Origin of the sequence: Streptomyces sp. NRRL F-525 (assembly GCF_000716605.1) — a bacterium.
Taxonomy (GTDB): domain Bacteria; phylum Actinomycetota; class Actinomycetes; order Streptomycetales; family Streptomycetaceae; genus Streptomyces.
The window spans coordinates 112,376-170,046 of sequence record NZ_JNXE01000012.1; the positions used below are offsets into that span (position 1 = coordinate 112,376).

The following is a 57,671-nucleotide window of genomic DNA, read 5'->3' on the forward strand; positions in this document are numbered from 1 at the left end:
GAAGTTCAGCTCCTGCTCGTCGACTCCGGGGACGTGGGGCGTCAGCACCCGCAGGACGTCCCGGCGGCTCTGGACGAACTTGGCGGTCAGCCGCTCCCATCCCTGGGGCGGTTCGATGCCGACCCGTGCCACGGTCCGCATCATGGCCAGGTCCTGGCCGCCGGCCGCGAGCGCCCGGATCATCGGCCCGGCGAAGGCCGCCGCGACCTCGTGGAGTGTCGCGGTGGGGCTGAGGGAGTCGATGGCCTTCATCTGCGCGTCCAGATACCGTTCCAGCGCGTGCTCGATCGCGGCGTCGCACAGTGCCTTCAGCGACCCGAAGTGGTAGCTCACCGCGGCCACGTTGGCTCCGGCGCGCTCTGTGATCTCGCGGAGCGTCAGACCGTCCTGGCCGCGTTGCGCGAGCAGCTCCAGGGCGGCCGCCTGCAGTCCGTCCCGCGTGCGCTGACCGGCTTCTCGGCGCAGGTCCGTCTTCTCTACCCTGGTCATACCCTGTACTCAATCAGTTGTTTGACTTGATTGTCAACGGTTGCGCCGTGGGGCGAGGGGACCTCGCGGCCGGGTGGCTACACAATTCAAACAGTGGCTTGACAGGTTGCGGTGCCGTTCATAAAGTCAAGCCAGCGTTTGATTTACTAAGAGCGCGAGAGAGGCCGCCGCCGCGGCTCCCGAATCCTGAGAACGAACGTGAAGGAATACGTCATGAAGCTGATCAGCCGGAAGTCGATCACCGTCGCGGCCGCTGTGGCTGTCGTGGGTGGTCTCTCCATCGCCGCCGTGCCGTCGCAGGCGGCGAGCTCCCCCCATGCCAAGGCGCCCGCCCAGAGCGGTACGGCGGCTCCGACCCTGACCGCCCGTCAGCTGGCGAAGCTGCCGCTCACCGACCGCCACCTGACCAAGCACGAGAAGGCCAACCTCGCGATCGTCCTGCGCGACTACTACGTGGCGGAGGGCAGCCACATCGACGTGCCGACCTTCGTCAACAGCTTCACCAAGGACGGCGTCTTCAACGACATGGTCGCCGGCCAGGCCTACCGGGGTAAGGCCCTCGGCACCGTGCTGCCCTACATGAAGGGCCTCTTCTCCAACGTCCACCGCGACCTCAAGCGCATCACCGTGAACGGCGACACCATCAGCATCGAGCTGTCGATCGACGGCACGTTCGACGGGCAGCTCCAGACGCCGGCGGGCGTCCTCAAGGGGAACGGCAACAAGGTCGCCGCGCCTACCGCCGACTTCTGGTACCTGAAGAACGGCAAGGTCACGACGTTCAACTGCTTCGTCGGCTACTCGAAGATGTACTCCGACATGGGCGTGAACTTCGACTGGGCCTCGGCGGTCAACAAGCACTGAGTGGTTCCCCGGCGGGTGACGCGCGGGCACCGCCGCCCGCGCGTCACCCGCGTGGCCGCCGACACCGGCGCGACCCGGCCGCCGTCCACTCCTTCACCGAGAGCCTCCGCGTCCAACTGGCGGACACCGGCGTCGAGGTCCTCGAACTGATACCCCCGGCGGTACGCACCGCCTTGATGGGCCAGGAGGACTCGGAGACCGCCATGCCCCTCGACGCCTTCCTCGACGAGGTCATGAGCATCCTGGGCGCGGGCGACCAGCCGGACGAGATCCTCGTCAAGGCGGTCGAGCCGGTGCGATTCGCCGAGGCCCGTGGTGAGTACGGCGCCATGCTGCGCATGCTGTCCGGTCGCTGACGGACCGTCAATCAGCCTGTCTGTAAGCCGAGTTCGACCACTCGGACAACGCCGACCTGAGCGCACGACCAACCGCAGAGGAGCACACCGGCATGACCACCCGGCTCGGAATGGGTCTCCCGCAGAACCGGCAGTACGACCTCGGCAAGGACGTGCCCGACGTGGCGCGCGCCGCCGAGGGCATCGGATACGACAGCGTCTGGGTGTACGAACGCGCCCTGTTCCCGGAACCCCAGACCCAGCCGCTCTACGGCGTCCCGGGCCTGCCCTGGCCCGAGGCCTACCGGGGCGTGGCCGAGCCGCTGGTCACCCTCACCCTCGCGGCGGCGGCCACCGAGCGGGTCGAACTGGGCACCGCCGTGCTCGTCGCCCCGCTGCACATCCCTTTCCAACTCGCAAAGTCCCTGGGCACGTTGGACGCGGCGAGCGGCGGCCGGGTGGTCGCGGGCCTGGGCAGCGGCTGGTCCCTCGACGAGTGCGCGGCGGCCGGGGTGCGCCCGTTCGAGGAGCGCGGCAAGGTCATGGACGAGGTGTTCGCGGTGTGCCGGGCGGTGTGGGGCCCTGACCCGGTGGTCTACGAGGACGGCCGGGTCACGAGGATCGCCTCGGCCGCGGTCGGGCCGAAGCCGGTCCGGCCGATCCCGATCCTGGTGCCGGCCAACTCCCCTCGGGCGATGCGCCGGCTCGTCGACCACGCCGACGGCTGGCTGCCCTACGCCGACGGGCCCGCCCAAGTGGCCGCGAGCTGGCGGCAGTTGCAGGACCTCGCCGCCGAGCGGGGCCGCACCCGGCCGCTGCGGACGGTCGTACGCGTGAACCCGGACTACACCGCCAAGCGGCACGAGGGTCCGGACCGGCAGCCCTTCCAGGGCGATGTCGAACAGATCGTCACCGATCTGATGGCGTACGCCGGGATCGGCCTCGACGAGTTCCTGGTCGACCTCTCGTGGGCCGCGCGGGACGCGCAGGAACTGATGGACCTGGCCGCCGAGGTGTACGAGGCGGCCCGTACGGCCGGCTTCTGACCGGCGGGCTCCGTCCCCCGGACCGGCGGTTTCCCGGCCCGGGGGACGTTGCTGTGCCTCGCTCGCTCAGGGTCGGTCGGCGGGGCCGCCGAGGTCCGCCTCCTCGGGCAGGATCTCCATGTCTATGTCCTCGCGTCCGAGGAGCGGGCCCAGGGCCAGGCCGCGCTCCGGCGGCCAGAACTCGGGCCTCTTGCCGGGGACGGGGTCGTCCCCGCCGTCCAGCCACAGTCCCTCGCCGCCGCCGGGGGTGAAGAAGGCCACCATGTGCGCCTGTTCGCCGGTGCGGTTGCGGAACCGGTGCCGGGTGCCCCTCGGCACGAAGACGAAGTCACCGGTGTTCGCCACGAAGGTCTGGTCGCCGTTCAGGAATTCCAGCTCGCCCGAGATGACGTAGAAGGATTCGTCGGCGCTCTTGTGCACGTGCGCCACCGGTCCGCCGCCCGGGGGCACCCAGCAGACGGTGAAGCCCACGGCTCCGTCGGTGTCGCCCGCCGTGGCCAGGGTCTCGTAGACGTCGCCGGACATCCACTTGACCACGCCCTTCTCGGTGGGGACGTGCAGGACGCGGGGGGTGTAATAACTCATGTCGTTTCCTAGGGAGTTGGAGGTCGGGAGTCAGTGGGCGCCGAACCGCCGGGCCTGGTGGGTGGCGGTGCGGACGTCTCCGGCGAAGGGCTCGCCGTGGCCGGGCAGCAGCAGGTGGACCGTCGGTTCCGCCGCCGGTCCCGCCGCCAGTTCGTCGAGGCGGTCGAGGGCGGCGAGCGCGGCTCCGCTGTCGTGGGTGAAGCAGCGGCTGACGATCGTGGGTCCGGTCCGGTCGGTGAAGCCGTCGGCGGTGACCAGGGCGTCGCCGGTGAAGAGGAGCCCGCGGTCGGTGAAGAGGTACGCGGCGCTGCCGGGCGTATGGCCGGGGAGGGCGATGGCCTGGGGCGCGCCGGGTACGTCCTTCAGCACCTGGTCGGCGTCGAAGGTGCGCGCGCCCGGCACCCCGGGAGCGGTGAAGGCTCCGTCGCGGGCCAGTCGTAGCGGAACGGCGAGAGCGGACGGCCGGCGCAGCAGGTAGGGAACCATCGAACGCTCGGGTTTGGCGTGGCGGGTCGAGCTCCGTGGGCCGTCGCGCAGGATGGCTTCGTCCCGGTCGTGGATCCAGAGTTCGGCGCCGGCTTCCCGGAGGGCGTGGGCCAGTCCGGTGTGGTCGGCGTGGCCGTGGGTCAGGAGCACGGCGCGGACGTCGCCGAGGGAGCGGTCGAGGTCGGCCAGCAGTGCGCGGAGTTGCGCCAGATGCGCGGGCGTTCCCGCGTCGACCAGGACGAGACCGTCCGGGTCCTCGATCAGGTAGAAGTTGACGACGTGGTCGCCGAGGCGGTGGACGCCGGGCGCGACCTGCGTGGATGCGGGACGGGACATGAGAGCCTCCGGCAGCCGGGCAGTATTCGATACAATGGACTGCATCCGATGCAGTCGACTGTAACAGAATGGGAGAGTGCGCCGATGCCGGACGGGACGCCACGTCGGTCCTACAACTCCGAGGGCCGCCGCGAGGCCGCGCGCCGCAACCGGGCCGCGGTACTGGACGCCTGCCGGGAGCTGCTCTTCCAGGACGGCTACCACGCCACGACGATCAAGGCGGTGGCCGAACGCGCGGGCGTCTCCCCGGAGACGGTCTACAAGTCCTTCGGCGGCAAACCGGGCCTGGTCAAGGCCCTGTGGGACATCACCCTGGCCGGCGACGACGACCCCGTCCCCATGGGAGACCGCCCTCAGATCCAACAGATCCTGGCGACAAGGGAGTTGAGCACCAAGCTCCGGCTCTACGGCGCGTACGTACGCGGCATCCATGAGCGGATCACCCCGCTGTTCGCCCTGCTGACCCAGGCGGGCCCGGACGTCGGGGAGGTCCTGGACCTCGGCGAGCGGGAGCGGCTGACCGGCGTCACCGCGTTCGTCACCCACCTGGACGAGAGCGGCGCGCTGGGCCCGGACACCGATCCGGTCCGCCTGGCGGACGCGGTCTGGGCGCTGGCAGGACCGCAGCTGTACACCCAGCTCACGGCGGGCCGGGGCTGGTCCGCCGACACCTACGAGGAATGGCTGGCGGACACCCTCACCGCCACGCTCACATCCCGTCCGCGCTGACACGGACGCGGCCGCCGCACACCCCTCAGGGCGTACGGCGGCCGGCGGTCTCGGCTTGGGGTCAGCAGGTCGGGACGTCCAGCCAGGCCGCGCCCTTGATGTAGATGTTCGTCATCCAGGAACCGTCCGTCAGCTTGGACCAGGCGTCGTTCGTGTAGCCCTCGGCCGTGACCTCCTGGGCGTGGGCCTGGCAGACCACGTTGACCGTGGTGGGCTGGGCGAAGTAGTCGACCACGCCGGCGTTGACGTTCGGCTGGCTGTGGGTGCGGACGCCGGTGCCCCAGGTCTGGAACGGCTTGCTGCCCCCTGACGGCGGCGGGGTGCTGCTGCCGCCGCAGTCCGGGATGCCGGGCAGCGAGGCCGGGCCCTTGATGTAGATGTTGGTCATCCACGAACCGTCGGCCAGCTTGGACCAGATGTCGTTGGTGTAGCCCTCGGCGGTGACGCTCTCGGCGTGCTCCTGGCACTGGACCGACACCTGGGTCGGACCGGCGAAGGTGTCCACCACGGCACCGCGCACGCTCGGCGTGGAGCGGGTGCGCACCCCCGTGCCCCAGGTCTCGAAGACCGTACCGCCGTTCGCGGGCGGGGGAGTCGGCGTGCCCGAGCCGTTGATCCGGATCGCGCCCGCGTAGTCGCCGCCGGTGCGGACGGGGGCGACCCGGATGTGGGTGCCCGACTCGTACGCCTCGACCATCTGCCCGTTGCCCAGGTACATGGCGACGTGGTGGATGTGCCCGCTGCCCCAGAACATCAGGTCGCCCGGCAGCAGCGGGGCACTGCCCTGCGAAGCGGAGAAGCGGGCCGAGGCCTGCGAGCTGTGGAACTGGTCGTCCGCCGTGCCGTTGAGCAGGTCCCTGCCGGTGGCCTGGTAGTAGGCGTAGCGCGTCAGGCCGGAGCAGTCGAAGCCCTTGCGCTCGTTGTCGTGGAGGCTGTCGGGGTCCGAGCCGTCGTAGTAGCCGTAACTGGCGCCCGGGGTGGCCGCGTGGCCGCCGCCCCAGCTGTACCAGACGCCGATCTGCGAACAGGCGGCGTTCACCGCGGCCTGCGCGACGGCCGAGGCGCCCGGTGCCAGGACACCGCAGGTGGCGTCCTGCGCGGCGGCGTGGGCCGGGGCGGAGACGAACGCGGACAGGGCGAGGACCGAGGCCCCGAGGAGCGCGCCGCTGGTCCGGCGGCGCGTGCTGCTGGTGTTCAAGGAAGTCTTCCTTCGTGTGTTCGTGTGGGTGGCGTCGTGGGCGGGGCGTGCGTGCCGCTCCCCACCCCCGTGGGGGAGCGGCACGGGCTCAGTGGCCGAGCGCGTCGCGCATCTTGGCCAGACCGCGCATCCGGTTGCGCTGGACCGTGCCGCGGTGGGCGCCGAGGCGTTCGCCCGCGGTGTCGTGGCTGAGGCCCTCCAGGTCCACGAGGATCACCGCCGCGGCCTCCTTCTCGGAGAGCACGCCCAGCAGCGCCAGCGTGGTCTGGGACGCCTCGTAGGAGGCCAGTCCGCCGTCCCAGCCCGATTCGGGCAGCCGGTCGGTGGACTGCTCGCGCCGGGAGGGGTGCTGCCACGCGTCGCGCAGCAGGTTCAGGGCGACGGTGCAGGTGTAGGCGTACGGGTGCTGCTGCCGCGTCAGGTTCTGGGCGCGGGCGCGCCGGGAGAGCCGTAGGTAGGTCTCCTGGAGCAGGTCGTCGGCGTCGTGCGGGTTGCCGGCCAGGGCCAGCAGGCGGCGGCGCAGGCGTGGCATGTCGGCGGCGAAGGACGCGTCGAAGTCCTTCGGGCTCATCCGGTCGCCGTCCTCGCGCTGCGGTGGCGGGACGGCGCAGGTTCTGGTCTCCATGCTGTTTCCCCCTCGGTCGTGAACCTCGGTCGTGAACTCGGCCGTACGGTGCGGTCGTTGTGCGTTCCGGTCGGTGGCTGGTCAGGCCGTCGGGCCGGGGGCGCGGTGGCCCGGGGTGCTGGAGGCTGGGGTCTTTTCTAACCACTCAAAGCCAGCTCCGGTGGTTAGATTTGCCCCCGGCTTCCAGCACCCTGGGCCGCCGGGTCGGGTGGGGCGGCGGGGCCGTAGCGCGCGGCCGGTGCCCGGCGCAGCAGCGCCCAGTACCGGTCGCCGTACGACCAGTGCCACCATTCGGTCGGGTAGTTGACGAAGCCGGTCGCGCCGAGGGCCCAGCTCATGAGGGCCCGGTTGGCGCGCGCCTCGGCGCTGATGCCGGGCGCTCCGGTGCGGCAGGCGCCGTCGCTCTCCTCGGGGGTCGCGTTCACCTCCGTGCCCAGCGGCAGCTCCCGGCCGTCCCGGTCGCACAGCGTCAGGTCTACGGCCCCGCCGCTGACGTGCGGCGCGACCTCCGGCGGTGAGATGTACGCGCTCGCCAGTTCGCGGATCCGTTCCGGCGACGCGTCCGGGTGGGCCTGGCGCATGGTCCGCGCGTACTGCTCGAAGTACCGGCGCTGCAGAGCGGGCGGCCGGTACCCCTCCACCACCAGGAACCGGATCCCGGCCGGCAGCAGCCGCTGGGCCCGCACCAGCCGTCGTAGCGCACCGGCCCTGAGGTGGGCGTAATGGCCGTCGTCGTCGGCCTGACGGTGGTCGATCCGCAGGTCGTCCGTGCCGCGCAGATCGACCAGCGGTTCGCCGCAGTCGTCCTCCGCGACGGCGGCGACCCGGGGGTCCGAGAGCGTGATGATCTCTGTCACGTGCATCAGCTTCGCGGACCCCGCTGCAACCGCTCTGCAAGTTGCCTGTAGGCGGCCCACCAGCACTTCTACAGGCGCGCGGACGGCTCCTGTGCCTCGCGGGAGCCCAACTCCCGGAAGACGCCGAGTGCTTCGGCCCTGGCCGACCGCGCCGCCGACGCGTCGCCGTCCGCCTCCCGTACGTCGGCCAGGTCCCGGAGGGTGCGGGCCCGCCACAGGGGCAGCCGCAGGGTCTCCCATGTCGACAGGGCGCGCTCCAGCGGCTCCCGCGCGCCGTCCGGATCGTCGGCGGCCAGGTGCCACTCGCCCAGCGTGCGCAGGACGAGCGCCTCGCCGAAGCGGTCCTGGCGCTCGCGGGCCACGGTCAGGCAGCGGCCGAGCCGCGACCGTGCCTCGTCGAGGCGGCCGAGCCTCAACTCCGTCTTGGCCAGCGACTGTTCGGTGTACATCACCCCGAAGGTGTCCCGCAGCGCCGAGAAGATCCGCAGCGCCTCGTGCAGCAGCCGCTCGGCGTTCGCGAGCGCGCCCTCGGCCCGGTCGCACAGGGCCAGCGACCGCAGGGTCAGCGCCTCGCCGTGCCGGTCGCCCTCCGCGCGGTACAGGTCCAGGGCCCGCGCGAGAGCCTCCCGGGCCCGCTCGCCGCGCCCCTGTTCCCGGTGCACGTATCCGATGCCGTACAGCACCCGGGCCCGGGCGCCCCGCCCGGCGGACTCCCCGTACCGCTCCAGCGCCGCGTCCAGCAGCTCCGACGCCTCGCCGTACCCGGCCTGTTCGCGACGGGCCGTCCCCATCCCGGCGAGGGCGAGCGCCACGCCCTCGGGCACGTCACCGCGCGCCTCGAACAGCCGCAGCGCCTTGCCGAAGTAGCTGTACGAGTCCTCGAACTCGTCCTGTTCATAGCGCAGTTGGCCAAGCCCCGCGAGCAGCCAGGCCTCTCCCACGTCGTCCCCGCCGCGGTGCACGGCGGCCATGGCGGCGGCGTGCGAGCGGGACCAGGCGTCGAACTGGTTGTACAGCGCGGCCGAACTCGCGATCAGCGCCCCGGCCAGATCGCGGGCGGCGCGGACCATGCCGTGGTCGGCGCAGTACTCGACCGCCGCCAGGAGACAGGCCTGTTCGGCGGCGAACCAGGACGTGGGCCGCTCCAGCAGCTCCTCCTCGGTCTCCGCGTCGAGGGGCCGTACGGCGGCCGGTTCGGGGAAGCGCCGGGCCGCTCCGCCCGGGCCGAGGGCGGCGGCCTTCTCGGCGAGACCCAGCCAGGAGGCCACCAACCGCAGTACGGCCGCCGTACGTTCCTCGGGGCTCTCCTCGGACAGACAGCGCTCGCGGGCGTGTTCGCGGGCCAGGTCATGGATGCGGTACCGGCTGCGGCCCGTGCCGTCGACGCCGATCACGTCGATGAAGTGGCAGTCCACCAGCCGTTCCACCGCCTCCTCGGCCTCCTCCGTGCCGATGTCCAGCAGCGGGGCGGCGATCCAGGCCGCGAAGTCCGGCAGGTCGAGCAGGGCCAGCCGGCGCAGCGCCCGGCGCTCGGGCAACTCCAGGTCGGCGTAGCCGAGTTCGAGGCTGGTGCGCAACTCCAGGTCCCCGGCGCGCAGTTCGCTCAGCCGGCGGCGTTCGTCGCGCAGCCGGTCGGCGAGCCGGCCGGGCGCCCAGTGCGGGCGGGCCGCCAGCCGGGCGCCCGCGATCCGCACGGCCAGCGGCAGCCGCCCGCACAGCGAGACGATCTCCGCGGCCCGCTCCGGCTCGGTGCTCGTACGGTCCGGCCCGGCGACGCGGCGCAGCAGTTCGAGCGCCTCCGCCTGGCCGGGCACGGCCAGGTCCAGGTGGGCGGAGCCCTCCAGCGCGACCAGCCGGCGCCGGCTCGTGACGAGGACGGCGCAGCCCGGGCCGGGCGGCAGCAGGGGCCGTACATGCGCCTCGCCCGCCGCGTTGTCCAGGATCAGCAGGACGCGCCGGTGCCCGATGTGGGTGCGGTACAGCCCCGTCAGCTCCTCGACCGAGGTCGGCAGGGTCTCGGGGTCGGTGCCCATGGCGCGCAGCAGCCGGGCGAGCGCGTCGGCGGGCTGCAGTGGCGCGGTGTCGGCCGCCCGCAGGTCCACGAACAGGCGCCCGTCCGGGAAGAGTTCGGCCGTACGGTGGCCGACGTGCACGGCGAGCGCGGTCTTGCCCGTGCCGGACCGGCCGGAGATCACCCCGATCGGCGGCGCGGTACGGCCCGCCTCGTCGACCCCGCCCACCAGCGAGGCGGCCCAGGCGATCTGCTCGGCGCGGCCCACGAAGTCGGCGATGTCCGGCGGGAGATGGGACGGCGCGGGGGTGGGAGCGCGGCGGCTCTCGGCCGGCGGCCCCGCGGGTGCCCGGCCGGTACTGCGCGGGAGTGCGGTGCCGGGCGGGAGTGCGGTGCCCGCCACCTGCGCGTCGTTGGTCAGTACGGCCTGGTGCAGTGCCTGCAGTTCCGGGCCGGGGTCGATGCCCAGCTCCTCGCGCAGGACCGCGCGGCCCTCGCGGTACGTGCGCAGGGCGTCGGAGACGCGGCCGGTGCGGACGAGCGCGGTCATCAGCTGGCCGCGCGGCCGTTCCCGCAGCGGGTGGGCGGCGACGTGCGCGAGCAGCGGGGCGATCGTCCGGTCCGCGCGGCCCAGATCGAGATGCAGTCCGAAGGACTCCTCCTGCGCGACGATCCGCAGTTCGCCCAGCCGGGCCGCCTCGATCCGGGCGAACGACTGCCCCAGTCCCTCCAGCGCGTCCTGGCCGCGCCACAGCGCCAGTGCCTCGCCCAGCAGGTCGGCGGCCTCCTCGCGGTGGCCCGCGGCGGCGGAGGCCCGGCCCGAGGCGAGCAGGTCCTCGAAGCGGCGGGCGTCGATCTGGGACGGGTCGAGGTCGGCGACGTAGCCCGGCGGCCGCGTCCGGACCACGGCGTCCTGCGTGACCCGGGCCAGGGCCCGGCGTACGGCGGAGACATGGGTGGCCACCAGGGCGCCCGCGGTGGCCGGCGCCCGCTCGTCCCAGACGCAGTCCACGAGGCGGTCGGTGGAGAGCACCTCGCCGAGGTGGACGACCAGCGCCGACAGGACCGCGAGGGGTCTGACACCGCCGAGCGGGGCCCGCCGGTCGCCGGCCCACACCTCCACCGGACCGAGCAGCCGCACTTCGAACATCGTTCCCCGATCGCCGCACCACCCGCCCGATGGAGCACGGCAAAGATAACGGCGAACATGCCCACGACATAGCGAAGGCACAGCAACGGCCGGACCGCCGTGACCGGATTCGATCGATTCGGCGGACCGGTGTCCCTCACCTGCGACGTCGGGGCAGGTGACGTCTGTCGTGCGCGCCTCCGCTCAGGGGGTGGCGCTCCTCCTTCTTCATGCCGGTTGGCTGGTTCTCGACGGTCGGTGAGGCCTGTCGCGTGCAGGGAAGACGGTTCGCCGACCGCCGTCGTATGAGCGCCGGAGAAAGAAAAAAACCTTGTGATCCAGGGGCATACGGACGGGACCCGTGGGGCGTCAACGGCTCGAAAGCACCACGTCCGTTCGACGAGATCCCCGGGAGGCGCCCCATGCACCGCTGGACCTTGGCCCTGCTGACCGCCGGTCTGCTGGCGACGACGGCCACCGGATGCGCGGGCACCACGACCACCCCCGGGGCGTCCGCGAGCAGCACGCCCCGCGCCGCGGGCAGCCCGGCGGAGACGCTGCGGCTCGCGGAGCAGCTCCTCATCAAGACGTGCATGGAGAAGGAGGGACACAAGTACTGGATCGAGCCGCCCGGCCCCGAGGACGTCTCGACCCGGTTCCCCTACGTCGTGGACGACCCGGCCTGGGCCAGAGCCCACGGCTACGGCACCGATCTGCGGCGCGAGCGCGAGGGCCAGGTCCGGAGCGACCCCAACCAGCGGTACTTCCACTCCGTGCCGGCCGAGGCCAGGGCCGTCCTGGTCAGCGACCTCAACGGGGCGCGGCCGCAAGGACTTTCGGCCCGCCTCCCGAACGGCATACGGGTCACCCACAGCGACCAGGGCTGCCAGGCCGCCGCCGAACGGCAGTTGTACGGCGACCTCCAGGCCTGGTTCCGGGCCACCCGGGTCAGCGACAGTCTGGTCGGCATGCGCGTCGGCCTCGTGACGGACGACAAGCGCTACAAGGCGGCCGTCAAGGTGTGGGCACGCTGCATGCGCGAGCGGACGTACACCTACTCGGACCCCGCCCGGGCCCGCGCCGCGGCCACCCTGCCGGAGGCGCCGTGGCCGCACGACAAGGAGATACGGCTGGCCTCGGCCGAAGCGGCCTGTGCCGTCTCCAGCGGCCTGTCGTCCGTGGCCGATTCCCTGGACTCCGAGTACCGGGCCCGGCTCCAGCGCGGCCACCCCCGGGAGACGGCCGACCTCGCGCGCCTCAAGCGCGAGGCCCTGCCCCGCGCCCGCGCGATCGTCGCGCACGGCGACTGAGCGCGGCCCGCCTCCCTGCTCACACAGACCACCACGGCCGTCGAGCCGTGGGCGCATCACCCCACCTCGGGCCCATCACCCGACCGTGGGCGCATCACCCCACCACAACGAAACGAGGGAAACCATGTCCGTCAAGCGCATCCTCACCGTCGCGGCCTCGGCCGCCGCCGTCGCCGCGCTCTTCTCCCCGGTCTCCAGCGCCAGCGCGCTGGACGCGGGCACCCAGAAGACCGCGGCCGCGCAACTCTCCGGGGACGGCTACCTCCACGTCTACACCCAGCCCTACGGCGGCGGCCGCGAGTGCAAGTGGTCCGGCAACTCCGACAACTGGGGCAGCTGCCGCAACCTGACCTCCGACATCTGGAACAACGGCTACGCGGGCGGCCTGGACGCCGTGGACCTGTACACCGCCCCCAACGCCGGCGGCGCGCACGCCTGCATCAGCCAGGGCGACAGCTGGCCCGACACCACGACCGGCGAATACCGCTTCACCTACGGCGCGGGCCTGTCGCAGTTCGGCAAGAGCGTCAACAACAACATCTCCTCGCACCGCTGGGTGGACTACTGCAGCCAGGGCTGATCCGGGGTCCGGAGCGCCCCCCGCGCGCCCCGGACCGTGGACCCCCCGTCCCCCGTCGTCGTTCAGCTCCTGAATGCCCCGTGGAACACGGGGGAATGGGCGCCGGATGTGCTGCGGTCGAGTGCCCCCGGCATATCGACCGCAGCACGCGCCTCGGGTTCGTCCGAAGGCATGATCAGTGCGCCCGTTCCCCCATAGGACGCGCCCCCGTGCCCGTAGGCTCCGGCACAGACAGCTTCCCCGGTCATCGGGCCGGTCCGGAGGGGTCGGGTGTTGCCAGCGGGTATTTGGCAACACCGTTCGGGCGGTGTGTCGTTGGGGGGATGGTCATCGAGTACGACGGGTTCGGCGCCGAGTTACGCAGGCGCCGCATCGCGGCAGGCATGTCGCTGAGCGAGCTGGCCGGCAAGGTCTACTGCAGCCGCAGCTTCCTGAGCCGCGTGGAGAACGGACGCCGCAGGGCGTCCCTGGAGTTGGCCCAGCTGTGCGACGAGGTGCTGGGCGCGAAGGGCGCGCTGGTCGGACTGGCGCCGCTGCCCGGGTCGGACGCCGTACCGAAGGCGGTCCGGGAGAAGGCGTCCGGGGCGGTCAAGTCGCCGGAGAGGGACGGGCGTTCGGCCGTCGCGCCGGACCGCGCCGAGTTCCGCCGGCTGCTGCGGCGCGGTGACCTCAGCCATACCGCGGGCGGGATGCGCGAGGCCGAACGGTACTACACCGCCGCCTACCACAGCGCCGAGGGCGACCCGCGCGCGCAGGCCGAGGCCGTGATCAGGATGGCGCGCCGCTGGTCCGACCCCGGCCAGGTCGACCGCGAACTGCTCCAGTCGATCCGGGGCTGCCTGACCGCGCTGGACGGCGACCGGAGCTCCGAGGCGGCGGGACTGCGGCTGCGGCTCGAAGCCCACCTCGCGAAGAAGATGGCCCTCGCCGTCAGCCAGGACACCGCGGCGGGACTGGCGGGACCCGCCGAGGGAGCGCGGCTCGCCGAGGAGACACTGCGCCGATTACCCGACGACGGCGACGACGAGGTGCGCTGCGAAGTCCTCACCGAGTGCCGCTGGGCACGCTACGACTTCATGCCGGCCCCCGAGTCACTGACCCTCTCGGAGCGGTTGCGTGAAGCCGCGGCCCGGCAGGACTCGCCCTACTTCCGCGGCGAGGCCCTCATGGCCGTCGCCATCGACCAGCTCCGCAACGGCAGGATCTTCAGCGCCCTCGCCACCGCGAACCAGTACCGCAAGCACGCCGCCGAGACCCAGAGCGCCCTCGCCCTGTGGCAGCGGCACACCCTCGACGCCCTCCTCGACCTGTGGCACGGCCGGTTCGACGCCGCCGCCGAGTGGATCTTCGTGGAGTCGCTGAAGTTCATCGAACTGCTCCGCGCCGACTACGCCGTCCCCGCGGACAACCTCACCCAGACCCGCCTCGGCCAGGCCTACTGGCTGCTGAGACAGCAGGGCAGACTCGCCGAACTCTTCACCTCCGACCTGGCAGGCGACGTCGAGCGCCACGCCTACTTCCCGGTCTGGCGGGCCGGTCTCGCCCTCGCCCTGTGCGAGACGGGGCAGCACGCCGAGGGCGCGGACCTGTTCCTCGGCTGCGTCGCCGACGTCGACCGCTTCCCGCCGTCGGGCTGGGCCGTCCCCGCGCTCGTGCTGCTCGCGGAGGTCTGCGCGGCGCTGGACCTGGAGGGCGGATTCGAGGCCGAGTTGGCGCCGGTACTGCCCACACTCCGCGCGCGCCTGGCCCCGCACGACGGCCAGCAACTCGCCCTGGGCGGCTGGCCCACGGTCCTCGTCGGCCCGACCGCCCGCGCCTGCGGCGTCCTCGCCCTCGCCGCGAACGAACCGGGCACCGCCCTCGAACACTTCCGCCAGGCCGCCGTCCCGGCCCGCTCCTCCCAGCCCGAACTCGCCCGCCTCCGCCTGGCCCAGGCCCGCGCGGTACGGCGGGTGGGGGGTCCGGGGAGCGAACCGAACGCGGTGCGGTTGCTGCGGGAGGCGGCTCGGGGGGCGGAGACGTATGGGATGACGTGGCTGGGGGCGCAGTGTGAGGGGTTGTTGGGGCGGGGGTGAGTGATGGGCGTTTCGTACGGTGCTCGCACCTGTGGTGTCGCACGGGCGGTGGGTCCTTCCCACTGATGTCCGCCTGATGTCCCCGATTTGGCCGACTTCCGCCGGAGTGTCAGAGGCGATCCGTACCCTCGGCGACATGGAGGGGAACGAGTCGTACGAAGAGGATCCCGGGGCGGAGGCTTGGCGGCGGTTGAGCGCGTACGCCTACCTCAGCGCCCCGGAGCGCCTGGAACACCTCGCGGTGATGCGGGTGTTCTGCGGCACGCTGCTCGCGGATCTGGCCGTACCCGATGTGCTCGCGAAGCTGCGGCAGTTGGGCGGGCCAGGAGCGGCGCTGGACGCGGAGACGCTCACCGCCCGGCTCGAACAACTCGTACGGTGGGGCAACCTGCTGCGCAGCACCCACGCGGTGCGGGCGACGACCATCGCCGAATACCAGCGCTCCCGGTCGCGCTACCAGCTGTCCAAGCTCGGCGAGCGCGTCCAGCGGGACGCGGACGAGGTGCTGTCCGGCGCGGACGCCGCCCGCGAGGTGAGCAGCGAACTGCTCGCGCTCGTCGACCGCGGCTTGAGTGAGATCGCAGCGCTCGTCGCGGCACCGGGTGGCGCGAACCCGCAGCAGGCCCTGGAGCGGATCAGTACGCTCTTTGTGCAGTTCGCCGAATTCGCAGAGTCGGTACGGGACTTCTACGCCTACCTGGGCCAGGTCCTGGCGCGCTACGACCTCGACGGATCCGAGTACCAGGGATTCAAGGAGCTGCTGCTCGACTACGTGGAGGCCATCACCGAGGACGTCTCCTTCCGGGCCCCGCGCATCGCCGCACACCTGGACGCCGTCTGGCCGCATCTGCCCGTGCTGCTCGCCCGTATCGACGCGCACACGGCAGGGATCGGAGCGCTCGCCGACGCGTTGCCCGAGACACGAGTGCAGCGCAGCCGGGGCCGGGACCTCGTCGATTGGGAGGGGCTGCGCGACTGGTTCGCCGACACCGGCGGGCATGGACACGGCAGCCAGGTGGACCAGCTCCGGGATGCCACGTTGCGCGCCCTGCAGTCCCTGCTCGCGAACGCCAAGCGGATGCTGCGCTCGGCCTCGGGCGAGATGTCCCGCCGCAAGGATCTGCTGCGGCTGGCGGCCTGGTTCGACACCGCGGAGCCTGAGGAGGCCCACGACATAGCGGTCGCCGCCTTCGGGCTCTACGGGGCGCGGCACCTGGGAGTCGCACCGGACCCGGACCGGCCCGTTCCCGCGTATGTGAGTTGGTGGACCGGACCCGTCGTGGACGTACCCGTGGCCCTGCGCGAGCGCGGCAGCAGAGCGCCGCGCGGACGTTCCGCGGCGGCCGAGGACCATGCCGAGCAGAAGCACCGCCTCATGGAGCAGGCGCGGGAGGAGACCGAGGCCCGGCGGGCGGCCGCCGACGAACTCCGCAGCGCGTCCGGCAGGTTCGACCAGGTGAGGCTCGGCGCGGCGGCCATGCGGCTGCTCCTGGAGTTGCTCACCTCGGCGCTGGGCAACGCCCAACTACACATGGACACTGGGGACTTCCTGCTTGAGGGGGCGCAGGCCGCCGACGCGGATCTCGGCATCCGGTTGACTGCATGGCGCACTCCCGGCCGGCACACGCTCCTGCGTTCCGTGGACGGCGACCTGACGGCGGACGACCTCACGCTGGCCGTCGAGAGGGCATCGACCCCTGCCGTCGGGGGCGCGTCGGTCCTGGCCGTCGGGAATGCCCCGGCCCCCGACACCGAGGAGGCGAGCGCCTGATGCCCCTGCCTTCCGCTCACGACGTCGCGCTCGCCGCCGAGCGCCGCACCGCCGCGCGGCTGCTCCTGGCACACCCCTTGGTCACCAGCGCCGGACCGCACAGCGACACCTTCCCGCTCGTCCGCCGCCACGCCGACTGGCTCGCCCAGCGTTTCCAGCAGGTGTTCGGCTACCGGCTGCTGGTGGAGGCGACGTACGCCCGGCTGTTCAAGTCGGGCCTCGGACCGAGCTCGGGGCACCGCCTGGAGCGACCGTCGACCGGGACGCCGTTCACTCCACGGACGTACGCCTACCTGGCCCTCGCTCTGTCTGTCCTCGTCACCGCGCCGGAACAGATCCTGCTCTCGCAGCTCGTCGCCGACCTGAGGGCCGCGGCCGTCGACGCCGGGATGGAGATCACCGACACCGGGCGGCAGGCCGAGCGGCGGACACTCGCCGCCGCGCTGCGCCGACTTGTCGACTGGGGCGTCCTCAGCGAGACCGAGGGTCATGTGTCGGCGGTCGCCGAGGACCGGGCCGGCGAGGCACTGCTGACCGTGGACCGCGAAATCGCACGGGCCGTTGTCGCCGGTCCGCTCGCCCAGAGCCGCGACGGCACGGACCTCGTACGCCGGGCCGCCGATCCAGGTTTCGGTGGACCGCGTACCTATGTCCGCAGGCGTCTCGTCGAGACTCCGGTCGTACACCTCGACGACCTCACCGACGCCGAGCGCGAATGGCTGCGGACACGACAGCGGCGCGAGGCCCAGGCGTTCTCCGAACTGCTCGGTCTGGAGGCCGAGATCCGCGCCGAGGGAGTAGCCCTCGTCGACCCGGACGCCGAACTCACCGATCTGCACCTGCCGGGCACCGGCACGGTCGCCCAGGCCGCGCTGCTGCTCGTGGAGCGGCTCGTCGACCGGCTGCGCCCGCAGGAGCCGGGGCATCCCGCGATCGGGGGCCGCCTGGTCATCGGCGTACCGGTACCGGAGGGCCTGCTGCCCGAACTGCTCGATGAACTGGTGGACGAGTACGGCAGACGCAGCAACTGGCAGCGCGGCCACGTGGAGGACCGGGACGGATTCCTCGCCGCCGTACTGGACCTCCTCGTCCGGATGCGTCTGATGGCGCCTGAGGGCCCCGTGCGCGCGGACGGCCACGGGCTGCCCGAGGGATACGAGGAGACAGCGGCCGACGGCCGTTCCGTCACGGATGTCTCGGGCGCCCGCGGTCGGCGCCGGGCGGCGGGCTGGGTGCTCCTCGCGGCGGCGGCCCGGTACGCGACGACGGTCGCGGTCACACCCCGTGCCACCGAACTGCCCTCGCTGCCCGCAGAGTTGTCGCGGTCCACCGCGGGCGCCGTCATGGAGGAACCACCCCGATGACTCCCACCGAGACCTCCCTCCACCGATACCGCCTGCGCCGCGCCGGTATCCGCAACGTCTGGCAGTACGACGAGCAGGAGTTCGCGTTCGGCGACGGCCGTCTCCTGCTGCGCGGCAAGAACGGTGCGGGCAAGTCGAAGGCGCTGGAGATGCTGCTGCCGTATCTGCTCGACGGCGACGCCCGCGCGCTGGACGCCACGGGCACGGGGCGCACTACCCTCCTCTGGCTGATGCTGGACGGCTTCCAGCAGACCAATCGGCTGGGCTATCTCTGGGTCGAGTTCGCGCGGACCGACGAAGAGGGCGTCGACCACCACCTCACTCTCGGTGCGGCCGTCCGCGCGTCCCATTCGACCAGGACGGCAAAGCCGTACTTCTTCGTGACCACGCTCCGGGTCGGAGAAGGCCTGCACCTCGCCCCTGCCGGCCAGCCCCTCTCCCTTGACCAGCTCAAGGAGCACGTCGGCGCGGACAACGTCACCGACCGAGCCGTGGAGCACCGGGCGAGAGTGGCTCGCGAACTGTTCGGCCTGACCGACCCGGCTCGCTACCGCAACCTGCTTCACCTCCTGCACCGGCTGCGCCGGCCCACCATCGGTGACCGGATCGACTCCGGCGGCCTGGTCTCCGTACTCGCCGAGACACTGCCCGCGCTCGACGACGAGATCGTGGAGAAGGTGGCCCGCAACCTTGACGACCTCGACGCCGTACGGGCCGACCTGGGGCGCCTGGAGCGAACCGACCAGGCGTTGCGCACCTTCCTTACCGACTACCGCGGCTATTTGCACGGGGCCCTGCGCCGCCGTGCCGACCGGGCGAGTGCCGAGCTGGACCGGCTCGCGGAGTGCCGCAAGGCCGCGGGCGACGCTGCGCGGAACACGGAGGCGCTGCGCGGACGCGAGGCGGAGGTCGCCGCCCGCGTCGAGAGCCTCGTCGGCGAGCGGACCGCAGCCGAAACGGACCTCGCCGCGCTGCACGCCAGCACCGGATACCGCAGCCTCAAGGAGCTCGCGGAGAAGCGTGCCACTGTCACCGCCCTGCACAACGCGGCCGCCACCGCCTTCAAGTCCCTGCGCCAGGCCCACGGCAACCAGGAGGAGGCCGGGCGGCGGCTCACCGCCGAGGCCGACCGACTCGGCGAAGAGCTCGTCGAACTGAGCACGGCACACGGCGAGTTGGTGGGCGAGGCGGAGCGGGCGGGCCTTGCCCCCGTGCACCTGGGGGATCCCGTTGCGCCCACCGCCGCGCTGGTCTCACCGGCCGCCACGACCGAACTGACCGCACCGGAGGGCGACTTCCACCTCGTACGCCACACCGAAGTGCTGGCGGTCGACACCGAGGCCTGCGCGACCGACCTGCCCACCTGGGACGCCCAACTCGACGCCGCGCAACCGGTGATCAGAAACCGCGCTCGGACGGTGACCGAACTGCGCGCCCTCATCGAGAGGTCGGACCGAGCCCGTCGCGAGGCACAGGAGGCCGACGCCACCCGCGAGCGGCTGGAGGAACAGACGGATCGTGCGCGCGCTCAGGCGGACGTGCGCCGACAGGAAACGGCGCGGGAGGGAGAGGCGTACGCCGACGAGGTCAGGGCCTGGAGCGAGCGGCTGCGCGGTCTCATCGGGATGCCCCTGGACCCGGTACTCGCCCTGGTCGCAACCGACTTGGCGGACGGACCGCTGCCGGCGCAGACCTCCGACGAGGTGGCCGACGCGGCCCGGTCGGCCGTCGACCCGTGGCTTGCGGAACTGGGCGAGGAGCGCGATGCCCTCGCTGTCGCGGTCCGCGAACTCATCGGTGACCGCGACCGCCTCAGCCGCGACCGTGCGGAATGGGAGCGTCGTGCCGACCCCGAGCCGCCGCCTCCACCCCACCGCGCGGCGCCCCGTTCACCCGGCACCGGAGCACCTCTGTACCGGCTGGTGGACTTCGCGGACGACCTGGCACAGGAAGCACGGGCGGGACTGGAAGCCGCGCTGGAGGCGAGCGGCCTGCTCGACGCCTGGGTCCGCGCCGACGGCACGGTCCTGGACCCGGCCACCCGGGACACCCTGCTCGTTCCGGGACCGCCGATGGCCGGGACGACGCTCGCCCAGGCGCTGCGGCCGGTCGCCGCGCCGGACAGCGGGGTGACGGCGGAACAGGTGGAGCGGGTGCTCGCGGCGGTGGCGCTGGTGGCCGGGGACGCGGCGGGCAGCGCGGGTGACACGGCCATGGGGACCGACGGCTCATGGCGGCTCGGCATCGCCCATGGCCGCCACTCCAAGTGGGCCGCAGAGTACGTCGGCGCGGCGGTGCGCGCGGAGACCCGCCGCCGGACGCTGGCCGAACTCGACGAGCAACTGGTAGTGACCCAAGGCCAGTTGGCGGAGCAGCAGCACAGCCTGCGCATCCTGACCGGGCATCGCGACACAGTTGCGGACACCCTGCACCGGCCACCTTCCGCGCGCCGGCTGACCGACGCCTGGGCGCGTACCGCCGAGGCCGAACACACGGCCGAGACCCTCGCGGGCCAGGCGGCCGGGGCGGCGCGCGAGGCGGAGCAGGTACGGGCTCGCGCGGTGGCGGCTCGACGGGAGACGGAGGCGACGGCGAGCGCCCACGGCCTGCCCGCTGACTCTGCCGCGCTCGACATGGTCCGTGTCGCCCTGGACCGCCTCGGCCAGGGCGTCGTGCTGCTGCGGCGGCGGGTGCGCGCGGTCATGTCCACGGCCGACGGCCATCAGGCCGGACGTACGGACTACGAGCGCGCTGCGTCGGCCCGCGGAGAAGCGGAAGCCGACTACACCGAGCCGCTGGACCGTCTGGAGGCCGCCCGCCGCACCGTCCGAGGCCTGGAGGAGTCGGTGGGCGCCACCGAGCAGGAGATCCTGCGGCGCGAGGCTGACGGTCAGCGTCGTCTGGAGGCCGTGGTGCGCCAACTCCCGCACGTGAGGGAGGACATGGACGACGTGCACGACAAGCGTGTACGCGCGGAAGAGGACGAGAGGGTACGGCGCGAGTCCCTTGCCGCACAGGAGGATGAGGCCCTGACCTGCGGCAGGCATGTGCGAGCAGCTCTGGTCCTGCCCGGCGTGCTCGGGGGAGCGGGCCTCGACGGCGATGCGGAGGACGGGGGCCTGAAGTCGTCGGACCCCATCCACGACGACGTACGGGAACGCGTGAAGGCGCTGCGTCTGCTGGTCGAGGCCGTACGCGGACGGCTGGACGCCGAACGTCGCGACATATCGGACACAGCGCTCCTCAACCGCCACACCGAACTGCGCGACCAGCTCTCCGGAGGCTACGACGCGACGATCGAGGAACACGACGGCATCAAGCTCTGCCGGCTTGTCGACGACCATGGCCCGCAGGACATCGCCGCAGTGGGTGAACGCATCGCCGTCCAGGCTGCGGAAGCCCGCAACCGGCTGACGGAACGCGAGCGCGAGGTTTTCCAGCGCTTCCTGACCGGAGAACTGGGCGACCACCTCTCGACTCAAGTCCTGGCCGCAGGGGCTCTGGTGGCCGCCCTCAACGCCACCCTGTCCACGGTCCGCACTTCGCACGGCCTAGGCATCACCCTCGACTGGAAACTGGCCGACGGAGTGGAAGCGGACGTCAAGGCCGCCGTCGACCTCTTGCGCAGCCCCTCGGGCCTGCGCACCCGGGACCAGTCCGAGCAACTGCGCGATGTCCTCCAGCGCCGCATCGAGGACGCCCGCCGAGCCGACCCGGCCGCAGGCTACGCCTCCCACCTGCGCACGGCCCTCGACTACCGGGACTGGTTCACTTTCACGCCCTGGGTGGTGAACGACGCGGCCCCGACCAGCAGACGCAAGCTATCGGGCCGCACGGGTCTCAGCCAGGGTGAGCAGCGGGTGCTGTCGTATCTGGTCCTTTTCGCCGCCGCGGCCGCGCACTTCACCAGCCTCGCGGACTCGGCCCCGCACGCCCCACGCCTCATCCTCCTCGACGACGCGTTCGCCAAGGTCGACGAGCCCACCCACGCCCGCCTCGGCCGCATCCTGGTCGATCTGGACCTCGACTTCGTCCTCACCAGCGAACGTCTCATCGGCAACTGGCCCGACGTACCGTCCCTGCACATCTATGAGTGCCTGCGTGACCCGCATGTCCGGGGGGTGGCCACGCTCCATTACACGTGGAACGGGCGGCACAGACGCCTGATGCCGGTATGACGGAGGACAGCAAGGAGAGCGCGACGGAACAGGAACCTGCCGCCGAAGCCCTCGCGTTCCTGAACCGCCCGGGTCTCGTCCGCCTCTGGACAGCCGTACGCGCACGCCTGGAACGCAACGGCCTGCAGCCGACCGGCACGGTCAGGCTCCAGAACCTGGACGCGGAGGAGCGCGAGGCCCTGTCCCTCCTCCTTGCGAAATCCCTCACCGCGCCGGGCGCCTCGATCCGCTTGTCGGACCTGGACACCCGCCTGCGCACCAGCGCAGTCGGCCGCGGTCTGGCCGCGACACTGGCGGAACTGGGGCCGCCGCTGACCGACCGCCGAGCGGTCCGGGATGCGGCGGCGGCCGAGCGCACTCGTCTGCGGTCCACGGCCGAGACAACCCTGGCTGCCACACAACTGACCGACCAGCCCTGGGCCCGCTCATGGCTGGATGAGATACGACGCAGCGGCACGCTCACCCGTGGGCCGGCGGACACGGTGCTCACCACCGTCACCCAGGCGATCCAGACCCTGGCGGCGCTCTTCCCCGGCCCGGGCGCCGACCCCACTCCCGCCGCCTGGGGCCGCGGTGAACTCGCCACCCGCACCACCGGCTCCGCCCACGGCCTGGACGACGGCACCCTGCTGGCGCGGCTGGTCCAGCGCGGCATCGCCCTGGCATGCGGTGCCGACGTTCCGGTCGACGCCCCCGGTCGCCGCGCGCTGTGGCACCTTGCCTCCGTCACCCCCGACGAGGTCTCCAGCACCGTCCTGACCTACGGCCTGCGTCCGACGGGCGGCACGTGGCAGGAGACCGCCCTGCGCGAACGGGCCGACCACCATCTGGAGGCCCATCTCACCCTGCGCGAACTCCGCACCCTGAGCCTGGAGTTGCCGCCCCGCACGCGCATCCACGTCTGCGAGAACCCACGTGTCGTCGAGGCCGCAGCGGACGCGGGTCGCACCGCACCGCTGATCTGTACCTCGGGCAGCGCGACGACGGTCGTCCTCGCCCTCCTGGACGCGCTGGCTGCGACCGGTTGCGTCTTCGCCTACCACGGAGACTTCGACTGGCCGGGGATCGCGCTGGCGAACCGCGTCATCCACCGCTATCAGGCCGAGTCATGGCGGATGAAGGCAGCGGACTATGAGTACCTCGCGACACGCACACAGGTGCACGGCACACCGCAACTCCTGCTCACCGGCCCCCGCGTCGAGGCCGCCTGGGACCCGGAACTGGCCCCGGCCATGGACGCTTTGGGGATCGCCCTGCACGAGGAGGGGGCGCTGGATCTGCTGCTGGAGGACCTGGCGTAAGGGGCCAAGGTTTCTCCGGCTCCTTCAAGCGGTGCGCTTGCCTCGGCCAGCTGTGGCCAAAGCCAGACGCAGGTCCTCTCGACGCGGGCGGTCGGAAGGTGCTGGATGCGTGGCTTGCGGCGCGTAGCGGGTGGCTGTATGGACAGATTGGCAGCCCCTTGGACTGAATGCGTTCCGACACCTGGCGTCCGAGGTGGAGCATCGAACTGGCGGAGAACCTGTCGGTGTTGAGGCGCCTCACCGCTGCGGAACCGGCGCAAGCCCGGCTCTTGGAAGGCGTCTTGGCCGGACCGCTCATCGACGTGGCCGAGCTCACGCGTCGGAAGGTGCTGGACCCGCCTTGTCGCAACCGCGCGGCACGGCCTCCGCTGTCCGGCGATCTCCTCCCGGGGATGGAGCGCCTCGAAACGCAGGAAGTGTCACCGGTCCAGCCCCTGAAGCCGACGGGAGACTCCGCACCCGCAGATACCGCTCGCCGTCGTCCCTCCCGCCCCAGGAAGAGGGATGACATCCGATGACGGTTCCCAGCCTCTCTGCAGGGAACGTGCATCGGGCCGCAGGCGAGTCGGCGGCTGCATCCTGCGAACAGACACTCCTGGAACGTCACGGATACGTCCAGTGTGCTCACCCACAAACCCAGCGCCCGCGCACTTCTCGCGGGGTCCTGACCTCTGCCTACGGCGCTTTGAACAGCTCCGGTCGGCTCATACCGGCGGTGCGTCGGCTTTTCATCACCTGCTCGGCCCGTACCTCACCGTCAGCTCATCCACGGTGAAGCCGGAGCGCCGCGGATCTGAGGTCCGCGGGATGTGACGCTGAGGCCTCATAAGGTTGGCCTAAGCGTTCGCAGTAGACTGAAAACTCAGTCAATCAATCCGCCATGAGGTATGCGGGGGTTCGTCGTGCCAGGTGGCACGGCAGGGGGTCGGCTTTAGAAAGGGCAGCATGACGCAGCGTGATGAGCGAGTTCTGGTGACGCTCGCCGAGATCGCTCGGTTCGCCGGTGTGGGACGCGCGGCCGTCAGCAATTGGCGGCGGAGGTTCGAAGACTTTCCTGACCCTGTAGGGGGAAGCGATGCCAGCCCGCAGTTCGCACTCGACACCGTCGAAGAGTGGCTGCTGATCCATGGCAAACTGCGCGCCTCCGCCGGGGTTCTGGATCGGCTGTGGCCCCATATTGAGGCACTCGGTGACCGTGACCGCATGGGACTCGTCATCGCTGAGGCGGGTCTGAGGCTTGCGTCCGCCTCGCCTGTCTGGCCGGACGAAGTGCCTCAACTGTCACCCAATGAACTTCGCTTGGTGGACGAGGCAACACAGGCCGGGCTGAGTGGCAACGGCGTGGAAACTTTCCATGTTCTGTTGGAACGCTGGCTGAGCACTCATGTCCGGCAGATCACCACCACGCCTGCCTCGCTTGCCGACCTCATGACGGCACTCGCCGACGAGGCTCACGAGCAGCGCCCGGTGCGGCGTGTAGCAGATCCGGCCTGCGGTACCGGCACGCTGCTGATGGCCGCCGTTCGACACTGGTCGGCTAGGGAACCGCTGAAGCTTACGGGCCTTGACGTCGATCCCGTCCTGGCGCGGCTCGCGGCGGCTCGGCTGGACCTGGCCGTAGGACACGAGCAGGTCGATATCGTGATCGCCGATACCTTGCGCGACGCCCCCGTTGTTGGTGGTCGCGCGGACATCATCTTGTGCAATCCGCCTGCCAACGAACGGGACTGGGGCCATGCCGAGCTGGCTACGGACCGACGCTGGCTCTTCGGCCAGCCGCCCCGTACCGAGTCGGAACTCGCCTGGGTGCAGCATGTTGTGTCCGACGTGGCTGAGGATGGAGTAGCAGTTGTGCTGCTGCCGCCTGCCGTGGCCTCCCGTCGAGCCGGCCGCCGGATTCGGGCCGGGTTGCTGCGCGCCGGATCGCTGCAGGCAGTGGTTGCGTTGCCGCCAGGTGCTGCGCCGCCCTACGGGGTGGGGTTGCACCTGTGGGTTCTCCGGGCACCGGACACGAGCGAGGCCGAAGGGCGCGTCCTACTGGTCGATGCGGCGGATTGCCGCCACACACCGACCGAGGGCGGTACGCAGGTGGTCGACTGGGACGGGGTGCGGGAGCGGGTCTTTGCCGCTGTGCGCGGCGATGCCCCGCCCGGCGTCGTGATGGTGCCGGTGGTGGACCTCTTGGGGGAGGAGACGGACCTCACCCCTGCTCGTCACGTGCCACCCGCTGTCGCAACGTCCGCCGTGGAACTGAACAGATCTTGGACGCGTTTCGACCAGGCTCTGGTCGCTGTGCGCGACGCTGGGCAGGCCTTGCGCCCTCTGGCTTCGGCACGTTCGCCCCAGGCGCGCGTGGCGGTGAGCGTGGGTGAGCTCGAGGCCGCCGACGCTCTCGCGCTGACGCCGGGCGGAACATTGCCCGAGGGGGCGCTTCGGCGAGGTCCCCGTCCTGACCAAGGCGTGCCGGTACTCATGGCCGCGCACTTGGGGGAGGGGCAGGGCGAACAATGGTGGATGACCGCGGACGATGTGGAACGCGGCGAACGCGAGCGGAAGCTGACCGTCACCAGCTCCGGGGACATCGTCGTGGTCACCACGTTCACAGAGTTCGACGCCTGGGTCGAGACGTCGGCACCGAACGTGCTCGGCCCACATCTGCAGCGGCTTCGGGTGGATCCGGAGCGGCTCGACCCGTGGTTCCTTGCGGCCTGCCTGCGAGTGCGCTTCAACGCGCGCCAGGCCGGTACCCACGCATCGGTCAGTTCACGTGTGGATGTGCGACGTCTCAGAGCGCTCCGACTGCCGATGGACGAGCAGCGACGGTACGGAGCGATTCACCGGCAGTTGATCGAGTTCGAGCGGGCCGCTGTCGAACTGTCCTCAGTGTCAGGCGCGTTGAGCGGGACACTGTCCGAATTGCTGGCCGTGGGGCAGATCGCCGCCGAGTGAACAGGACCCGGCCAGGCCGGTTTGCCCCCTGCCCGACGATGACCCGCGCACGAGCCGGCGTCCGTGGCCGTCTGCCGGCGCTCTGGTCAGCCTTGTGGTAGCCCGCCGAGCAGCGCCTCTACGGCCGTGCGGTGGCCCCATTCGGCGAATTCGTCGCCGGACTCGCGGGCCCGCCGTACCACCCGTTCTGGCGGTGAGGGCAGCAGAACATACAGGCGTCGGACCGCGGCTTCCCACAGCGGGAACGCACGATCCGTGCTGTCCTCCTCCGGAACCATGCACTCCGCAACCCCGATCAGGGCCTCCAGCCATCGCCCGTGCTCCATGGTTCCTGACTTGGCGCCGTCGAGGTCGCGTGCCAGCAGCCGATACCGTCCGCCCGCGCCCGGCCAGTCCCCCTTGTACCGGAGCCGGTCCGCGCACACCAGGCGGGCTCGTACGACATCCGGATCACAGGCTCCCCAAGAGCCACGGACTTCCTTGAGCATCGCGTCGAGCCGTTCCGCACGCGGTCCCGGCACACTGCGTGCCAGTTCCTGCTCTGCTTCGTCCAGCAACGCGCGGAATGCGTTGCGATTCGGAATGCTGCCGACTTGACGGCGCACAACGGGCCGGCGATTGCCCCCTCGGGCGGGGACAGCCGTGGGTGTGGCCGCAGGAGCATCGGTATTCATGCGGAAAGGCACGGTGGGGTCAGGGTCGAGTGCCGGGTCCGGCGCGGGGTCGCCGGGCCTGGGGAGCAGGAGTGCGAGCGCTGCTGCGGCTCCACTTGCTGAGGGGCGTGACCTGGGGTTCTTGGCCAGCATGCGTGCCACCAGGTCGGCAAGCCCGGGGGGAAGGCCCGGGATACGGTCGTCGAGCCGGGGTGCCGGAGTGTCACAGTGCTGCTGCTCGATGATGTGCTCGGAGGCGCCGTTGAAGACCCGGTCGCCGGCAACGAGACGGAAGACGGTACAGCCGACGCCGTAGATGTCGGCGGCTGGAGTGGGGTTGCGCTCCCCGAGGATGATTTCGGGGGCCTTGTAACCGAGACTGCCCGGAGTGCGGCCCTCGGTGTGCCGGGTGGCGTCGGGATCGTCGGGTAGTGCGATGCCGAAGTCGACAAGAAACACCTCGCCGGACTCGGCGAGTATGACGTTCTGCGGCTTTATGTCCCGGTGAACCACCCCTTTGGCGTGTACCCGCTCCAGGATCCGCAGCAGCTGGACGATGATCGATGCGGTGGCCGTCAGGGTGGGCCGCTGTGATTCCAGGAAATCGCGCAGGTTCTTGCCGTCGATGAACTCCGTGACGAGATAAGGCCGTCCGCCGAGGAAATCGAAGGCGATGAGGCGCGGGATGCCGTGACCGCCCAACTGCTCGTGCATATCTCGCTCGCGCTCGAAACGCTTGAGTTCGTTGGGGGTTAGTCGGCCGTAGTGATCCCCGCGACCGGGCGCGGAGTCGCGCGGCGGGCGGACCAGGAACTTCACCGCGACGATCTGGCCGGTCGTCAGATCCTCGGCCCGGTACACGGTCCCCATGCCGCCGCTCTTGGGTGCATGAGTGATCTTGAATCTCTCGGCGAACACCTGCCCACGTTCCATTCCTGTACCCCCGTAGCACTCCGTAGTCGATCGCGCACAGCATAGTGGAAACATCTTGAGCGAACTTTCGTCGCTTGACTGTGTTCACACTCTACCTGCATGCTGGAGCGGTCCCGCTCAGCCGAGCCCTAAGGAGACGTCGCTCGTGAGTGCGTTTCGGAAGCCGCCCCAGGTGGATGGCGACGATCAACTGATCCGGATCGGCCTGCCCTTGCTGCGCCAGGAGCCGGACGCCTGCCCTGCCGGTCGTGCGCTGCGTGCCAGGCCTCTGCTGACTCAGCAACCAGATCGCAGCCGCCGCAAGCCGGTCGAGGACTTTCCCTTCGCTCCGTGGGGTAACTTCGTCGATTCCGTGGAGCATCGAGGCAAGTCCCTGGCCGAGGCTGTGGCGAGCGCTGTGAACGTGCGTCGCTGCTCCGAAGCGCACGTGCTCTGGGCCGCGGAAGCGGCAGGTGTGTATCTCGCCGCCCGGGCCCGTGAGCAGAGCGTTCGTGTGGCCGCCGGGCACCTTGCGACTTGCCCCGTGCAGCAGCAGTGGGTCGGGGCAGATCAGTTGCGCGGGCCGGACGGTCGCGGCGCCGATCGGTACGAACGCACCGCGTGGGGGCGACAGTACGCCAGTGAAGACGGCTCCTTGCGGGAGATCTGGATCCCGTCCATTGACTGCGTCAAGCGGGACCGGCCGATGCCGGAGATCGCCGCCGCCGCGTACGTCGCCGCGAGTGGCGTCCCCGCTGACATTCCTTACGGCAAGCGGGCCCAACTGCCTGAAAGCCACAGCGTGCTGCCGCAACGAGTCCGGGTCGTAGGAGTGGGACTCGGCGACGGCGGAACCCAGGTGTTGGCCGATTGGGATGCGACGGAGGCCAGGCGCCAATTCGACGAGCACGCCAAGGAATTGATGTCGAGCGCGGCCGACGGCCACGAGTTGCGCCCGGGCCAGGACTGCGTCCGCTGCGAAGCACTCAGTGGCTGCGCGGCCGTTCCGCGTGTGCCCGGACTGCTGGGTGTGCCAGCCTCGCTCCGTCCCCGTAAACGACGCAGTGTTTCCGTATCCGATCTGCGGGCCTACCGCGACTGTCCCGCCCGCTACTACCTCACACGTGTGCTGAAGCTCAGGGAGCGCCGAACCGAGAACGCGGCAATCCGCCGGGGGCGGGCTGTCGATGCCTGGCTGAATGAGCGTCATGCCGCCACACCCGCAACTCCCTGTCGGCAGGTGTCGCTTCCGAAGGTCCTGCCGGGTCTGTCTGCCGAGGAACTTCCCTCTGCTGTGGCCATGATCCGCCATCACCGGGGCCGCTGCCCCTTCGACGGACTGGCGGCGGAAGAGACCGTCGAGCCGCAGCGGAGGCTTGCCGTGTACGACCAGCACGCCGATGTCGTCGTCATCGCTGATTGCGATCTCGTGCACACCGATCGGGGTGGCGTGGTCGTGCGCGAGACGAAGACTGCCTCGCACCGTTTCGGCGAGCGGCAGGAGCTGGTTCGCACCTACCCCCAACTCGCCCTGGCCGTCCTTCTCATGGCATCGGGAGCATTGGGCGGCGATCCGCGCCGCTCACGGATCGAGCTGGAGGTGCTGCGCGAGGACGGCGCACGGTTGGAGGAGGTGGACCCCTTCGATGCGGTCACACTCGACCAGTCCCGTCGCGTCATCACCGAACTCGCCGCCGAGTGGGCGGCCGACGAGACCTACAGCGCGGCCCCCGCCCACGACTTCGACTGCGCCGACTGCGAGGCCCGCCGCTGGTGCACCTCGGCCCGGACCCCGCGAGTCGATGGCGCGCGCCGCACAGGGGAGATTCTCCGATGACCTTCGACGACCCCGATACTGTCCCGCTTTCTGTAGAACAATGGTCTGCCCACGACGGCGTGCCCCTGCTGCGGACCCTCGCCAACGCGCTCATCGTCCTTGAGGCCACTGGTGGCCTCGACGCTTTCACCCTGCCCTATCCGCCCGAGGCACAGCGCGCTCTGGACCGGACGGTCCTCACCTGCCTGTTGCACGGGGAACCGCCCCCCGCCGGCCTCACCGAACTCGTTGATCGCTGCCGCGCCCTTCCGCTCGCCGAATGGCCGCTCGGCCTGCCCCTCGACGCGATCGGCCCCGAGGACCGGCTACTGGACGAGGAGTCCGGGCGCCCCACTGAGCTCTGCCACGAGTGGGCCTGGCGTGCCCCGGACGCAGCCGTGGAGTTCCGCGACCGGCAGGTTGTGCGGGCCGCACTGCGTGTGTGCCGGGAGTACGGCGATGAGGAGGCGTACACGGCCTTCCGCGGCCTGCTGGTGCGCCGACCGGTTCTCACCCTGTTCGAGATGCATGAACTGGACGGGGACATGGTGCTCGAACCCGTCCGAGGTCTGATCCGGCAGATCTATCGGCCGGTGCCCGACTCCTATCTGTACGACGGCGCCTACACCTGCTGTGAGCGGTGCCTCACCCTCCTCGTTCCCTCCCGCGACGGCGACTGGTGGTGCGAGCGGGACCGATGCAGACGGCGGGGCCCGGCCCCGACCGGACGCCGCATCCTTCGGGAGACGGCCGGTGAGGTCTGCCAACTGGAGCGCCCGCTCCGGCAGTTCGTCACCGGGCCGGGGCACGCAGAGGCCGACCTGGAACACGATCTGCTGGCGCTCGGCCTCGACGTACGCATGTGGCCCGGCTATGACGCATACGACCTGCTGGTGGAGTTCCCCGACGGCTACCGCTGGGCCGTCGACGTCAAGGACTGGGCGCACCCCGTCTTTCTTGGCCGCTCGGCCCGGCTGGTTCCGCAGAACCCGCCGTACGAAGAGGCGTTCTGGTGTGTGCCGGAACATCGAACGCTGGCCCGCCCCGGCTACATCGCTGCCTTCGAACGAGCCCGGCCCGCGCGGGCCCGAGACCTGCTGCTGCTCACCGACGTCGAACTCGTCGCACGGGCCCGTGCCCGTCTGCGCATGCTGAAAGGAGACAACGACCGTGCGTGACCGGGAGAGCTGGCACAGGCCGGTGAGCCGCGAACTGGCCCGGGTCTGGAGCGGATTGTCGTCGGAACGGGAAGGCATGAAGCCCGTCCAGGTGTGCCAGGTCGAGCTGGCCCTGCGGCTTTTGGAACGCCTTGCCCCGGACGAGCCGGCAGAGGGCGCTTACACACTGCTCGGCGGCTACCCGTTCGCCAAGGCGGCCGGCCTGGCACGTACGCCGGAGCACGACACCATGCTCATCGCAGTTCGCCATCTGCTGTGGACGCTGCGCAGGGGTCGCACCTGGCAGCAGATGCTTGACGCCTACCGCAGGGTTCCGGAACGCCTGCGCGCCTACGACGTACCGTCGCCCGGATCCGGCGAGCCGCCGCGTCCAATGCTGCCCACCGTCGCCGCCGCCCGGATCGCCGTGTACGACGAGGCCCTGGCGGGACTGCCTGATTTCGACCGCCGCCCGCTGACCTTGGCTCCGGCCGGGCGCAGCAAGTTCCGCGAGCAGCGCCGCACCACGTCTGTCACGATCCCCGAGCAGCTCCTCTTCGATCGTCCGTCGGGCCACGATCTCGCAGCGAACCGTCCCGGCGGCTCGAAGCCGCTGACCATCACTCGCGCCGAACTCGACGACACCGCACGGTGGATGGACGACATGGAGCGCGAGACCGCCGTCGAGCGGCCAGGACGCTGGGCCGACCGTCTGGCTGAGCTGCGGATCGCTTCGCGTGACGCCGATGGCCGCGGTTTCACCGACGGCGACGCGCTCCACCTCGATGGGCTGCTTCATCTGGTCGGCATGGTCGGTGCGGGCAAGAGCACCCTGATGACGCTCGTCGCGGTGTGGGGGGCCCAGAAGGGTCTGAGGACCACGCTCGTTGTGGGAGATGTGGCCGAACAGCTGCGCCTGTGCGAGCTGTTCACCCACCTCGACCTGCCCGCCGTACCTGTACTAGGCCCGACTTCCCGTCAGACCCACGTGGAACGCCTGCACCGCAGGCTCGCCTCACGCGGCCTCGACAACCTTCTCGACCACGACGCGTACGGCTTCGACGACTTGAGTACCGTGTGCGTGGTGGATGCCCTGCGCGGCGCCGAGGCGGCCGAGCCACTGCGCTACGCCGACGCACCCTGCACCACCCTCCACCCCGAGAAGCACAGCACGGCGGATGATCCAGAGCCCGAAGGCGGTCTGCCCGGCGTATGGGATCCGACGGCACGTGCGGTGCGAGAACCGAAGCCGCGCTCCGATGACGAGCTGAAGGGCACCCCGCGCGGATGCCCGATCTGGGCCGAGTGCCCGCGCCATCGCGCCGCCCGCAACCAGGTTGATGCCCTCATCTGGGTTGCCAACCCGGCCAGCCTCGTTCAGAGCGCCGTACCCGCTCACCTCAACGACGAGCGGCTGCGCCACCTCGAACTCGCCTGTACTCGCAGCGACATCGTCTTCGTCGACGAGGCCGACGCCGTCCAGATGCGATTCGACGAGCTGTTCGCGCCATCCGCGACGCTCGTGCGGCCCGACGTGGAGTCCTGGCTGGACCAGCTCCACACCCACAAGATCGAGGAGTTGTCGCGATACGGCAGGCTACCGCTGACCGACCGCGATGTGGAGCAGTGGAACGCGGCGCTCGCCGTGGTCACCACCACCACGGATCGGCTCTACCGGATGCTGATCTCCGAAGAGGATCTGTGCGAATGGGTCGACATCGAGTACTTCAGCCCCTGGGCGCTCCAGGAGAAGCTGCTCGCCGACTGGTTCGGCGAACTCCCGGGGCCGGACGCTTACCGGCCCGCGGGCTCCGATGCCCCCGACGGCATTGCTGACGAGCGTGATCTGTACGAGGGATACGAGGACGACGAAGAGGACTCCGAACCTGAATCCCAGGTCCACGAGAACCCCCGCCGTACCGAGCTGACCCGCCTCCTTGATGCGTTCCGTGACGACCCGCTGGGTGGCCTGGGCCCGTACGGAACACTCACCGACGCCATGGTCGAGACGGTCCAGGACCTCTTGCACACCCAGTCCCCGCCGCGCAGCCAGGAGCGGGTGCGCGTACTCCTGCGGAGCCTCATCGAGGGTATCCCCGACCTGCCGCGGGACCGCGATGCCAAGTGGCACGAACTCACCTGCCGCCGGCTGGAGTTCACTCTGCTGCTGTCCGCCCTGCATCAGCGTCTGGACCGGCTGACCTTCCTGTGGCCCCAAGTGGAAGCGGCCCTGCGGCTAGACAGCCAGGGAAAGGAGCTCGCCCGCCGCGCTCCGCTGGACTACGCCCCCGTCATCCCCGAGGCGCCCATGGGCAACGTCCTCGGCTTCCAGTACTTGCGTGACGAACGGGAGCGCGATGAGGACGGGCGGACCAGCGGCACCCTGCGCTTCTTCCGTTGCGCGGGCGTCGGACGCGAGCTGCTGTATGCCTTCGCCACCCTTGGTTCCGACCCGGCGACCGGCCGCCCCGGCCCGCACGTGGTCCTGATGTCCGGCACCAGCTGGGCCGGTCAATCCACCCGCGCTCATGTTCTCGCTCCCGTGGGCGCGGTCCTCAAACCGTCCCAGCGGTCCCTGGACGCCGTCGGACGCACCAACTTCAGTACCCACTTCCTCTACGGCGAGGACAACGGCAAACCGATGTTCCTGTCCGGTACCCAGCCCAAGGCCCGTATCGACCAGGCCCGCGCGATGGCCGCCAGGCTAGGTCGCCTCGGGCCGGGCGGCTCCTCCAGTCCGCTCGATCTGGAACTCGCCCGGGTCGTCGACGACTACCGCAAACGCGCCATCCTGCTGGTCGGGAGCTACAAAGAGGCGTATGCCGTCGCCGACACGCTGCGTCGCGAGGACCGCTGGCGCGACGGGGTTCGCGTCCTCATGCCCGACGCCGCCGACCTCGACCTGGCGCTCGACGGCACCGACATGTCTTACGCCGCCACCCTGCGGCGGGGAGACCTCGCCATGTTCGCGGAGGATCCGACGGCAGAAGTGCTTGTCGCACCGCTCATGGCGGTGGAACGCGGTCACAACATCCTCAACGCCCAGTCCACCGCGGCCTTCGGAACCGCACTGTTCCTCGCCCGGCCGCACCCTCGCCCCGATGACCTGACCCTGGCGATCTACGCTGTCAACGACTGGGTGTGCCGCTTTGTGCGCGATCAGCCGCGTGACGACCTTCGCCAGGGCCCGGCCACCTTCAGCGAACTGGTCGACCAGGCGCACGACCTCGACCAGGCGGGTCGCGATCTGCGCACCGAGGGCCGTCAGGAGTGGCGGCGTCTGTTGAAGCGCCGCTACATCTACTCCCGCCTGCCCCGGTGGGAGAAGCGGGCGTTCGCATGGGACCAGTTGGTCACCATGTGGCAGGTCATCGGCCGCCTCGTACGTGGCGGTGTGCCCGCCCGGGTGGTCTTTGTCGACGCGGCCTTCGCCCCGAGACTCGCCCATGCTCTCGCCCCCGCGACGACCAACGAGATCCTGCCCGCTGCCGACGGCCTGCTCAGGACGCTCGGCACCGCTCTCACCCCGTATTTCTCTCCGGACGCGGACCCGTCTGCCTTCCAGGATCCGGCAGATCCCGTGGTCGCCCGGCTTCTGTACGAGCCGTTCCACGACGCGCTGCGCACCCTCGACCACCATGTGCGCCGCTGAGCGCACTCCGTACTCCTCCGACTCCTCAGGAGTGACCTGTCATGCCTGCCGCGACCTATCGCAATGTCCAGACCGCTTCCTGGATCCCTGTGGACCGGGATGCCTCCATCACCGCCGACTACCGGGTTCTGCCCTTCCCGGAGCAGTGGCGCGAAGCGATTCTCACCCTCTGCAACGCAGGTCTCGCACCGGACGCCGAGCCCTGGCGCACGGTGCCGACCCGTCGTCTGGAACAGGTGCTCCAGGCGTTCGCCCCGGACGTACTGGTGATGCCCCGCCCGTTCCACGACCGCGGAGATGAACCGGCCCGCTGGCTCTACGTTGCCGAGGATGCGCCCAACCCGTTGCCGCCCAATGTCCTCACCCCCTTGCTGAGCCGCTGGCTCGGAGAGCTCCGCCCCGAACAAGAGCACCGCGAACTGCTCAAGAGTGTCCGAACCCAGCTTGCTGCGGGCCCGCCCGCGTGGGAGCCGGTGCGTCGGGAACTCCTCATGGGCGGTCTCACCAGTGGCGGCACCGCGGCTCCCGAGGCGCACCAATTCACACTCACCACGGACTGGTTGGCCCGGCGGATTCTCGACCTCGGCCCGTACCCGCACGATGCGGGATCTCTGCACTTCCGGGCCATGCCTCGCGGTCCCAAGGACAAGGGAGCCGAACTCGTGTCGCAACCGCTGCCGCACGAGCCGGGCAAGCCAGCGGGCATCTGGTGGTTCTCGGTGGTCCTCAACATCACCTTGCACACCGTGCCCTTCGACCCGCTGCCCCGCTTTCACCTGCACTGGTCGATCCGGCGCTGGGTGACCCGCGTCGGTGCCAAGTCGGGCCGCCTGCACCTGCCGTACGGCAGCCGTACGACGGTGCTGTTGCGCCCGCGCGTCCCCGTCCTGCCGGGCGTCCCGCTCAGCGAGCGGTTCGCCGTCGCGCAGTTGGAGCGGCGTTTCGACAAGGAGAAGGAGACCTTCGTGGACGGCTGGGCAGACGGTGGCCCCGCGCGGCTGCTCGCGGACATCGCCTTCGGCGAGCCGTTCCCGGACGCGGACGCGATCCTCGCCGACCCCGAGGGCTGGCTTGGACGCGAAGCCCGCGCCGGGATCGTGTATCGCTCGGCCATGGGCGCCCACGAGGTGAAGGCCGGCCTGATGTCGAACCAGTGCTCCCAACTTACCGAGTGGGCCCAGCAGGCCATCCCCGAGCAGCTGCGCCCCGCCCCCCGGCTCGCACACACCGCGCTCGCCGGTGCGAAACCGCTCAACGCCCCGCCCGGAAGCGTCAAGAAGGAAGAGAAGGAGCAGGAAACAGCTCGGCGGACGGCTGAGCGCCGGGCCGCCGTCGCCCATGCTGTCGCAGCTCTCGGTGACGTGCCGGACGACCTTCCGGTCCTTGAGGCCCGGCTGCTGTGGCAGACCGGCGAGATGCGCTCGACGGCGATCGCGGCACTCGTCGAGCGGCTCGGCCTCAAGGGCGACGGCGGAACCCTCTCTGAGGACGCCCACCGGAAGGCCACACCTGCGACCCCGGTCGTCTTGGAGTGGCAGGCCCCCGAACTCACCGTACGGCTGCGCTGCTACCGGCCCGTGCGGGACGGCGCCGAGAGTGGTGAGGCGGCCCTCGCGTTCACCGACGGACTGGTCATCCCGGCGCGAGCCCGGCGCACCAGGGAGGTTGTCACGGCGGCTGTGCACACGCGCCGGACCGAAACCGCGGAGTGGCTGCGCCGGGACCGCACGGGCGGCACACCTTCTCTGGCGCTCGTGGAGATCGATCGTCCCGAGGACTTCGAGACCCGTGATCACGATCCCAAGTTCGCGCTCCGGCTCGGCTGCGCGGACGCCGGTTTCGTGACCCAGTTCATGGCTGTCCCCAAACAGGTCAAGGGCTACAACACGGTCGGCAACCAGCGACACCGTGCCCTCATGGCCTGGGACGACGGCCTGCGTCAGCTCGGTGCCCGCGTTCACCCCGAGCACGGTCTGGAGGAGGGCCTGCCCAAGGGGATGCGATACGCGGCCGTCTGGATGGTGCGCAAGAACCGCACCACCCGCACCCGTTGGGCGGCCGACGTCCCGGTGGCGGTGCTGGTCACCCCGCATGCACAGGGCAGCGGCCTGGCCAGGGTGCAGGGTTGGGATCCGGACGCGGACGACGGCGCCGGTGCCTGGGTGCCGTACCCGGCGATGCTGCTGAAGCTGACCCGGCTGGCCGAGGTCCGGCCCCTCGTCCCGGCACCGCGTGGTGCCGAGGAGGCGCAGCAGGCAGGTGGGAAGCGGCGCAGTTGGCGCGCGGACCGTGAGCAACAGCGACGACTGGCCGAGGAGTGGCTGCAGAGGGTACGAGCCTCGCTGCGCCGGGAGCCGACGCTGCTGTTTGTAGACGCGCAGAACGCCCGCTCACACTGGACCTGGCTCCAGGACGGGCGTACGGCGCCGGACCGGATCCGCGACGGGCATGCCGAAGCACGCCGTCTGGACGCTGATCTGCGGCTGCTGAGGGTGCGGTCGTCGACGAACCGCGAGACCCCCCAGTGGTGGGGTGTCAACCCGAAGGAAGGTTCCAACGGGATGCCCTCCCACTTGTGGTTGCCCGAGGCGGACGGCTCGGGCAGGGTCTTCTACTCCACCACCCCCAAGCCGGTGCAGTTCAAGAGTTCGGCCGTCGAGGCCGACAAGTTGGCTCCGCGCCCGATCCGGATGGGTAAGCGGAAGGGCCAGCCGACCATCGACACGGGTGAAGTGGGCTGGAAACCCACTCTGCTGGAACTCGCTGTCCTTGGCTGTCACGAGGAGGACGGCGACGACCCCCAGGCGCTGGCCCTCACCGCCCACCTCCTGCGCCAGCCGCCGGACTACCCCGAGGCGCTCGCTCTTCCTCTGCCTCTCCACCTGGCGGGTCTCGGCCAGCAGTATGTGTTGCCGACGCGTGGGCACGAGGAGGCTCCGGCCGCGGATCCCGATCCGGCGAAGTACCCTGCACCCGGGCTGGAAGAGGAGCCTGAAGCGCGGGACGGAGGCGCCGAGGACGAGCAGCTCCCTCTTTTCGAGGAGTCGTCCCAGGGGTGAAGGGACACAGAGCCTTAGTACACGAGGACGTTCTTGAACACATCGTTAACGTCGTCAACGAGGCCATTCATTGATGGCGAGATTGCTCTTGTGTACGGTTGCCTGTATGACGGACACCCCTGCCCCGGCCGGTCCGCTGGTCACCGGCTCTGAGATCGCCAGATTGGCGGGCGTCACCCGCGCCGCCGTCTCGAACTGGCGGCGACGCTATGGCGACTTCCCAGCGCCGGCCGGTGGTGGTGTCAACAGCCCCCTGTTTGACCTGGCCGAAGTGCAGATCTGGCTCGACAGGCAGCGTAAGGGGCAGGACGTCTCGGTCGACGTGCAACTGTGGCAGGCGCTGCGTGGAGCCTACGGTGACGACATGGTCGGCGGACTCGCGGATGTCGCCCGACTCCTTGCTGAGGACGAGACGCCTGCCGGACTTCCGTCCGACGTCGCCGGACTCGCCCGTGAACTGGCTGAGAGTGGTGGTGCGGCCGAGGTGGTGAGCGCCCTTGCGGAGCGCTTCACTGATTCTGTGCGCAGGGCTGGATCGGACCAGGTCACCTCGCCACGCATTGTCCGGGCCGTACGCCACTTCGCCGGCGAAGTGGCCTCCGACGCGACCTTGTTCGACCCTGCCTGCGGCATCGGCACTTTGCTGCTGGCTGTCGGCCCCGAGCACGGGCCCGCGCGTCGGGGACAGGAGGCCGACGCGCGCAGCGCCCGGTTCGCGCAACTGCGGGCCGACCTCGGCGGACGTTCCGGTGTAGTCGTTGCCACTGGAGACTCGCTGCGAGACGACCGATGGACGGAGCTGGGGGCCGATCTGGTCGTCTGTGATCCGCCGGTCAGCGAGCCCGACTGGGGGCGCGAGGACCTGCTGCTCGACTCGCGCTGGGAGTTCGGCATCCCGTCGCGTGCCGAAGGCGAACTCGCCTGGCTGCAGCATGCCTACGCGCACACCGCGCCCGGCGGCCGCGTCCTCGTGGTCATGCCCGCTTCAGTGGCCTACCGCAAGGCGGGCCGCCGCATCCGCGCCGAACTCGTACGACGGGGCATCCTCACCCAGGTCACTGCCCTTCCGCCCGGGACCGCGGCCTCGCACGCACTCCCGGTGCACTTGTGGCACCTGCGCCGCCCACGGGCCTTGGGCGATGCCGTCACCGTCGTCCGCATGATCGATCTGACGGCGGGTGATCCGGACGGCTCCCTGGAACCAGACCTTGGCCAGTTGGCGGAGGTCCCTTTGATCGATCTGCTCGACGACGTTGTGGACCTTACTCCCGGCCGTCACGTCGAGGAGACACATCGCGACTACGCAGTTGAATACCAGTCCCTGCAACGGGAGTTGAGCGAGCAGGTGCGGATGTTGACGGAGCTGTTGCCGGCATTGACCGCGGGCGACAGCCCCGATTCCCTGGACGGACCGACTGTCAGTGTCGCCGACCTCGCCCGCGCCGGGCTCGTCGAGTACGGAGACCCGGAACCGGTCTCGGTCAGCGACCAGCTCGACACCGACTACCTCCAGGGCTTCTTGCGCAGCGTGATCAACACCCGGCGCTCCACGAGCGCCAGCGGTACCTTCCGCTTCGACGGCAAGGGTGCCCGCATCCCGCAGATGGACATCGCAGGACAACGGCGATACGGAGCAGCCTTTCGCGCTCTCCTGGAATTCGAGGAACGAACGCGGAGGGTGGCGGAGTTGAGCCGGGACGTGGCGAGCTTGGCAAGAGACGGTCTCGCCAACGGTGCGCTCGAACCCGAGATCTGACTGTCGGTCACATCCGTTATCCAGTACGCCCCTTCAGCTGTGGCACGAAGGAGCTGACGGTCCCGTTCCATGAAACGGCCAGTGCTTCCCGTGCCCGGGTGCATGCGACGAACAGCAGGCATCGCTCCCTCAGCAGGTCCGAGTCGTGCTGCAGCGCGTCCACGGAGACAGCTGTGACCTCACGGGCAAACGGCATCGCGCCTGCTGTCACCCCCAGAACGGCGACGCAGCGGAACTCCAGCCCCTTCATCGCGTGCATGGTGGCGAGCCGCACACCGGTCACGGCTGGCCCCGGGTTGTCCCTGACTCTGACCACAGGCACCTTGGCGGCGGCCAACCTGTCATACACATTGTCCAGCAACACGTTGAAACGGGCGCACACGCCTATCTCCGAAGGGCGGATGCCCTGGGCCAACCAGCCCTCGATGCGCTCGACGAGGGCCGCGACCTCTGCCTGCTCGGAGCCGTACCCGTCTGTGTGGGGCCTTCGACCGTGCAGCAGAGAGCGGTAGCCGGTCAGGCTGTCGCCGCCTTCACCGCCCAGATCGTCGACCGACACCGGGCTGAGGATGCCGGTCGACCAGACAAGGATTTCCTCCGTGGAGCGGTAGTTGATGCGCAGACGGTAGGTGCGTCCGGCCACGGAGATCCCCAGAGACCTGAGTGAGACCTTCGAGTCGTAGATGCGCTGGTGCGGGTCACCCGCGATGAACAGGTCGTCGCTGCCGGGAGCCACCGCACCGCGCAGAACACGCCACTGGGCGGGGTGCAGGTCCTGGGCCTCGTCGACCACGACATGGTCGTGTGTGGGTGCCGAACCGGCCAGGAGGTCGGCCGCGCGTGTGCACACTTTCAGATGCGTGGTGGCTTTCTGGCCGCGCAGCATCGACTCGAACAGCTCGACGGAGGACCACAGTTCGTCGCGTCGCGCGGACGGCAGCGCACTGCCGCGACCACGCCGTACAGCGACGCGATAGGCGTTGGGGGTACGCAGATCCTGAGCGAGGACGACGTTCCGGTACTCCTGAGCCAGGAACTGTTCCGACCACGGCAGCCCCAGCTGCTTGATGACACGCTGCCACAGTTGTCGTTCCGCACGGTCGTTGAGGAGGGAGGGAGACTTGCCGTCGAGGCGGGTCACGACTCCATGCGCATAGGCGTTGACTGTGGTCACATCGACGCGGCCGAGAAGCACCTCGTCGCCGTCCAGAAGCAGGGACAGGTTCTCGCGCAGCGAGGCGGCCAGAGCGTTCGTGTACGTGGTGAGCAGGACTCGGGTGTCGGGCGAGCGCGTGAGCAGATGCTTCACACGGTGCAGCGCCGCAACCGTCTTGCCGGTGCCGGGGCCGCCCGTGATCTGGACAGGTCCGCCGTACGACGTTCGGTAGGCGACCCGGCGCTGGGAAGGGTGCAGGAAGACGCGCCAGGCCGCGAACGGCTTCTCCAGGATGTCTGCCAGCTCTTCGGGACCGGTGATCAGAGTGATACGGCTGGTGGTATTGGCGATGACGACGGCGAGGCTCTCGTCCGGGTCGGGGCCCGCGTTGACCGGGCGGCGCACACCGACCACGTCTCGGTAGACCTCTTCGGGGCTGAATCCCTCGGCAAGGTATTGGAGTACCTCGCACTGATCTTCCGGCAACAGTGTCTCGAACGCCTGCAGCTGTGCCTTGTCCACGATGGTTCGAACGGCACGCAACACCTGGTCGTCGATGCCGAGTTCACGCAGCACAGTGTCCGAGTACTTGGTGAAAAGCAGGGAGCCGGCGGCTGCGGCGGCTTTCTCAAGAGCCGGGGTCAACTGCTCGATGGCGACCACGTTGCGGACTTCGAGTGCCCGCGTCGCGGAGTTCGTCGTGTACAGCCGCTTGGCCGCCCAGCTGTACGCGTCGTCATGAGGTACGACGTTGACGAGCAGGAACACGTCACTGCCGTCGTTCGGAGCGAGAACGACACCGCGCCAGAAGTCGTTGATCCGGATGGTCCGCATCCGTGTGTCCTGCGAGTTCTGCACGGACTCCAGGTGGAGACCTTTGTCTGCTTGCAGTTCGGGCACCGTAAGCAGCTGGAACTTCTTCATCGCCTTGCGCACGCCCGCCTTGACGGGCTTCTCCAGGACGTCGTAGCTCTCCCAGAAGCTGTTGGCGAACGCGAGCTGCGGCACGAGGTGAACTCCCCACCCTGGACGGACACTCCGCAGTCGATCATACGCGCGGGGTGTTCACCGTCCGTATGTCCGTATCCGCCATCCGCCGGGCGACCGCCTCGATGTCCGCGAGCAGCGCGGCCGGTTCCTGGTCGAGGTCGAGGGCGTGCTGGTGGAGGAGGATGCCCGCGTGACGCACCTGGTGGGCGGCGTGCGAGGCGTTTCCTTTCGCGTACACCAGGTGCCCCTCGCGCAGACCGAGAGCCGTGCAGTACGCCAGCATCTGGTACAGATCCGAATCCGGATAGCCGTCCCGTTTCTCGGCCTTGTACTTGGCGTCCGCCACTGCGCACGGCGCTCCGTCCACGCCGTACAGCACGAAGTCCGGTTTCATACGGATCGCCGCGGCGGAGTCGAGGTGGTGCGGATCCTGGAGACGGGCCGTGTGCCCGGTGCCCCGGAACGCCTCCCGCAGGGCCACAGTCACGAAGTCCTCGAAGAGCTTGTTCATGTCGAACAGGAACCCGTCGACGCGCAGTCCGCCGGACGCGTGCTCGGCGGAGGCGCCGTCCAGGATGGCCCCGGCGAGGCGCAGGGCGTGGTGGTAGCGGGAGTTGAGACGACTGGGCTGCCAGTCGGGGAGCGGCCGGCCACGCACGATCGCGGTGACATCGGCCAGGCGGGCGCGCTGGTGCAACAGCCTGTGCCGCACATCGTGCGAGACGCCCGGCAGGCGCAGCAGGCGTTCGACGGCGGTCCGCAGGATCCGGTTCTCCGCGATGTCGGTCGTGAACTCGTCGTACGCCACTTCCACCGGCATCGCCATGCCGAAGCGTCGCCGTATCTGCTCGGTTTCCCGGATACGTCCGCGTACGACGAGGGCGCTCTCCTCCGTCGTGCGGTATCCCTGCAACAGGCCCTGCCGCAGGGCGCGGTCCACCTGCCGTTCCACGGCGTGGGCCAGCGCGGGCAGCACCTCGCGGTGTTCGGCCACCGGCACCTGTCCCTCCCGCCAGGCACTTTTCGGGTCAAGGCTGTGACCGAGCAGGAAGAAGAGCCGGGCGACGGGCACCTTGGGTGTGATGCGGACGATGACCGGTTCTCCGCCGCCTGGGACCGACACGGTCACGGCGCCGACCTTGCTGCCGGCCCGCAGGGACCAGCGGCCCGGTGTGTACGGGTCCGGGGCGGCGTCCACGATGCGACCGGCGGCGAGAGCCCGGCCGACGGCGTCCGCCAGCGGAACGGAGACGGCCGGTGCGTGCTCTACGAGACGCACGGACTCGCCGGCCGATACGGACTCGGTGCCGGCGTTCACGTCAGTGACTCCCGCAGTGCGGCCAGCCCATAGCGCTTCTCGATGTCCACACCCTCCCCGTAGTGGTGTTCCTCCAGCAGGGGAAGGATCTTCGTCCGCCAGGTCCGCTCCAGGCCGCCCTCCCGGTAGACGCCCTTCTTCATCAGGTACGAGGGCCCTATGCGGAAGTCGGCGTCATCGATACGGGAGTTGAGCGCGTCGAGCAGATCGGCGGGCTCGCTCTCCTTGCCCTCGTTGGCCAGCCAGCGGCGCAGCAGCCCACTCGTCGGCTCCGTGCGCGGGGACAGCTCGACGAAGGCGAAGCGGCGACGCATCGCCGCGTCCACGAGCGCGATCGAACGGTCGGCGGTGTTCATGGTGCCGATCACGAACAGGTTCTTCGGGAGCGCGAAGTCATCGCCGGAGTAAGGAAGTTGAACGGACTTGTTCCGGTATTCGAGGAGGAAGTACAGCTCACCGAAGACCTTGGCCAGGTTGGCGCGGTTGATCTCGTCGATGATCAGAAAGTGCGGGATGTGCCGGTTGCCCTCACGACCCGCGAGGGCGGCCAGTTCACGGAGTGGACCCGCGGTGATCCGGAAGGCGACCTCCTTGGTCTTCGGGTCCTCCTTGGGCCGGAACCCCTCGACGAAGTCCTCGTACGCGTAAGAGGGATGGAACTGGATCAGTTTCACCTGCTCAGGCCCGCCGCCCAGGAACTCGGCGAGTTTGAGTGCCAGATACGTCTTGCCGGTACCCGGTGGGCCGTACAGCACCAACTGCCGCTCGTCCGCGAGCAGATCGCGCACCTCGCGCAGCCACTCCGTGTCGTGCACCAGCAGCTCGGCCGCCAACTCGTCCGTCGGGTCCGGCAGTTCCAGCTCACGGCGGGCGACCAGGGCGGGGATCTCCCCGCTCGGATCCCGCTCTATGGCCTCGGCCTCCTCCACCAACTCCTCGTCGCTCAGGCCGAGCCCTTCGACGAGGGCCTGGACGGACGAGAGGTCGACGACGTCGTGCTGGATCGACAGCTTCTGCTGGAGTTCCTCCGGCAGGTCGTCGTACGGATATCCGGTCGGCTGCCATTCCACCGGCCGGCGCAGATTGGACCGCCGGTCCTCGGACTCCGTCTGTTCCGCCTCGCCGGTGATCTCACCGACGTACAGCTCCCCGCCGGAGATCGTGCACACCGTGTCGCCGGGCTTCACACGGGAGAGGAAGGCGTGCAGCTCCTCGACGAGCTGCTGCTTCTGGCCGTAGGTGGCCGTCGACTCGTAGTCCTCCTGGACGAAGGTACGCAGGTCGTCCTTGCTGGTTCCCTGCCGAACACCCTGCCGGAGCCGGGAGGCAGCGAGCGAGACCCGGCCTTCCGGAAGCCAGAGCCGCTGGACCAGATCGAGCCCGGTGACGTTCGAACCGCGAATCAGCCAGGGGCGGTTGGGGCCCATCCACACACCGGGCATGAAGTCGCCCAGGGGACGATTGTCCTCGGTCTTCCAGTCGACCCAGCCGTTGGCACTACGGCCGGTCAGCACCGCCGCGGCCTCGGAGGAGGAGTTGAACGTGATGGTGTCGGTGGTCTCCAGCCAGGTCGGCCAGTTCTTCGACGGGAGGATCCGACCCTGCCCGATCAGCTCCTCGCGCAGCCGGTGGGCGGATGCCACGCGGATGGCGAACGACGGCACCACCTCCGGCCGTACGGGCTGTCCCGGCCCCACGACGAACTTCCGGCTGCCGTTGGTCCCCATCGCGTCGGTCTGCCGCCCACGAGCCACCGGCCCGCCGTTCGGCAACCGCAGCCGGAACTCCGGGTACTCGTCAACCATTGTTCCTGTTCCCCCTCGACAGAAGCGACAGAAGATCCCTCGCAACAGTAGGGGCCCGCACTTACAACGGCTCCGAACCATAGGAACAGTCGTCGGCTACGGCCCTGAAAGGCGAAGGCGTCACAGATCGTCGGGGAGCAGCCGGAAGGCAGGCTGACCGGTGAGCGGTCGCATCATGCGGAAGTGGCCGTCCGTGGTGAACATGTCCGCCGTCTGGAACGCTGAGGCCAGGGCGACGTTCATCGCGTCGACAAGCCCCACTCCTGCCCCGCCGTCCGCGTCCGCGTACCCCCGCATCACGGCCATGGCGCTCCGAAGATGTGGTGCCGTGTCGGGGATCTCGAACCGGCGCGCCTCCGTCTGACCAGCGATGAAGTCGAGCGCGTTCATGGCCGCCGCGGGGCCGACCCGCGAGGTCAGCAGATAGTCGAGCTCGGTGAGCACCATGGAGGACACCACGAGGTGGCCTGTTCGGGCGAGGGCATCCCGGTGGGCCGCGTGGCGGGGATCCTTGGGGGTGAACAGCCGGTACAGGGCGTTGGTGTCGGCGATCGCGACCGGAATGTCAGTCATCGGTCCCCGTGACGCCGGCGGCCGTACCCATGCCTCGCAGCGCCACCTCGATTTCGTCGTCGTCCAGTACAGGGCCGCCCAGGTCCGGCAGATCGAGCTCGCCCATGGGGTCGGTGCGGAACGGGTAGGCGGGGCGGCCCGTCGGCGCACCGCGGGGCACGATGTCCCCTATGGGTACCCCGTCCTTGGTGATGGTCACCGTCTCCCCAGCTGCCACACGGGCCAGGACCCGCGATGTCTGCTGGTTGAGCTCCCTCAGCGGGACCTCCGCGTTGTCACTCATGGCTCCACCGTACTACTCGTTCTACATGGCGGCGAGCGGCTGCTCTCGTCTCCACTCAGGTCGAGGTGTTGGAGAGGCGCGGGCCGATGCAGCCGATGAGGATCCCGTGTTCGATGCGAGCTCCGTCGTAGTCGGTGAGCCCGGCTTGGTATCGCCTGGGCCGAAAGGCCTGTCCTGCCCGCTGTTGGGCCTGATGTGATCTTGCGTGCGGCCTGTGGTGAGCCACTGACGGCGACCGTGATCCGTCCGTGGTCGAGGCCCCTAGGATGTGAACTCGTTTTCGATCGCGGGGCGCGGACAGCCGCCTGGTGCGGTTGGCCCACGGGGAGGGCATGAACGTCATGACGGAGCAGAGCGCAGCCCATTCACCAGCCACGACTTCGGGCTTCGGCCTGGCCCGAAAACTCTGGCTACGGGACCGAGTCACCGAGTTGAGTGAGGTACTGAGCGATTTCGGGCCGCAGTTGCACGCGCTGATCCCCACGGATCTGGGTGACCGGCGGCTGGTGGGCGCCTTGGTCCTGTGCCGCGTCGCGGCCGACGAGGCGCGCGTCCAGCCCGTGACGGAGACGGTTGCGTGGCTGGAACTGCTGATCCTGCACGGTCACCGTCACGACCTGGCCGACGCCGTGCGCGGACTTCGCGCCGACCTCATCACGGCCGAGGACCCTGCACTGTGGTCCTGGAATGCGGGGGCGTGGGAGGAACTCGTCCTCGCGCTCTGGAGGCGTGAGCGGGCCCGGGCTGTCGGGCAGGTCCGGGCCGATGATGAACTGGTCTCCCGTTGGGGTGTCCGGGCGGCGGGTGCGGTCGGCGAACCGCACCCCGAGTGGACACGGCACGACGAGAAGGGGCCGTCGCTCACGTCCCTGGCCGACCATCTGGAGGACGAGGCCGAAGAACCCCAGAGACTGCTCGCTCAGGCGGTCCTGTCGCAGCCCCGTGTCGCCGAGGTGATCGAGAACTCACTGGCCGGGTACGAGGAAGGTCTCCAGAACGCCGGACACCTGGCGGTCATCGCAGAACAGCAGCTGTCCGTAAGGGAGTTGGAGGCATGGTGCGACAAGCACAGGAGGGGCGCGTTCGCGGCGACGGAAGAGTTTCTGGCGGAGCTGCATGAGTTCACCGAGTCCTACGTCAGCGAGGTCCTCGACCCGGTGATCGGCTCTCTCTCGGCTTGCGAGCGGGATCTTTTCCACACCGCCACGTCTTTCGAGCGGCGCGTTCGGAACGAGTACCTGGGTGAGTTCCTCGATTGTGTGGCAACCCCCTCTGCGAGCGCCTGGACGGACGGAACCCTCGACCCGGGCATCGCGGAGGAGGCCGCCGAACGTCAGGCGCGCGGGGAGCTCACCTGGCATGCCATGCGCGGTTCCGTGCCGGTCTGGTACCACATCGTCACCTCCCCGCAGGAGCGGGCGGCAGCGCTGGCGTACTCCGGAGCGCCCTCCTCGTCCGTGATCCACGTGGACGTCGATGTTGTCCTGGCTCGTCAGGAGTCCCTGTTCGAAGGGCTGGGGCTGGACGGCCCGGAGGACTGGTACCCCGAGCCGGGTATCGAGCTGCGCTACTTCCAGCACAGCGCCACCGATCTGTGCGAACTGCTGACTCTCGCTGAACTCGGCCATGCGCGCCTGGAGTTCGTGATGCGAGGCACGGATGGCGATTTCGTGCTGCTGCGGTCGCTGCGGGCCGAGATCCGAGACGTCGACGCCAGGGCCTGGTGGTGGGGCGCGCTGCACGGCCTTCAGAAACTGGTGCCGGACGCCGAGGACCTGGCGGACGCGATCGAGTCCGAAGGACCCGTGGACGAGCAGGAGGACGAAGAGGAAGAGTGGTCGGACGAAGACGACGAAGACGACGACGGGGAAGACGAGCAGGAGCAGCCGGAGGCCACCACCACGGCGAGCGGCTCGGACACCCCCGAGGCGCCTGCGCCGCCCAGGCCGGGCCGACTTCCTGCCGACGTACTGGCCAAGGTGAGGGCCATCCTGCGGCAGGCCGAGGACCCGGCGGCGACCCAGCACGAGGCAGAGGCCTTCCTGCAGAAGGCAACGGCCTTGATGGCCAAGTACGGCATCGAGCAGGCCATGCTCCGGGGCGACGACCCCACCCGCGAAGAGCCGGCGGACCGGGTGATCGAGGTCGTCGCGCCGTGGATGCGCGAGTGCAAGCTGCTTCTGTCCTCCATCGCCTACGCGATGCGCTGTCACCCCATCTATCCCGGCGGCAAGGCCAACAGTCACCGGGTCCACATCTTCGGCTTCGCCTCGGACCTGCACTCCGTCGAGGTCCTGTACGCGAGCCTGTGCCTACAGATGCTGCAGGGCGCCGAGCGGGCGGACGTACGGCACCGGCCGCCAGGGGAACTCCCGCGTGCCTACAAACGCTCCTGGATGCTCGGCTTCATCCGGGCCGTGGCCCTGCGGATCGCGGAGGCCGAGCGCACGGCCCGGGAAGACAGCGAGCGCGACCATGCCGAGACCGCCACGAGCGACGCCTCCGTACAGGCGCGCAGTGTGGCACTCGTCCTCGCCGATCGGACCACCCAGATCCAGGCTGAGGTCGCCGCCCGCTACCCGAAGGTCGGGAAGGTGCGCCGTACGCGCTTCACCGGCAGCGGATACCGACAGGGGCACGTGGACGGGCAGCAGGCCGACATCGGTGGCCTCGCGCTGGACGACGAGAGCGAGGAACTGGACGAGCTCATCGCCTGACCGCCGTAGCTGTGCCGTGCACGCGATGACCCGTGTTGCGATTTTCGCATCTCGCTCGTATGGTGAATTCATGGGCGAAAACGTGACGGAGCGTGTACGGAAGGTAATGAGTGAGGCCTCGGCCAACCAAGGGGCTTTCGCCGAGGCCATCGGGCTGGCTCCCGACAAACTGTCGAAGTCTCTCAACGGCATCCGCAGGTTCACGTCTCTCGATCTCGCCCGGATCGCGGAGCTCGGCAACACCACGGTCGATTGGCTGCTGACCGGCCGCGAGCCGTTGCGCCCCGCCATGGCAGCCCGTACCAGCGCGTCGGCGGTCGGCGAGCGCGGCCACGGCAGGCTCCAAGACCTCGTGGAACGGTTCACCACGGCACACGAGGTGCTGGATCTCCTGGGCCTGGCGCCCGAACTGCCGGAGCTGCCCGCCGTCCGCCCCGACCTCAAGCGCTACGTCGACCAGGGCGTCGCCCTCGCGGACGAGGCGCTCGCCCGCCTCGCCGCCGCGGGCACACCGGCGGTCGGCGGCCTGGACACCGCCGATCTGCTCCAGGCCGTGGAGCGAACTTTCGGCGTCGACGTGGCGAAGATCCGGCTGCCCGAAGGAATCGACGGTGCCGCATGGCAGGCGGACAGATTCCGGCTCATCATGATCGCGCGAACCGATGTGCCGACCCGCCAGCGATTCACGCTCGCCCACGAACTCGGGCACGTTCTCGCCAGAGACGCTCAAGATCTGCTGACAGAGACCCACTTGTCCCCGGGACATCAGAAAGATCTGACCGAGGTACGCGCCAATGTGTTCGCTGCCAACTTCCTCATGCCCCGGAGCGAAATCAGCGCGGTGGTAGGCGAGAACGGTGTCACGGACGAGCAACTCACCACACTGGTCGTGCACTTCCAGGTGTCGCCCAGCGCTCTCGCGGCACGACTCGGGCAGTTGGGCGTCATCGCCCGGGAGACGGCGGACAGACTGCGCGGGCTCACGACGCGAGGCTCTCACTGGCTGATTGGGCAGAACGACCTCTTCGAGGCCCGCGTCACGTGGTCGCGAGCCAATCGACTGCCCTTCCGCCCGGCCCAGTTGCTGTACGAGGCCTACCTCGCGGGCGACACCACCCTGCGTCCGCTGGCCGCGTACACAGGCACGGACGTCGGCACGCTCCGCGAGGCGCTCGAACCTGAACCGGCTCCGCAGGAAGGCGTGTTGGCCGCCACCGATGCGGACGAAGGGGACCTGGTCTACCAGCCATGACGCGTCACTGTTGGTTCCCCGACAACACGGTGCTGTGCAATTTCGCCGCCGTCGATCGGCTGGGCCTGCTGGAGAAGGTCCTTGACGGTCGCGGCCGTTGGACGGAGGCTGTCGCGGCCGAGGCCGGGCAGTCGATGCGGTACTTGCCGACCCTGAGTCAGGTGACGGCCGGCGGATGGCTCGGCGAACCCATCGAGATCGACGACCCCGCCGAGACCGCCTTGGTGGACCGGGTCCGCCGCGTCGTCTTCGGGGGCTCCCCGTCCCGCCCCCTGCAACACCTGGGTGAGGCCGAGACACTCGTGCTCATCGAGCATCGCAACGGATTCGCCGACGCCGTGTGGATCACCGACGACGGCGAAGCGGGCCACTACGCGCGCCGTAAGGGCATCAGCGTCAAGGACACCGTCGACATCATGCGCGAAGCGGTCGTGGACGGCCTGGTCCTGGCCGACGCGGGCCATCGTCTCCTCATAGAGATGGAACACGCCGACCGCCATTTGCGAGGCGTTCCGCCCAGACCGGAAGACCTGTTGCGCTGAGAGGGGCGGGGAGTGGCTACCCCCGTCCGTCAGGCGGGGAGTTATCGTTCGTCCCCGTCCGGCAGGTCATTGATCAGCGGTACGAGAAGCGGGTGGACGGAGAAGCCGGACGCGGGCCCCGGGCCCGAAAGGTATTCGGCCTTCAGGACCTGGACGGCCGAGTCCGGGATCTTTCCCAGACCGCGCAGCTTGTCCGTGAGGCGGGTGACCGGCTTGGTGAATCCCCTGAGGGAGCGGTCCTCGGAGTAGTCGCAGATGTCGTAGATGCTCGCGGCGTCCGCTACGCCGTCCTTCTCTGCGGCGTACTTGATTACGGCGACGCGGTCCCCGTAGCCCTCGTAGGTCAGGCGGTCGAAGAGTTCCACGAGCGCGCCGGCTGTCCAGCCCCCGTACGTCTCCTCCTCGGTCTCGATCCGTTCGACACGTTCGATGTCTTCGACGGATCCCGCCTGGAGGCTGAACTCAAGGATCGGCGCGGCCACTTCGAGGAACTGCTTCGGAGTGAGCATGAAGAGCCGACCGCCGCCACGGGTCCTCAGCTCTTCGGTCAGTTCCGGCCGGGGACCCCGGTTGAAGCCCTGTTCCTTGCGCCACCAGTCCTCCTTGCCGTCCGCCGTCACGAACAGCACGTCGCACTGACGGCGACTGGCCTCCCGCAGGATCTGCTCCCAGACGAGGTAGTCGCCGGCCGCCCCGACGCCGTCCTTCGGCTTGTCCATGTAGCCCGGAGGCAGCCGCTTGACGACGCGACGCATTCCCTCCGTGACCGCCTTCTCGTAGTCCTCCTGGCTCAGGGGAGCACCAACTCGGCCGACAAGCGCGGGTTCCAGTTTCGCGAGGACCGGATCGGTGCTCGTGTCCTGCGTGATGTTCTGCCACTCACCCTGACCGACCTTGACGATCGCCTCCCGTACGTCGTCGAAGACCTCGTTCAACTGGTCGCGGAGGCGGTCGGTCTCCTCCTCGGGCAGGGCGACGCGATTGGCCCAGGTGCGCAAGGTCCGCTCTGCCTGCACCGCATGACCGGCCATGCCCTCGGCGGCCTGATCACCGGACGACCGCGCATCGCTGAGCGTGCTCTCGCGGTTCCGCCAGAACTCCAGGAGGGCCTGGTGAGGAACCCACAGCCGGTTCTCCAACCCACCGAGGGCGCGCAGCAGGTCACCGCGTGCCTGCTCGGTGTACCGGTAGAGATTCAGCAGCACGTTGGCGTCGGGGGCGACCAGACCGTTTGTCAGTACGGCGGTGAAGTCGTCGGTCGTCGGGGTGCGGAAGGCCCCGAAGTCGTCGAAAAGGCCACGATTGTCCGCGCCGTCCGTTGAGTTGCTCGCCACTGGTTCCCCCGCTTGTGTCGCGCCCGCGCAAGAGGTTGTGCGTCTCGTTGCGTCCCCTGGTCGGGACCGTATCGCGGCGAGGGTGAGCGGGAGGTGCGGAATGGGGAATGGGCCCCAACTTCCCTGTGGAAGAGCCGACTTCAGGCCGACTCGTTGTCTGTCGGGTCCTCGGACATGGGCGGTGCGGCGCTTTGCCAGTGCCTCTTGGAGGGGACCCTCCTTGCGAAAGTGTGACACTTCTGCCCTGAGTGTCACACTTCTGCGGGTTGCCTCTCTGGTGGCGGGGGGCCTGGCGCGCCGCCCGCAACCGAAGGCCTGGCTGTCGAGGGCGCGAAGTCGGCGAACAGGCCCGGGAGTTGCCCATCGCGTGCGCCGGTCACCGAGCCACGTCGCGTTCGGCGGCGGCCTGTTCGGCACTTACGGCTACAGCGTGTGACGCCTGCCGGGCCTGACGCCGCCCGACTGCGAGCAGCCGGGAGAGGTGGCCCTCGCGGCGAGTGCAAGACCCCCGCTGGGCGAAAGTTTGTACGGTAACAGGGATTTGGGGCGTGGGGGCGTTCCCGGGACAACTGTGGTGGGCGCGCGGAGGCATGTTTCAGGAGCGTGCCCCGTACGGTGCGTCAGCGTACGGGGGCAGCGTGTAGACGGTACGTCGATCTTGTGGTCACGCTGGGTGAGTCGATCGCGGGGTACAGCGCACCTACGCACCTGGAGGAGGCCGCGCATGACGGACAGCAGCGACGAGTTGGCGGAGTACGAGGAGGAGCGGGAGCCCGACCCCTCCGACAGCCTGCGGACCTTCGGGGCCGTCGTCCAGGCGCTGCGCGAGCACGCGGGGCTCAGCAGGGTCGAGTTCGGGGAGAAGGTCCGGTACTCCAAACACACCGTGGAGTCAGTGGAGTTGGGGCGCCGGATGCCGGACGACTCCTTCGTGGAGCTGGGGGAGGGGGCGACGGGGAACACGGGGGCGCTGCGGAGGTCGGCGAAGTTCCTGACGCGGGGAGAGGCGGGGCTTGCCGTCTGGTTCCGGCGGTGGGCTCGGCTGGAGAAGATCGCGGTCAGCCTGTGCACGTACGAGTGCCGGCTGGTACCCGGGTTGTTGCAGTCGGAGGGGTACGCGCGGGCGGTGTTCGAGGGCACCATTCCGGTAGCCACGGACAAGGAGTTGGAGGACCTGCTCGCCATGCGGCAGAAGCGGCAGCGGATGTTGTTCGAGCGGCCGAAGGTTCCGTTCAGCTTCATCGTCGAAGAGCACGTGTTCCGGCGCCGTTTCGGGAATGCGGAGCAGATGCGGGAGATGTACGACCACGTGTTGGAGCAGAGTGCGCCGCGCAACGTGACGCTTCAAATTGTGCCGCTGGAGGGCGGGTTGCATGCCTGTCTGGATGGACCCGTGCGGCTCTTGGAGACGCGAGAAGGACGACGGTTTGCCTACTCCGAGGGTCAGCAGAACGGGCGACTGATCACCGACGTGAAAGAGGTAAGTCTCCTCCAACAGCGCTATGACACACTTCGCTCGCAGGCCCTGAACCCCCAAGACTCACGGGGCCTGTTGGAGCGACTGCGAGGAGAGCTATGAGCACGACGGAACTCGCCTGGTTCAAGTCCAGCTACAGCGGCAGCCAGGGCGACGACTGTGTTGAGGTCGCCGTCACCGAACTGGCCATCTGCGTACGGGACTCCAAGGATGCGACGCGACCTCACTTCGCGGTCGGGCGTGAGGAGTGGTCACGGTTCGTGGGGTTCGCGGCGGGAGCCTGAGCCGCGTCGTCCCGGCGGTCGCGTGGTCACGTCCACCGCCGGGACACCGAGTCACTGAAGATCGGGTCCGCCTGCCTCGACGATCTCATCGAGCAGACTGATCTCCTCGTCGGAGTCGTCCGCGACGTCCGGGCCGGTGTCGGGAAACGATCCGAATGCCTCCTCGGTAGCGAGATGCGGGTACTTCTCCAGAAGGAACCGCCGTTGGTACGCCATCTCGGCGGCGTCGACGATTCCTTCCAGAGTTGCCCAGTTGAGGGTGCTTCCGACGACGATCCCCACTGCGGGTACGGCCTTGCCGAGCCCCTTCTTGGTGAGACGGAAACTGAATGCCTTCGCGAACTGCTGGGAGACCTTGGCGACAACCGTGTCGTTCAGGACCTCCCACGCCTTCCCGCGGAAGAGTGCCTGGGTGAGCCGCGAGATGTCGGCCATCGCTGCGTTCTTGGCAGTGGCCGAGCTAGCCGTACCGACGTTGACGACGGACATGACGAAGAGCTTCTCGGCGGGCTCCTCGGGGTCGTAGCCGTAGAACAGCGAGACCTGACCGACAGCGCGGGACGCGAGTCCGAGGACGACTGCCGCATCGGTGACGAAGGCACCGGTGATCGCGCCTCCCGAGGGGGCCGCCGCGGCGCCCGCGGAGGCGGCGATGACGAGTTCCCCTCCGGAGATCACAAGTCCCGCACCCGCTCCCGAGAGCGCTGCGATGGCCGGGAAGTACCAGCTCGACGCCCGTCCCCGGACCGCGTCGACCTGTTCGAGGTCGAGGCGGCGCAGGTCGGAGAGCGATGAGACGTCGTGCCCCCGCTTCTTGTGGAGCGCCACTACGCGTTTGGGGGACAGGCCCGCTCGCGAGGCCCGTCCCAGCGTCTTCTGAATGGACTGAACGGCGGTGCCGCTCCAGTCCGGCAGCGCGTCGGCTGCTTTGCGGGTTCCGGCGCCGACTTTCTGAGCGCCCTTGGCGACGACCCCCTGTCCACGTGAAACTGCAGACGCGGCCCGCGGATGTTTCTCCAGTTGCTTCGCGGCACGCTTGCCCAAGTTCGCGACCCCGCTGGCCACTTGCTCGCCGGCGTTGCTCATCGCGCGCGACAGAGGGCGGCTCTTGAACTGCTGGATGGCCTGCCATTTCGCCAGCTCGTAGTCGGAGGGAAGCCGATCGGGCTGTTGCGGGTACTCCGGATTGCTCATGGTCTGTGGCGCTCCTGTCTCTGGGCGAGCTGTCAGGCGGAGTGGCGGGGGCCGTGGCCCGGGGGCGGGGTGAGGGTGGAGGTGTAGTTCACGCCGTCGGTCAGCGGGGTCTCCATGGTGAGTCCGGCCTTTGCCATGCGGTCGTATTCCGCGAGGACCAGGCGCTTGGTGCGGTACTCGCCGTACTTGGAGATCTCGTTGTTCTTGAGGCCGCCGTTCTCCGTCTGGAACGACTCCAGGATGTAGTCGGTGTCCTCGCGGGAGACGCCGTAGAGGTGGAAGAAGTAGGCGTCGAGTTCGGCTCGGAGTTGGGCGCGGCGGGCTTCGTTCCAGGTGAAGGGGGCGCCTTCGTCGCCGAGGTCCAAGGCCAAGGGTTCCATGTCCCAGGCGGTGTAGATGAGTTCGAGGGTACGGGGGGTGAGGAAGCTGGTGTGTCGTGCCATGTCGTCAGGGTGAGGGACGGGGAGTTGCTTCCATGTCCTCAAGCCAGCATCGATGCCCGCGACCTTCTGGCGTGCAACGTAGTCGAAGACCAGGCAGCTTTGGGCTGCTACGAGGGCTGTACAGAGTTCGGCCGAAACGTCAGGAAACATCAGAGGGAAGGTGTTACCCACTGACACCCGTGGGAGGAACGCTGGAATGGCAGTGCGCTCGTCGGTTACACGAGCTACTCGGCGCCAGCCCATCAGCCATCCGCGCCCCCACTCCACATCCTTCAGGCGTTCGGAGACGCCAGCAACCTCGGTTTCTCTGCCGTTACGCATAGTTGAGACGTACCCGGCGTCCTGGATCCACTGGCGCGGTTTTGCCACGCCGTATGCGTCTTGTTTCACGTCCAGTGGTACGTGCTCGTAGTCGTCGTTACCGAGTCCGTAGTAGCTGTTCCACCGGTGGTCGAAGAGGTGCGCCATCTTCGCGTCGTACAACGGCAGCATGCGCTTACCGTTCAGAGTGAAGATGTTTCCTTCCAATTGCCAGCCCTCTGATTCCAGCAGTGACTGATCCCGGAAGAGGTCAGAGTCGTCGGTCAAGTCGAAGAGGCGCTTAAAAGTGATGCGCCATGGGTTTCCTTCCGTGGACTTTTCTCTCACGAGGACTGGCACATGGCGTTGAATGGCAACAGTGAGGTCGGCGTCCCGTCGTGTGGGGAAAACCGGGAGGGTTCCGGTGTTCGGGTTGATGAGAGTGATCTCCCCGGCCGAGAGTGCGAACACTGCTCCACCATCGGCAAGTTCATCGGGGTGTCCGAGGAAGAAGGCGAAACGTGCGGCGGGCTCAGTCAGGCTGCGGCCTGAGAGTGAGAGCAGTGAGAACGAATAGCGGGAGTCCACTGCCGGAAACAGCTTCTCCCGCCTTCCGTTCTCAAAGTCGTAGAGGTGCTTTACCGCGCCCCGCTGAGTCAGGTCCTCGAACAGGAACTGAGCGCCAGCGCCGGTAGCGATCTGAGTCGGGACGACTGTGCCGCAGCGCCCCTTCGGGGCTGTAATGGAGACAAATCGTTCTGTGAACAACTGGTCCGTCTGAAGTGAATTGACGCCCTTGGCGGAAAGCCCTTTGCGTAGCTGCGGGTATGTCCCGGATGCACCGAGGAAGAGGAATGATGATTTCACCCGACGTCGTGCCGCGTAGTAGCGCGTGGCCTCGGCCGGTTGTTCGGTGGCCCACTGGGCGATTTCCGTACGACGTTTCTGGCCCGAGAGTAGAGCCAGCGACGGCTCGACGACGCTGAAGTACTCCTGATCCTTGAAGTCGACTTTGTCCCACGGCGGATTCCCCAGCACACAGTCGAACCCACCGGCCCACCCGGTAACCGGATCAACCCCCGCCGCCGTCATATCCTCCGGCACATTGAAGACATCCGGAAACTCCAGGTGCCAGTGGAAAAACTTATATTCCCCGCTCAGCCGCTCAATCTCCCGATGCGTCTCCTCCAGCGCCCCCGCCCCCTCGGGCGATTGAAGCGACAAAAAGACCCGTTGAGTCACTGGCGCCGGCGCATTCCCCGTCTTCTCCCACATGAACGCGGCGCACCAAGCGTCGGCGATCTTCAGGGCATCTGTATACGCGCCGGATTTCTCCCACACGTAGTACCGCTCGGCAAGCTTCCGGACCTGTCCGAGGCTGTCGGTTGGTGACTTCTCCACCAGATTACGCAACTCGGAGCCGAACGTCGTGTTCGTGACGCTCACCGACTCTTCCATCTCGGCATCCAGCGTGAAGACTCCCTTGTGCTCTTCCTTGTTGCGCTTGAGCCACGTGGTTGCGACCGACCTGTCGTCCCCTTCCACGACCTTGAACGCCGCCTCAGGAATCCCACCCCGCAACAGCGCTGGCGTAGCCCCAATCAGTCCGTTGCCGAGCTTCACATGCGCGTCGAGGAACCCCAACGCCTTCCCCGGCTCCAACGCCTCCATCCACAAGGACACCTTGGCCAGCTCAACAGCCATGGGGTTGAGATCGACGCCGTAGACACACCGTGCGATGACCTCGTGCAACGCGTGCCGAACACTCACCGGCGTCGGCTCCGGCGTACGCTCCCGCACCGCCGCCACCCGCTTCGCGATACGACGGGCTGCGGCGACGAGGAAGTGCCCGGAGCCACAAGCCGGATCGCAGACAGTCAGGGACAGCAGCTCGCCGACGATGATCTCCCGGGCGTCCACATCCGACTGCTTGGCCTCGGCCGCTTTCTTCTCGCCGCGCTCTTGCGCCGCCTGGATGACCGGGTCGAGGGTGGAGTCGAGCAGGACCTCCACCAGCGAACTCGGCGTGTAGTACGAGCCGGTCTTCTTGCGCTCGTTGCCCGCGCGGGGCACCAGCTCGAAGGTGCGGTCCGCGCCGGCCTGGGGGACCAGGTCCAACAACGACTCGTAGATCGCGCCCAGTTCCTCCGCGTCGAGCGTGCGGTAGTCCACCGTCCGCCAGCGCTGGGCCTCTGTGTCCCGGACGACGGCGAGGTGCCTCACGGCTGCCAACAGGTGCTGGTTGGACAGGGAAAGGTCTTCCAGCGGGGCGTCCGCCGGGGTGCGGTCGAACAGGCCCCCCAGCCCGGGCAGGCCCAACTCCGGACGGCCCGACTCGTCGCCCAGTGCCGCCAGCACCAGGCGCAGCGCCTGCCACCGGTCCGAGTGCGACGTACCCCGGCGCCGACGGGACTGCTCACGCAGCCGCGATGTGGCGAAGTAATCCGCGTACCGCTTACGCGCCCCCGCAGCCGCCTCCGGCGGATGCAGCGCGTCACGGTCCTCGGCCACGAACACGAACAGCAAGCGGTACACAAGTCGCAGCAACGCGGCGTGGTACTCGTCCCGGTCGAACTTCTCGCGCAGGGCGCCGTTGTCCGGATGCTTCAGGAACCCTGTGCCGAGTTCCCGGATGGCCAACCGCACGCCTTCGCTTATGTCGTCGAGGAAGCGCGCGCCGAGACGGATCGCGGCGTCCCGCCAGACCTCCAGCCAGCAGGTCACCTGGGAGCCGCCCTGCGGGCTCTCGAAACGGGACGCGTGCAGCAGCCGGAACAGGA

38 protein-coding genes (2 of these 38 running past the window's edge) are annotated in these 57,671 nt (G+C 69.4%); 22 read left to right on the top strand and 16 right to left on the bottom strand.

The genetic code is table 11. The features are described from left to right. A protein-coding gene (locus OO69_RS48860) for a TetR/AcrR family transcriptional regulator (RefSeq protein WP_106971067.1) crosses the window boundary here: on the bottom strand, positions 1-489 show its 5' portion. The gene continues 150 nt to the left of window position 1, outside the view; the window shows 489 of its 639 coding nt (coding positions 1-489); the start codon lies at positions 487-489; the stop codon falls past the left edge of the window. 213 nt (positions 490-702) lie between these two features. Here OO69_RS48860 and OO69_RS19080 point away from each other — a divergent pair, with 213 nt between their 5' ends. The 3 genes from OO69_RS19080 (at position 703) to OO69_RS19090 (ending at position 2,734) form a co-directional block, all read left to right on the top strand. Next, positions 703-1,353: a nuclear transport factor 2 family protein gene (locus OO69_RS19080; RefSeq protein ID WP_033281899.1), complete on the top strand. Its 651-nt coding sequence runs from the start codon at positions 703-705 to the stop codon at positions 1,351-1,353. 176 nt (positions 1,354-1,529) lie between these two features. Then, positions 1,530-1,709 carry a hypothetical protein gene (locus tag OO69_RS52515; RefSeq protein ID WP_199810984.1) on the top strand — a complete coding sequence of 60 codons (180 nt, stop codon included), beginning with the start codon at positions 1,530-1,532 and terminating at the stop codon, positions 1,707-1,709. 92 nt (positions 1,710-1,801) lie between these two features. Beyond that, a complete protein-coding gene (locus tag OO69_RS19090) occupies positions 1,802-2,734 on the top strand; it encodes an LLM class F420-dependent oxidoreductase (protein WP_033281900.1) in 933 nt (310 codons plus the stop codon). A 66-nt stretch (positions 2,735-2,800) separates the two neighbouring features. Here the strand turns inward: OO69_RS19090 and OO69_RS19095 are convergent, their stop codons facing one another. Next, the gene (locus tag OO69_RS19095) at positions 2,801-3,319 is read right to left on the bottom strand and encodes a cupin domain-containing protein (RefSeq protein WP_033281901.1); all 519 of its coding nucleotides are present in this window, start codon (positions 3,317-3,319) and stop codon (positions 2,801-2,803) included. 30 nt (positions 3,320-3,349) lie between these two features. Then, positions 3,350-4,141 (bottom strand): MBL fold metallo-hydrolase, encoded by a 792-nt coding sequence (locus OO69_RS19100; protein WP_033281902.1) that lies wholly within the window; start codon positions 4,139-4,141, stop codon positions 3,350-3,352. Positions 4,142-4,225: 84 nt separating this feature from the next. Between OO69_RS19100 and OO69_RS19105 the strand changes: the two genes are divergently transcribed. Next, positions 4,226-4,870 carry a TetR/AcrR family transcriptional regulator gene (locus OO69_RS19105; protein WP_033281903.1) on the top strand — a complete coding sequence of 215 codons (645 nt, stop codon included), beginning with the start codon at positions 4,226-4,228 and terminating at the stop codon, positions 4,868-4,870. A 61-nt stretch (positions 4,871-4,931) separates the two neighbouring features. Here the strand turns inward: OO69_RS19105 and OO69_RS19110 are convergent, their stop codons facing one another. From OO69_RS19110 to OO69_RS19125, 4 genes are all read right to left on the bottom strand, one after another. Further along, positions 4,932-6,068: a C40 family peptidase gene (locus OO69_RS19110; RefSeq protein ID WP_033281904.1), complete on the bottom strand. Its 1,137-nt coding sequence runs from the start codon at positions 6,066-6,068 to the stop codon at positions 4,932-4,934. Between the two features lie 88 nt (positions 6,069-6,156). Further along, complete coding sequence (locus tag OO69_RS19115) at positions 6,157-6,693, bottom strand: RNA polymerase sigma factor (RefSeq protein WP_033281905.1); 537 nt, start codon at positions 6,691-6,693, stop codon at positions 6,157-6,159. 164 nt (positions 6,694-6,857) lie between these two features. Next, on the bottom strand, positions 6,858-7,550 hold the full coding sequence (locus OO69_RS19120) for a M15 family metallopeptidase (protein ID WP_033281980.1): 693 nt from the start codon (positions 7,548-7,550) through the stop codon (positions 6,858-6,860). A gap of 68 nt (positions 7,551-7,618) precedes the next feature. Continuing rightward, positions 7,619-10,711: an AfsR/SARP family transcriptional regulator gene (locus tag OO69_RS19125; protein ID WP_033281906.1), complete on the bottom strand. Its 3,093-nt coding sequence runs from the start codon at positions 10,709-10,711 to the stop codon at positions 7,619-7,621. 401 nt (positions 10,712-11,112) lie between these two features. On the opposite strand from OO69_RS19125, the gene OO69_RS19130 reads away from it, so the two are divergent. From OO69_RS19130 to OO69_RS19165, 8 genes are all read left to right on the top strand, one after another. Next, positions 11,113-12,000, top strand: coding sequence for a hypothetical protein (locus tag OO69_RS19130; RefSeq protein ID WP_033281907.1), 888 nt, complete (start codon positions 11,113-11,115; stop codon positions 11,998-12,000). 124 nt (positions 12,001-12,124) lie between these two features. Then, positions 12,125-12,580, top strand: coding sequence for a hypothetical protein (locus OO69_RS19135; protein ID WP_033281908.1), 456 nt, complete (start codon positions 12,125-12,127; stop codon positions 12,578-12,580). Between the two features lie 323 nt (positions 12,581-12,903). Continuing rightward, positions 12,904-14,655, top strand: a complete 1,752-nt coding sequence (locus OO69_RS19140; RefSeq protein ID WP_033281909.1) for a helix-turn-helix domain-containing protein — start codon at positions 12,904-12,906, stop codon at positions 14,653-14,655. 136 nt (positions 14,656-14,791) lie between these two features. Next, positions 14,792-16,426 carry a TIGR02677 family protein gene (locus OO69_RS19145; RefSeq protein ID WP_033281910.1) on the top strand — a complete coding sequence of 545 codons (1,635 nt, stop codon included), beginning with the start codon at positions 14,792-14,794 and terminating at the stop codon, positions 16,424-16,426. Beyond that, on the top strand, positions 16,426-17,790 hold the full coding sequence (locus OO69_RS19150; RefSeq protein ID WP_051801108.1) for a TIGR02678 family protein: 1,365 nt from the start codon (positions 16,426-16,428) through the stop codon (positions 17,788-17,790). Before OO69_RS19145 ends, OO69_RS19150 begins: the two co-directional genes overlap by 1 nt. Next, on the top strand, positions 17,787-21,968 hold the full coding sequence (locus OO69_RS19155; protein ID WP_033281911.1) for a TIGR02680 family protein: 4,182 nt from the start codon (positions 17,787-17,789) through the stop codon (positions 21,966-21,968). Before OO69_RS19150 ends, OO69_RS19155 begins: the two co-directional genes overlap by 4 nt. Further along, the gene (locus tag OO69_RS19160; RefSeq protein ID WP_033281912.1) at positions 21,965-23,269 is read left to right on the top strand and encodes a TIGR02679 family protein; all 1,305 of its coding nucleotides are present in this window, start codon (positions 21,965-21,967) and stop codon (positions 23,267-23,269) included. The genes OO69_RS19155 and OO69_RS19160 overlap by 4 nt, the downstream gene beginning before the upstream one ends. Before the next feature lie 945 nt (positions 23,270-24,214). Then, complete coding sequence (locus OO69_RS19165) at positions 24,215-26,218, top strand: N-6 DNA methylase (RefSeq protein ID WP_033281982.1); 2,004 nt, start codon at positions 24,215-24,217, stop codon at positions 26,216-26,218. 86 nt (positions 26,219-26,304) lie between these two features. Here the strand turns inward: OO69_RS19165 and OO69_RS19170 are convergent, their stop codons facing one another. Beyond that, positions 26,305-27,804, bottom strand: a complete 1,500-nt coding sequence (locus tag OO69_RS19170; protein WP_033281913.1) for a serine/threonine-protein kinase — start codon at positions 27,802-27,804, stop codon at positions 26,305-26,307. Between the two features lie 145 nt (positions 27,805-27,949). On the opposite strand from OO69_RS19170, the gene OO69_RS19175 reads away from it, so the two are divergent. The 5 genes from OO69_RS19175 to OO69_RS19195 all read left to right on the top strand — a co-directional run bounded on the left by OO69_RS19175 (position 27,950) and on the right by OO69_RS19195 (position 39,223). Continuing rightward, positions 27,950-29,620 (top strand): PD-(D/E)XK nuclease family protein, encoded by a 1,671-nt coding sequence (locus tag OO69_RS19175; RefSeq protein WP_051801110.1) that lies wholly within the window; start codon positions 27,950-27,952, stop codon positions 29,618-29,620. Further along, a complete protein-coding gene (locus OO69_RS19180) occupies positions 29,617-30,777 on the top strand; it encodes an HU-CCDC81 and SPOR domain-containing protein (protein ID WP_033281914.1) in 1,161 nt (386 codons plus the stop codon). The genes OO69_RS19175 and OO69_RS19180 overlap by 4 nt, the downstream gene beginning before the upstream one ends. After that, positions 30,770-34,408, top strand: coding sequence for a hypothetical protein (locus tag OO69_RS19185; protein WP_033281915.1), 3,639 nt, complete (start codon positions 30,770-30,772; stop codon positions 34,406-34,408). Before OO69_RS19180 ends, OO69_RS19185 begins: the two co-directional genes overlap by 8 nt. A 41-nt stretch (positions 34,409-34,449) precedes the next feature. Continuing rightward, on the top strand, positions 34,450-37,467 hold the full coding sequence (locus tag OO69_RS19190; RefSeq protein ID WP_051801111.1) for a pPIWI_RE module domain-containing protein: 3,018 nt from the start codon (positions 34,450-34,452) through the stop codon (positions 37,465-37,467). Positions 37,468-37,573: 106 nt separating this feature from the next. Next, the gene (locus tag OO69_RS19195; protein ID WP_033281916.1) at positions 37,574-39,223 is read left to right on the top strand and encodes an N-6 DNA methylase; all 1,650 of its coding nucleotides are present in this window, start codon (positions 37,574-37,576) and stop codon (positions 39,221-39,223) included. A gap of 16 nt (positions 39,224-39,239) precedes the next feature. Here OO69_RS19195 and OO69_RS19200 read toward each other — a convergent pair whose 3' ends face one another. From OO69_RS19200 to OO69_RS19220, 5 genes are all read right to left on the bottom strand, one after another. Then, positions 39,240-41,387: a UvrD-helicase domain-containing protein gene (locus tag OO69_RS19200; RefSeq protein ID WP_033281917.1), complete on the bottom strand. Its 2,148-nt coding sequence runs from the start codon at positions 41,385-41,387 to the stop codon at positions 39,240-39,242. Positions 41,388-41,427: 40 nt separating this feature from the next. Further along, positions 41,428-42,687: an McrC family protein gene (locus OO69_RS19205; RefSeq protein ID WP_051801112.1), complete on the bottom strand. Its 1,260-nt coding sequence runs from the start codon at positions 42,685-42,687 to the stop codon at positions 41,428-41,430. Beyond that, a complete protein-coding gene (locus OO69_RS19210) occupies positions 42,684-44,492 on the bottom strand; it encodes a DUF4357 domain-containing protein (protein WP_033281918.1) in 1,809 nt (602 codons plus the stop codon). The genes OO69_RS19205 and OO69_RS19210 overlap by 4 nt, the downstream gene beginning before the upstream one ends. A gap of 120 nt (positions 44,493-44,612) precedes the next feature. After that, positions 44,613-45,065, bottom strand: coding sequence for a PIN domain-containing protein (locus tag OO69_RS19215; RefSeq protein WP_033281919.1), 453 nt, complete (start codon positions 45,063-45,065; stop codon positions 44,613-44,615). Then, positions 45,058-45,348 carry a type II toxin-antitoxin system Phd/YefM family antitoxin gene (locus OO69_RS19220; protein ID WP_033281920.1) on the bottom strand — a complete coding sequence of 97 codons (291 nt, stop codon included), beginning with the start codon at positions 45,346-45,348 and terminating at the stop codon, positions 45,058-45,060. Before OO69_RS19220 ends, OO69_RS19215 begins: the two co-directional genes overlap by 8 nt. A gap of 341 nt (positions 45,349-45,689) precedes the next feature. On the opposite strand from OO69_RS19220, the gene OO69_RS50200 reads away from it, so the two are divergent. From OO69_RS50200 to OO69_RS19235, 3 genes are read left to right on the top strand one after another with little or no spacing between them, the layout of a single operon-like run. Continuing rightward, entirely contained in the window at positions 45,690-48,065 is a 2,376-nt protein-coding gene (locus OO69_RS50200) for a DUF2786 domain-containing protein (protein ID WP_158713404.1), read from the top strand. Positions 48,066-48,090: 25 nt separating this feature from the next. Continuing rightward, a complete protein-coding gene (locus OO69_RS19230; RefSeq protein ID WP_234444477.1) occupies positions 48,091-49,317 on the top strand; it encodes an XRE family transcriptional regulator in 1,227 nt (408 codons plus the stop codon). Next, positions 49,314-49,859 carry a hypothetical protein gene (locus OO69_RS19235; protein WP_033281922.1) on the top strand — a complete coding sequence of 182 codons (546 nt, stop codon included), beginning with the start codon at positions 49,314-49,316 and terminating at the stop codon, positions 49,857-49,859. The genes OO69_RS19230 and OO69_RS19235 overlap by 4 nt, the downstream gene beginning before the upstream one ends. A gap of 41 nt (positions 49,860-49,900) precedes the next feature. Here the strand turns inward: OO69_RS19235 and OO69_RS19240 are convergent, their stop codons facing one another. Further along, positions 49,901-51,193: a PIN-like domain-containing protein gene (locus OO69_RS19240; protein ID WP_051801114.1), complete on the bottom strand. Its 1,293-nt coding sequence runs from the start codon at positions 51,191-51,193 to the stop codon at positions 49,901-49,903. 724 nt (positions 51,194-51,917) lie between these two features. Here OO69_RS19240 and OO69_RS19245 point away from each other — a divergent pair. Continuing rightward, positions 51,918-52,772, top strand: coding sequence for a helix-turn-helix domain-containing protein (locus tag OO69_RS19245; protein WP_033281923.1), 855 nt, complete (start codon positions 51,918-51,920; stop codon positions 52,770-52,772). Next, positions 52,769-52,954 carry a DUF397 domain-containing protein gene (locus OO69_RS19250; RefSeq protein WP_033281924.1) on the top strand — a complete coding sequence of 62 codons (186 nt, stop codon included), beginning with the start codon at positions 52,769-52,771 and terminating at the stop codon, positions 52,952-52,954. Before OO69_RS19245 ends, OO69_RS19250 begins: the two co-directional genes overlap by 4 nt. 51 nt (positions 52,955-53,005) lie before the next feature. On the opposite strand, the gene OO69_RS19255 is transcribed toward OO69_RS19250, so the two are convergent. Next, positions 53,006-54,148 carry an EcsC family protein gene (locus OO69_RS19255; protein ID WP_033281925.1) on the bottom strand — a complete coding sequence of 381 codons (1,143 nt, stop codon included), beginning with the start codon at positions 54,146-54,148 and terminating at the stop codon, positions 53,006-53,008. 32 nt (positions 54,149-54,180) lie between these two features. After that, on the bottom strand, positions 54,181-57,671 hold the 3' portion of the coding sequence (locus tag OO69_RS19260; protein ID WP_033281926.1) for an Eco57I restriction-modification methylase domain-containing protein. 640 nt of this gene lie beyond the right edge of the window; 3,491 of the gene's 4,131 nt are visible here — the last part of the coding sequence; its start codon lies off the right edge, out of view; its stop codon occupies positions 54,181-54,183.

What these genes read in the sequence shown, in the direction of transcription:
- OO69_RS19180 (WP_033281914.1), top strand. Translation starts at nt 29,617, where the DNA reads ATGACCTTCGACGACCCCGATACTGTCCCGCTTTCTGTAGAACAATGG.
- OO69_RS19160 (WP_033281912.1), top strand. Translation starts at nt 21,965, where the DNA reads ATGACGGAGGACAGCAAGGAGAGCGCGACGGAACAGGAACCTGCCGCC.
- OO69_RS19215 (WP_033281919.1), bottom strand. Translation starts at nt 45,065, where the DNA reads ATGACTGACATTCCGGTCGCGATCGCCGACACCAACGCCCTGTACCGG.
- OO69_RS52515 (WP_199810984.1), top strand. Translation starts at nt 1,530, where the DNA reads ATGGGCCAGGAGGACTCGGAGACCGCCATGCCCCTCGACGCCTTCCTC.
- OO69_RS19090 (WP_033281900.1), top strand. Translation starts at nt 1,802, where the DNA reads ATGACCACCCGGCTCGGAATGGGTCTCCCGCAGAACCGGCAGTACGAC.
- OO69_RS19210 (WP_033281918.1), bottom strand. Translation starts at nt 44,492, where the DNA reads ATGGTTGACGAGTACCCGGAGTTCCGGCTGCGGTTGCCGAACGGCGGG.
- OO69_RS19135 (WP_033281908.1), top strand. Translation starts at nt 12,125, where the DNA reads ATGTCCGTCAAGCGCATCCTCACCGTCGCGGCCTCGGCCGCCGCCGTC.
- OO69_RS19125 (WP_033281906.1), bottom strand. Translation starts at nt 10,711, where the DNA reads ATGTTCGAAGTGCGGCTGCTCGGTCCGGTGGAGGTGTGGGCCGGCGAC.
- OO69_RS19235 (WP_033281922.1), top strand. Translation starts at nt 49,314, where the DNA reads ATGACGCGTCACTGTTGGTTCCCCGACAACACGGTGCTGTGCAATTTC.
- OO69_RS19165 (WP_033281982.1), top strand. Translation starts at nt 24,215, where the DNA reads ATGACGCAGCGTGATGAGCGAGTTCTGGTGACGCTCGCCGAGATCGCT.
- OO69_RS50200 (WP_158713404.1), top strand. Translation starts at nt 45,690, where the DNA reads ATGACGGAGCAGAGCGCAGCCCATTCACCAGCCACGACTTCGGGCTTC.
- OO69_RS19255 (WP_033281925.1), bottom strand. Translation starts at nt 54,148, where the DNA reads ATGAGCAATCCGGAGTACCCGCAACAGCCCGATCGGCTTCCCTCCGAC.
- OO69_RS19195 (WP_033281916.1), top strand. Translation starts at nt 37,574, where the DNA reads ATGACGGACACCCCTGCCCCGGCCGGTCCGCTGGTCACCGGCTCTGAG.
- OO69_RS19245 (WP_033281923.1), top strand. Translation starts at nt 51,918, where the DNA reads ATGACGGACAGCAGCGACGAGTTGGCGGAGTACGAGGAGGAGCGGGAG.
- OO69_RS19130 (WP_033281907.1), top strand. Translation starts at nt 11,113, where the DNA reads ATGCACCGCTGGACCTTGGCCCTGCTGACCGCCGGTCTGCTGGCGACG.
- OO69_RS19170 (WP_033281913.1), bottom strand. Translation starts at nt 27,804, where the DNA reads ATGGAACGTGGGCAGGTGTTCGCCGAGAGATTCAAGATCACTCATGCA.
- OO69_RS19100 (WP_033281902.1), bottom strand. Translation starts at nt 4,141, where the DNA reads ATGTCCCGTCCCGCATCCACGCAGGTCGCGCCCGGCGTCCACCGCCTC.
- OO69_RS19230 (WP_234444477.1), top strand. Translation starts at nt 48,091, where the DNA reads ATGACCCGTGTTGCGATTTTCGCATCTCGCTCGTATGGTGAATTCATG.
- OO69_RS19145 (WP_033281910.1), top strand. Translation starts at nt 14,792, where the DNA reads ATGGAGGGGAACGAGTCGTACGAAGAGGATCCCGGGGCGGAGGCTTGG.
- OO69_RS19250 (WP_033281924.1), top strand. Translation starts at nt 52,769, where the DNA reads ATGAGCACGACGGAACTCGCCTGGTTCAAGTCCAGCTACAGCGGCAGC.
- OO69_RS19150 (WP_051801108.1), top strand. Translation starts at nt 16,426, where the DNA reads ATGCCCCTGCCTTCCGCTCACGACGTCGCGCTCGCCGCCGAGCGCCGC.
- OO69_RS19115 (WP_033281905.1), bottom strand. Translation starts at nt 6,693, where the DNA reads ATGGAGACCAGAACCTGCGCCGTCCCGCCACCGCAGCGCGAGGACGGC.
- OO69_RS19220 (WP_033281920.1), bottom strand. Translation starts at nt 45,348, where the DNA reads ATGAGTGACAACGCGGAGGTCCCGCTGAGGGAGCTCAACCAGCAGACA.
- OO69_RS19190 (WP_051801111.1), top strand. Translation starts at nt 34,450, where the DNA reads ATGCCTGCCGCGACCTATCGCAATGTCCAGACCGCTTCCTGGATCCCT.
- OO69_RS19095 (WP_033281901.1), bottom strand. Translation starts at nt 3,319, where the DNA reads ATGAGTTATTACACCCCCCGCGTCCTGCACGTCCCCACCGAGAAGGGC.
- OO69_RS19140 (WP_033281909.1), top strand. Translation starts at nt 12,904, where the DNA reads ATGGTCATCGAGTACGACGGGTTCGGCGCCGAGTTACGCAGGCGCCGC.
- OO69_RS19080 (WP_033281899.1), top strand. Translation starts at nt 703, where the DNA reads ATGAAGCTGATCAGCCGGAAGTCGATCACCGTCGCGGCCGCTGTGGCT.
- OO69_RS19105 (WP_033281903.1), top strand. Translation starts at nt 4,226, where the DNA reads ATGCCGGACGGGACGCCACGTCGGTCCTACAACTCCGAGGGCCGCCGC.
- OO69_RS19155 (WP_033281911.1), top strand. Translation starts at nt 17,787, where the DNA reads ATGACTCCCACCGAGACCTCCCTCCACCGATACCGCCTGCGCCGCGCC.